Origin of the sequence: Streptomyces sp. MUSC 14 (assembly GCF_001866675.1) — a bacterium.
Lineage (GTDB): Bacteria > Actinomycetota > Actinomycetes > Streptomycetales > Streptomycetaceae > Streptomyces.
The window spans coordinates 57672-114199 of record NZ_MLYN01000035.1; the positions used below are offsets into that span (position 1 = coordinate 57672).

Sequence of the window (56528 nt, forward strand, 5' to 3'; positions counted from 1 at the left end):
CCCATGCCGAACCCGGAGATCACCATGGCCGGGATGCACCAGGCGACGGAACCGCTGCCGTCCAGCTCCCACGCGGTCACGGCGAGGGCCACGTTGCCGACCGCCTGGATCAGCGCGCCGATGGTCAGGACCTGCTTGCCGAGCTTGGCCGCGACCTTCGGCGACTGCGCGGAGCCGATGAAGAAGCCGAGGCCGAGCGGGATGAACAGCAGGCCGGAGCGGAGTGCGGACAGCCCGCGGCCCTCCTGCAGGTAGAGCGCGAGGACCAGGAAGAACGAGGCCATCGCGGCGAAGAACACCAGCAGGGAGGCCACACCCACGCCGAACGCCCGGTCCTCGAACAGGCTCGGGTGGACCAGCGGCGACCGGTCGCGGGCGGCCTTGCGACGCTGGGTCCACCAGAACGCGGCCAGCAGCGGCACCGCCGCGATCAGGCACTCCCAGGTCCAGGTCGGCCAGCCCTGCTCGCGGCCCTGGACCAGCGGCACCACGATGGCGCTGAGGCCGGCGGTCACCAGGATCACACCGGTCCAGTCGAGGCCGGTACGGCCCTCGGCCCGGGACTCGGGCACCTTCTTCGGGGTGAGCAGCAGGACGACGGCGCCGATCGGGGCGTTGATCAGGAAGATGGTCCGCCAGTCCCAGCCGAAGATGTCGGCCTTGATCAGCAGACCGCCGATCAGCTGCCCGAACACGGCCGAGGCGCCCATCGTGATGCCGTAGGCGTTGAACGCGGCGACCCGGGCCTTGCCCGTGTACGCCGTGGTCAGGATGCCGAGCACCTGCGGGATGACGAGGGCCGCCGAGGCGCCCTGCACCGCGCGCGCCACGATCAGCTCGGCCATGTTCGGGGCGATGCCGCAGGCCAGCGAGGAGAGCGTGAACAGGGCCAGGCCGATGGAGAACACCTTCCGGCGCCCGTAGAGGTCACCGAGCCGGCCGCCGGTGATGAGCATGGCGGACAGGCCGATGTTGAAGGTCGCGGCGACCAGCTGGATCTCGGCGCTGGTCGCGTGCATGTTGCGCTGGAGCGAGGGGATGGCGACGTTGACGATGAAGAAGTCGACGTTGGCGATGAAGAGTCCGGCCAGCACCACCAGGAGTGCACCCCAGGCTGGCTTGCCTCCGGCCTCCTCGATGTCCGGTGGCGGGGCGGCCGAGGCCGCGCTGCCGGTCAGTTCCGCTTCGGTGGTCATGGACGACCCTCCTAGGTCGTTTCGTGCTGGTGGGGGGCGTGCCGACGGGTGTCCGCACGGCGTGCCGGGGCACGGGACGGCACTCGGTGCGACAGTCCTTGCGAGCACTGTCCCGCGCCCCGCTGACACGGCGCTGACGCGGACCCCGGCGGACGGTGGCCGCGGCGGTCAGCCCACCGGTCCGGCGGTCAGCCGCTGGAGCCGGTGCGCGAAGTGCGCGGTGACGGCCTGGGCGTGGGTGTCGATGTAGAAGTGGCCGCCCTCGTACTCGTTGTGCCCGAGGTACTGCGGTGTGCGGCCGGCCCAGTGGGACATGGCGTCCGGGGTCTCCTGGAGCGGGTCGCTGCGGCCGCCGTAGGAGGCGAGCGGGCAGCTGACGCCGGCGCCGTCGTCGTCGTAGTCCCCGGCGACCCTGAGGTCGGCGCGCAGGGCGGGCACGACCAGGGCGAGCATCTCGGGGTTGTCGTAGACCTCGGCCGGGAAGGAGCCCAACTTCTTGATCCATTCGATGAGTTCGGGCTCCGGCATCCGGCTCTGCTCCTCGGTCGGCTTGAAGAAGCCGACGGGCGACCAGCCGGACATGCCGACCATGAGGGGGGCCGGGCCGCCCTCCTCCTGCATGCGGATGGCCAGCCGGAACGCCAGCTGGGCGCCGAGGCAGTGCCCGAAGAAGGCGAACGGCCGCTCGTCCAGGTCGTTCAGCACCGCCTCGTGCAGGGCGTCCAGCAGCGGCCAGAAGTTCTCGTACGTCTGCTCCTCGCGCCGGTTGTGCCGGCCGGGCAGGGTGACGGCCTGCGCGGCGATGTCCGGCGGGAGCAGGCGTTCCCAGTCGCGGTAGATGATGGCGCCGCTGCCCGCGTGGGGCAGCAGGAACAGCCGGATCGAGGCGTCGGGCGAGGGCTCCACGGGGTGGAACCAGTGCCCCTCGCTGGACATCTGGCTGCCCTGGGCGGCGGTGGCGGTGGTCACGACTGCGTACTCCCAACGGTGGTGGACGGACCGAGGGCGCGCAGCGCGGGCAGCAGCACCTCGGCGATCTCCTTCAACTGCGGCTCCGGGTCGAGGGATCCGATCCGTACGACCAGGTGCCGGGCGCCGGCCCGGACGTAGCCGCCGAGCCGCTCGGCGCACTTCTCGGCGCTGCCCCAGCCGTAGGCCTGGATGGTGCGCATCTGCTCCAGGGAGCGGCCGTAGTAGTGGCTGATGTAGTGCTCCAGCTCGGCCCGGGCGGCGCGCTCGTCGCTGTTCACGGTGACCGTGGCGTACAGCGCGGGCGTGACGGTGCGGCCGGCCTCCGCGGCGAGCTCCGCGAGCCGGTGGCGGGCGCGGGCGTAGGCGTCGACGTCGGGCAGGAACGGCAGCCAGCCGTCGTAGCGCTCAGCGGCGCGGGCGAGGACCTTGGGGGTGTCGCTGCCGGCCAGCCAGAGCGGGGGCCCGCCGGGGACGGCCGGTGCGGGCAGCCGGTCCAGGTGCTCGGCCTGCCAGAACCTGCCCTGGAACTCGCTGGGTTCGCCCTCCTCCCCGGACCGCCAGGCCGCGCGCCACAGCGCGGTGATCTCGTCGAGGCGTCCGACGCGGCCCTGGAAGGACGCGCCGACGGAGGCGAACTCCTCCTCGGTCTCGGCCATCGGGAAGCCCGAACCGAGGCCGAGGACCAGCCTGTTCGCGGCGACGTGGCTCAGGCTCGCGACCAGGTTGGCGCCGATGAGGGGGTGGCGCAGGGCGGGAGTGAGCGCGGCCGTGCCGACGGTGATGTGCCGGGTGGCGGCGGCCGCGGCCGCGAGGACGACCAGGGGGTCCAGCCGGGGGCGGGCGGTCAGGGAGTCCCCGGCCCACAGGGAGTCGAAGCCGAGCGCCTCCGCGGTCCTGGCGAAGTCGAGGAGGGGGGCCGCGGCGTAGGTGCCGTTGATGGCCTGCTCCCGGGTGGGCAGCAGGATGCCGATGCTCGGTGCGGTCACAGTGCGCTCCCCAGAGGATGCCGGGCCGGTGCCGTCAGCCGGTCCCGCACCGCGCGGCGCAGGATCTTGCCCGACGGGTTGCGCGGCAGGTCGTCCACGACGTGGTAGGTGCCCGGGATCTTGTAGTCGGCGATGCGGCCCCGCAGGGACAGCAGGAGTTCGCGGGGGGTGGCGCTCGCGCCGGGCCGCAGGACGACGGCCGCGTGGACGCTCTCGCCCCAGCGCTCGTCGGGCAGGCCGACCACGGCCGCCTCGGCGACCGCCGGGTGCGCGGCGAGGGCCTTCTCGACCTCGGCCGGGTAGATGTTCTGCCCGGCGACGATGATCGTGTCGTTGATGCGGTCGCACAGGTGGAGGTGGCCGTCCTCGTCGAGGTAGCCGGCGTCGCCCATGTGCAGCCACTCCCCCACCAGGGTGCGGGCGGTGGCCTCGGGCAGGTTCCAGTAGCCGAGCATCCGGGAGGGCGTGCGGACGCAGATCTGGCCGATGGCGCCGGACGGCAGGGTGTCGCCGTCGGGGCCGACGACCTTGACCTCGGTGCCGGGGCAGGGCAGGCCCACCGAGGTGAGCTTCGTGCTGCCCGGGTGGTGGGCCGCCGGCGGCAGGCACACCGCCACGCTGCCGGTCTCGGTGCTGGCGTAGATCTGGGCGAACTCGCAGTCGTAGGTGGCCAGGCACTGTTTGAGCAGGGTCTCGGACATCGGCGCGGCGCCGTAGGCGATCTTGCGCAGCGAGGTGAACGCCTCGGGTCCGGCCGCCCGTTCGGCCGCCATCGCCTGGAGCATCGCGGGCGCGGCGAAGGTCGTCGTCACACGGTGCTCGCGGATGAGGCGGACCGCTTCCTGCGGGTCGAACTGCGGCATGATCACGCTGGTGCCGCCGGCGTTGAAGGTGTGCAGGAACCAGCCGATGCCGGCGACCCCGAAGCCCGGCAGCGAGATCAGGGCGACGTCCTCGGGCAGCCAGTCGATCCAGTCGACGCCCGCGGCGCGGCTCGCGTGCGGCAGGGTGAAGAAGCTGCGGTGGGCGAGGACGGCGCCCTTGGGCAGGCCGGTCGTACCGCTCGTGTAGATCTGGATGACGGCGTCGTCCGGGCCGGTGCCGGGCGCCAGGTCGGTCTCGGGCTGGTCGGCCGCCCAGGCCGACAGGCCGGCGCCGCGCGCGGGTTCGCCGTAGGGATCGGTGCCGTCGACGCGGATCACCCTGCGCAGTCCGCGCAGTTGGTGGCGGACTTCTGCGACGGTGTCCCAGAACTCGTCGTCCACGAAGATCAGCGCGGCCCGCGAGTCGCGCAGGATGTGGTCGACCTCGTGCGGGGTGAGCCGCCAGTTGACCGGGACCAGGACGGCGCCCGCCTTGGCGCAGGCGATCATCACGAGGTAGTAGTTCGCGGACTCGCGGCCCAGGTAGGCGACCCGGTCACCGCGCCGGATGCCGCTGGTGCGCAGGGCGTGGGCGGCGCGGTTGCTGTCGCGGTGGAACTTGTCGTAGGTGGTGACCCGGCCCTCGCAGACGATCGCCGGGTGGTCCGGGCGGCTTCCGGCGTGAGCCCGGGAGGAGTGGTGGAGCGTCCAGCGCTCCCTCGGTATGTCGGTCATGGTGGTGGTGTCCCGTCCCTTGGTGTTCACGCTGCCGGGGCGAGCTGCCCGTCGAGGAAGCGGGCGAGCGCGCGGACCGTGGGGTGGTCGTGGGTGAGGGAGGCCGGCAGGGGCAGCCGGAACGCCTGCTCCAGCGCGGCCTTGACCTGCTGGGCCATCAGGGAGTCCAGGCCCAGCGAGACGAATTCGCTGCTCACGTCCAGTTCTTCGGCCTCCTCCAGGTGCAGCACGACGGCGACCCGCTCGCGCACGGCACAGGTGACGGCGGCGACGCGTTCGGCCTCGGGCAGTGCGGTGAGGGCCCGCAGGTCGAGGCCGCTGCCGTCCTCGTCGGCGGTGCGCCGGGCGAGCCGGTCGTAGAACAGGTCGCCGGTGACGCTGCCGCGGACGTAGCGGTCCCAGTCGAACTCGCCGACGATCCGCTGGGTGCGCGGGCGTCCCCACAGCCGGGCGAGGGTGTCCAGGGCGCGGGTCGGGGAGAAGAAGCGGACACCGCTGCGTTCGATCTCCTCGCTGAGGTGCTCCTCCAGCCGGGCCGACATGCCGACCCGGGCCCAGGCGCCCCAGTTGACCGAGAGTCCCGGCACCCCGCGCCGGGCGCGCCACTCGGCGAGCGCGTCGAGGGCGGCGCTGGCGGCGGCGTAGTGGCCCTGGGTGGCGCCGCCGAGGACGGAGGCGATGGAGGAGTAGGTGACGAAGAACTCCAGCTCCGGGAAGGACTCCTCGGCCGCCTCGTGCAGCAGCCAGCCGCCGTAGGCCTTCGCGGCGAGCTGGGCGTCGATCGACTCCCAGGTCAGCTCGGAGATGAGCTTCTTGTCGTAGGAGCCGGCGGCGTGCACGATCCCGCCGAGCGGGTACGGTCCGGCCGCGAGGTGGCGGACGAGCCGGCGCACGTCCTCGGGGCGGGAGACGTCGGCGCGTACGACGTCGATCTCGGCGTCGGCGGCGAGGTCGGCGAGGAGTTCGCCGGCCTCGTCGGTGGCCCGGCCGCCGCGGCTGACCAGGGTCAGGTGCCGGGCGCCGAGCGCGGCCAGCTTGCGGGCGGTGACCAGGCCGAGGCCGCCGAGGCCGCCGGTGACGAGGTAGGTGCGGTCGGGGCGCAGTCCGTTCGGGGCGTCCTCGGCGGCCCCGGCGGACCGCCGGTCCTGCGCCGGGTCCTCGGGCAGGGCCACCCAGGTGCGGCCGGCCGGGTCGGACAGGGCGGTGCGCAGGGCCTCGCCGGTCTCGTCGAGGCGGAAGCGGGGCGCGGTGGCGTCGGCGCCGGTGGCGTGCACGACGGCGGGGGCGGGCACGGTGAGCGTGGAGCGGAAGGTGCCGTCGTACCGGACGAGGACCTCGTCGCCGGTTGCGAACCCGGTGCCGTCGGCGGCGTCGAGGACCGTGCCGTGGGCCAACTGGCCGAGCAGCGGCGGGGGTTCCTCCTCGCCCGGGGTCTCCTCGGCGCGCTCGGCGCGGCCGGTGTCGAGCGCGGCCCGCGCGTCCTCGGCGGTCAGGCCGACCAGCTGTACCCGGACCTGGACCTCGCCGTCCCCCGGGGCCCGGTCGGTGACCGGCGCGAGGGCCAGGTCGGACAGGTCGCCGGAGTCGGCGGCGCGCAGTTCGAAGCTTCCCCTCCAGGTGAGGGTGGAGTCACCGGCGAGCAGCCGGCGGACGTAACGGCGGCCGGGGCGGTACGCGACCTGGAACTCGCCGGGCGGCTCGGCCCGCCACTCCTCGGCGAGCGGGGCGAGGCCGCTGCCCGGAGCGAGGTCGACGAGGGTGGCCCGGTACTGCGGGTACTCGGTGAGCAGCACCCGGCCGAAGCCCCACAGGGTGGCGGCGCCGAGGTGTCCGCCGTCGCCGGCCGGGTCGCCGGGCAGCCACTGGGCGCCCTCGGTGACCAGCCAGAGCCGGGGCGGCCGGGCCGCGGCCTCCAACGCGCCGGTCAGCGCGAGCAGTTCACGGTAGTTGTCCTCGCACTCGGCACGCAGCCGGTCGGCGGACATGGGCTCCGGGCGCTGCCGCCACAGCCGGCAGACGTCGGTGACGGTCGGGTCGTCCAGGGCCGCCTTGAGGTCGGTGAGGCCGGTCAGCCAGGTGATCTTCAGACCGGGTTCGGCGGCGAGTTCGGCGGCGCGTACGGCGGAGGGGTCGAGCAGGACGACGTGCCGGGCCGGGGCGTGCTGCGCCGCGGCGGGCAGGGCGCGGCGCACCCAGTCGGGGCGGTGCAGGAACTGGCGGCGGCCGGTGCGGCCCTCGGGCCGGGCCATGCGCACCCCGAGCAGTTCGGCGACCGGGTCGCCGTTCTCCAGCAGCAGCACGTCCGCGAGGCGCCGGTCCTGTTCGCCGCGCACCCGGGCGAGGACGCGCAGGTTCTCGCCGCGCGGCTTGCGGAAGTGCCGTACGGCCGCGATCTCGCGCGGCACGAACACCGGTCCCTCGGGGTCGAGGACCACCAGCGCCTGCACGGCGGCCTCCAGCAGCTCGGCGGGCACATGCTCGACGGCGGTGGCGTCACGGCCGGTCAGCTCGCCGGTCACCAGTCCGTCGCCGTGCCGGGCGGCGCGCAGCAGCAGCCGCATGCGGGGGCCCTGGGGACGGCCGACGGAGGCGAGGTCGGTGTAGATGTCCTCGTCGTCGATGTGCTGGGCGGCGGGGGTGAGCGTGGCGGCCAGTTCGGCCAGTTCCGAGACGGGGACGAGGGGTTCGGGGTCGGCGGCGACGACGGCGGTGGCGTGCAGGTTCTCCTCACCGCCGACGGTCGTGAACACCTCGACCTCGGCGCCGCCGCCGTGCCGGGGGCGCCAGCGGGTGGTGAGCGCGGTCGGGGTCTCGGCGAGCAGCTCCAGCGGGGCGAGCAGTTTCAGCTCGCGCACGGCGGAGCGGGCATGGCCCTGGACGGCGTCCTGCACGGCGAGCAGCAGGTCGACGTAGGCGCCGGCGGGCAGGACGGTACGGCCGCCGTCGGCGAGGTCGGCGAGCGCGCCCAGCTCCTCGGCGGTGAACTCGGCGTTGAACTCCCGTACCCCGCTGGCGAATCGCTCCTCGATGCCGAGCAGCGGGTGGCGGGCGGGGCCGCCGGCGGCGGTGCGGCGCGGGGTGACGGAGGGCAGCCAGTAGCGCTTGCGCTGGAAGGCGTAGGTCGGCAGGTCCACACGGGCGGGCGCGGGGTGCCCGGCGTGGTAGTCGGTCCAGGAGACGTTCAGGCCGGCCGCGTAGTAGTCGGCGAGCGCGGTGAGGGTGGTCTCGGTCGTGGTGTCCCGGCGGCGCAGGCTGGCCAGCCACAGGTGGTCCTCGACGCTCACGCCGCGCCGGGCGAGGGCGGTCAGCCCGGCCTGCGGGCCGATCTCGACCATGGCGTGCCGGCCGCGCTTGGCGACGGCCCGGATGCCGTCGAGGAAACGGACGGGTTCGCCGATGTGCCGCACCCAGTAGTCCGGGGTGCCGATCTCGCGGAAGCGGGCGAGGCGTCCGGTGACGTTGGAGACGATGCTGATCTGCGGCTCGTGGAAGGTGATGCCGTCGAGGGCGGCGCGGAAGGCGTCGTAGACCTCGGCCATCAGCGGCGAGTGGAAGGCGTGCGAGACCTTGAGCCGCTCGACGCGCACGCCCTTGTCCGCCAGGACCCCGATGACCTCCTCCAGCGCGGCCGTCGCGCCCGAGATCACCGTCTGGTCGGGGGCGTTGACCCCGGCCAGCGCCAGGTCGTCGCGGCCCTCCAGCAGCGGGGCGACGTCGTCGACGGGGGCGGTGACGGCGGCCATGCCGCCCTCGGCGCGGACGGCCTGCATCAGCCGGGCGCGGGCGGCGACCAGGGTGACCGCGTCGGGCAGGCTGAACAGCCCGGCCACGGCGGCGGCCACCACCTCGCCGATGCTGTGCCCGATGAGCACGTTGGGGCGGGCGCCCCAGGCCAGCCACTGCTGGGCGAGGGCGTACTCCAGGGTGAACAGGGCGGGCTGCGTGTACTCGGTGCGGTCGATCGCCTCGGGGTCGTCGGCGATGCCGAGCAGCAGCGCGCGCACGGAGCGGCCGAGGGGGGCGGCGAAGAGCGCGTCGCACGCGTCCACGTGGGCGCGGAAGACGGGCAGGGCCGCGTAGAGGGCGGCGCCCATGCCGGCGTACTGAGAGCCCTGGCCGGTGAACAGGAAGGCGGTCTTGCGGATGCCCGAGGGCCCCGCGTGCTCGGCCTCGGCGGCGCGGTCCAGGAGCTTCTCCAGCGCCGCCCGGTCGGCGACGGGGGCGGCGATCCGGTACGGGTGGTGGGTGCGCGTGGTGTTGGCGCTGTGGCAGAGCGCGGGGACGGACACCTCGGGCCGCTCGTCGAGCGACTCCCGGTATCGCGCCGCCAGTTCGCGCAGCGCGGCCGCGTTCTTGGCCGACAGGGTGAACAGCGGTGCCGCGCCCGCCGATTCGGCGGCCGGCGCCGGCTCGGGCGCCTGCTCCAGCACCACCGCGCCGATCGTCCCGGCGAACCCGAAGCTGTTGACGACCGCCCGCCGCACCTCGGCCTCCCAGGGCTCGCAGGCGGTGGGCACGCGCAGCGGGTACAGGTCCCACGGGATGCGTCCGGAGGGCGTCGTCAGGTTGACGTGCGGGTAGATCGTGCCGGCGCGCAGCTGGAGCACGGTCTTGATGACGCCGACGATGCCGGAGGCCGGCTCCATGTGCCCGAGGTTGGTCTTCGCCGAACCGACCAGCACCGGGCGGTCCTTGGTGTGGGAGCCTGCGAACACGTCCCCGATGGCGCCGAACTCGATGGGGTCGCCGAGCGGGGTGCCGGTGCCGTGCGCCTCGACGTAACTGATGTCCCCGGGCGTCAGCCGGGCCGCGTCGAGCGCACTGCGGATGACCTTCTCCTGGGCGGGCCCGTTGGGCACGGTCAGCCCGGCGCTGTCGCCGTCCTGGCCGACGGCCGTACCCCGCACCAGGGCGAGGATCCGGTCGCCGTCGCGCTCGGCGTCGGACAGCCGCTTGAGGACGACGATGCCGCAGCCCTCGGCGCGCGCGTAGCCGTCGGCGGACTCGTCGAAGGTCTTGCAGCGGCCGTCGGGGGCGAGCATCTGGGCGTTGGAGAACATCACCGGGATGCGCGGGTGGTGCAGGGCGTTGACGCCGCCGCACAGCGCGATGTCGGTCTCGCCGCCGCGCAGCGCGGTGACGGCGAGGTGCAGCGCGACCAGCGAGGAGGAGCAGGCGGTGTCGACACTCATGCTCGGACCGCGCCAGCCGAGGAAGTACGACAGCCGCCCGGACAGCGGGAACATGGTGATGCCGGAGGCCAGATGGCCGTCCAGCTCCTCGTACGGCAGCGCGTCCAGCTCCAGGGCGTAGTCGATGGAGCTGGCGCCGATGTAGACGCCGCCGTTGCCGCGGCGCAGCGGGGCCGGGTCGATACCGGCGTGCTCCAGCGCCTGCCAGGCCGTCTCCAGCAGCAGCCGCTGCTGGGGGTCCATGTAGCGGGCTTCCTTCGGGGAGATGTTGAAGAAGCCGGCGTCGAACAGGTCGATCCGGTCGAGGAACCCGCCGGCCGAGGCGATGATCTTGCCCTTGTCGTCGGGGCCCTGCGGGGTGAACGCGTCGACGTCCCAGCGGTCCCGGGGGATCGGGCCGATCCCGCTCCCGCCGTCCCGCAGGAAGGCGTCGAACTCGTCGGGCGAGCCGCTGCCGCCGGGGAACCGCAGACCGATTCCGACGATCGCGACCGGCTCGGGCGCCTGCTCTGTCTCCGTACGCGGCATGGAGCGACTCCTCAAGCTTCCTGGATGGCCTGGGTCAGGTGGTCCACGAGATGGGCGATCGTCGGCTCGTTGAAGAGCACGCTGACGTTGATCGACAGGTCCAGGAGCTGCTCCAGGCTCTGCCGTATCTCGGTCAGCCGCAGCGAGGTGAGGCCGAGATCGAAATAGCTGATGTCGACGGGCAGGTCCTCGGATTCCTCCATGAGGAGGACGGCCCGGAATTTGGCGAGGCAGACCGACTCGATTTCATCGGCGAGTTCACTGCGCGGCAGGTCGCGCAGGCGCCGGCTCGTGCTGTCGACAGGTGGCATGCGCCAAGGCAAGCAGCGCCGGCTGACACCCCACTGACGGCTTCACGAAGGCCGGTTGGCCGGATCGGACCGGTCAGCCGGGCGTCAGCGCCGGGTCAGATTCCGCTGCCAGGCTCGGCCTTGCTTCAAGAAATCCACTCGCCATATCCGAAAGGCTGAAGATGCTTCGCGAAGCCGCGCAGGAGGAGAGTGCTGAGGCACCTTCCGGATTGAAGAGCTACGACCTCTACATCGCGGGCAAGGACGTCGCCGGGGACGGCTGGGTCTACACCGTCAGCGGACGCTCCCTGCTGGAAGACGTGTTCACCAGCGTGAGCCTGAAGCGCTCGCTCGAACAGGACCCGGAGTCCGAGGCCGCGCAGCACCCCTACGTGGTCGGGCGCTGCGCGATCGCGGACGACTCCGCCATCGACCTGGCCACCCAGGCCGCCGCCGCTGCCGCCCCCGACTGGGCGGCCGTACCGCTGGAGCGGCGGATGCGGCTGGGAACCCGCTTCCGCGAGGAACTGATCAAGCACCAGGACGAGTTCCTGCGCATGCTGGTCGCCGAGTCCCACCCCGTGAAGCTCGCCCGCTGGGAGCTGAGCTGCCTGTTGCAGATCTATGCCCCCGGCTCCCTGCGCTGGTACCTGAAGCAGATGCGGGTGGAGAAGGAGTACAACGGCCGCAGGCTGATCCTGCACCGCCAGCCGGACGGCGTGGTCGCCTTCAACCCGCCGCAGAACGCCCCGCTGCCCAGTGCCGCTCTGTCCGTGCTCGCGCTGATGGCGGGCAACGCCGTGGTGGTCCGGGCGCCGCGCAGCATCGCGCTGTCCACCATGTGGCTGCTGCGGGACGTCGTCGCCCCGCTGCTGGAGGAGGTCGACGCGCCGGCCGGGGTGCTGAACGCCGTGTGCTCCAACCCGAAGCAGACCATGGACCGCTGGATCGCCGACCCGCTGATCAACGACATCTTCTACATCGGCGGCAGCCAGGAGGGTCTGCGCTTCGAGCAGGCGTGCGTGGCGCACGGCAAGAAGCCGATCCTCGAACTCGCGGGCAACGACGGCATCGTGGTGTGGAAGGACGCCGACGTGACGTGGGCGGCCGAGGCGATCACGGAGGCGTTCTACGGCTCCGGACAGATCTGCATGGTCCCCAACTACGTCCTCGTCCACCCCGAGATCGCCGACGCGCTGATCGCCGAGGTGCGCGAGCAGGTCAAGGGCATCCGGCCGGGCCTGCCCGAGGAGGAGGACGTGCTGCTGTCGCCGGTGCGGCGCAGCGAGCGGTTCTTCCGGCTGCTGCGCCAGGCCCTCGACAACGGCGCCGAGCTGATCACCGGCGGGCACCGCACCGAGGTCGACGGCACGGTCTCCGAGACGGGCGTCTTCCTGCAGCCGACGGTGGTGCGCGTGGACGGCCTGGACCGGGCCCGCACCTACGACGTGGTCCGCGAGGAGACGTTCTTCCCGCTGGTCCCGATCGTGGTCGCGGAGCGGGACAACGACGACGCCCTCCTCGAAGCCTTCCTCCAGTTCGTCAACAGCAACGACTACGGGCTGCGCAACTCCCTGTGGTCCCGCTCGGACCACGTCGTCGAGACCTTCGTGCGCCGCACCGTCAACGGCGGTCTGCTGAAGGTCAACGACTCGCACATCGGCTTCCTGCCGTACCTGCCGAGCCACGGCGGCACCGGCCGCACCGGTGGCGCGTTCGGCGAGGCCAACTACCCGATGCTCAAGACCTCCCACGTGCAGGGAGTCAGCATCGCCCGCGACGTCAGCCCGTACGACGCGGTGTTCGGCGCCTGATCCGCCCGCCCCGCCCGCCCTCGATGTGTTCCCGGAGGTTCCCCGTGCGTTCCCTCGATGCCGCCCGGTCCGTCTGCGAGCGGTTCCACCCCGGACTGCTCAAGGAGCTGGACCAGATCCCGTACGCCGAGCGGGAGCGGCCCGGCAGCCCGGTGATCGACCTGTTCCGCATCCACGGCGGGGTCGGTCTGCTCATTCCCGAGTCCTACGGCGGCCACGGCGCGTCCCCGCTCGATGCGCTGCGGGTCCAGCTGGCCCTCGGCGCCCTGTCGCCGTCACTGGTCGCGGCCGTCTCCATGCACCACTTCACGGCCGCCATGCTGTACTCCCTCGCCGTCAAGGACGGCCGGCTCACGCCCGCGCAGACCGAGCTGCTGCACCGGATCGTGCCCGAGCAGCAGGTGATGGCCTCCGGCTGGGCCGAGGGCCGTACCGCGCAGAACATCCTCAAGCCGGCGGTGACCGCGCGCCCGGTGGAGGGCGGGTTCCTGCTGTCCGGGGCGAAGAAGCCGTGCAGCCTGTCCCGTTCGATGAGCCTGCTGACCGCGTCCATCGCCATCCACGGCGAGGACGGCGGCGATCCGGAGCTGGCGCTCGCGATCGTCCCGGCCCGCGCGCCCGGCATGTCCGTGCACCCGTTCTGGGGCAACGACCTGCTGGCCGGCGCGGAGAGCGAGGAGGTCCGGCTGGAGGACGTGTTCGTCCCCGCCGACATGGTCGTACGGGCGGGCGCCGACGACCCGACCCGGCTGGACGACCTCCAGTCCGCCGGGTTCGTGTGGTTCGAGATGCTGATCTCCGCCGGGTACGCGGGCGGTGCGGCCGCGCTGGTGGAGCAGGTGCTGGCCCGCAAGCGGGGCCCGGCCGAGGAACGGGCCGCGCTCGCCGTCGACATGGAGGCCGCGCTGGCCCTGCTGGAGGGCGTGGCCACCGGCACCGGCGCGGAGCCCGGCAACGAGGAGTCGGTGGCGCGGGTGCTGGTCGCCCGGTACGCCGTGCAGAGCGCGCTGCCGGACATCGTCGGGCGGGCGCTGGAGCTGCTGGGCGGGCTGGAGTTCATCAACAACCCCGCTTCGGCGCAGGGCGCTGCCGCGACGAGGGCGCTGGCTTTCCACCCGCCGTCCCGTATCGCTGCCGCGGAGCCGCTGCTCGCGTACTTCGGCGGGGGGCCGCTGGTCCTGGCCTGAACACCGATCCGGTCCTGGGCCCGTACACCGATCTTTGGAGAGACACGTGACCGTCATGCAGGAGTCTCCGGCGGCGACCGCAGCCGACTCGGAGGCGGAGATCCTCAACCTCTACCGTGCCCACCTCAGCAAGGGCCGGGCCACGCTCGCCGAGTTGTTCGGGAGCCACATGGAGACGGCGTCCGAGGGCGCCTGGCTCACCACCAGTGACGGTGAGCGGTTCCTGAACGCGGGTGGGTACGGCGTGTTCATCATGGGCGCCCGGCACCCGATCGTCATGGAGGAGGTGGAGCGCCAGCTGCGCACCCACCCCACCGCGACCCGCATCCTGCTGGAGCCGACGGTGGCGCGCGCCGCCGAGGCGCTGGTCTCGGTCCTGCCCGAAGGCCTCGACCGGGTGCACTTCGCGCTGTCCGGGGCGGAGGCCGTGGAGACCGGGCTGAAGCTGGCCCGCGCCGGCGGCCGCAAGCGCACGGTCTCGATGCGCGGCGGCTACCACGGCAAGACGCTGGGCGCCCTGTCGGCGACCGCGAAGGACGTCTACCAGGCCCCGTTCCGCCCGCTCGTCCCCGACTTCCAGCACCTGCCGTACGGCGACGCCGACGCCCTTGAGGCCGAGCTGAGGGCCCACCCGGGCGAGGTGTGCGTGATCCTGGAGCCGGTCCAGGGCGAGGGCGGCGTCATCGTCCCGCCGAAGGGCTATCTCAAGCGGGTCGAGCAACTGGTCCGCGAGTACGACGGGTTCCTCATCCTCGACGAGGTGCAGTCCGGGTTCGGGCGGCTCGGCGAGTGGTGGGGCGCCGACATCGAGGGCGTCGTCCCGGACGTCCTGCTCACCGGCAAGGCGCTCGGCGGCGGGGTCATGCCGGTCTCGGCGGCCGTCGCCACCCGCAAGGCGTTCCGCCCCTTCGACAAGGACCCCTACGTCCACACCGCCACCTTCTCCGGGCAGCCGGTGCTGATGGCCGCGGTGCAGGGCGCCATCCGGGCCGTGAAGGAGGAGCGCCTGGTCACCCGGGCCATGGACCTCGGCTCCCGGCTGCTGCCGCGGATCACGGAGGTGGCCCGGCGCAACATCCCCGAGCTGGTCGTGGACGTGCGCGGCCGGGGGCTGCTCATCGGTGTGGAGCTGGTCGAGGCGGGCCTCGCCGGCGAGCTGCTGATCGAGCTGTTCAACCACGGCGTGGTCGCCAACCACTCCATGAACGGCAGCTCGGTGGTGCGGTTCACGCCGCCCGCCGTGCTGGACGACACCGACGTGGACTTCCTCGTCAACTCCTTCGACCTGGCCACCCGTGACCTGATCAAGGGCGCGGCCACAATGCCGGAAGGCGGTAACTGATCGTGCGGCACGTCGAACTCGATGCCCTGATACCCGCGGAGCAGGCGGAAACGGTCCTGCACGCCGTACGGCGCTGGGAGAAGTACCCGGACCTCGCGCCCCACGTCAACGCGACCACCGTGCACGCCTCCTACCCCGACCCGCGGGCCTCCTCCAGCTGGGAGCTGCACTTCCGCAGCGGTCTGCTGCGCTGGACCGAGGACGACACGATCGACCCGGCGGCCGGCGAGATCCGCTTCGAGCAGTCCGACGGCGACTTCGACTCCTTCTCCGGGATCTGGTCCGTGCGGCAGGACGGGGAGGACGTCACCGTCCGCTTCGACGCCGACTTCGACTTCGGTATCCCGAGCCTGGAGGGCATCCTCGACCCGATCGCCGAGCGGGTCATCAAGGAGACCGTCGCCTGGGCGCTGACCGGGCTGTTCCCGGGCGTGCGCATCCGGGGCAACGTCGAACTCACCACGCCCGCCGCGGTCGGCGCCTAGCACCCGGCGAGGAGCTGACCATGGACCAGGCGAACCCCTTCGAGACCCCGCGCACCTACTCGCTGCACCGCGCCGAGTACCTGGTGGGCCTCGCCGTCACCACCGGCATGATCGTCTACCACTTCGGCGACATCCGCTGGCTGCCGGCGCTCGGACTGTTCCTCTACATCGACCTGATCGGCTACATCCCGGGCGCGATCGCCTTCCGCAGGAGCGGCGGGCGGCCGATCCCCAAGGCCTACTACGTCCTCTACAACGTCATGCACAGCCTCATCACGCAGGGCGCGGTGGCCGCGCTGTGGTGCTGGCTGGTGAAGCCGGAGTGGGCGCTGCTGGTGCTGCCGTTCCATCTGTTCGGCGACCGCGGTCTGTTCGGCAACTTCATGAAGTCCTTCGCGCTGCCCTTCGAACCGGTCCGCCAGGAGGGCTACCTGAAGCTCCTGGACGAGCTGGGCCTGCCGCACCCGAAGCCGGTCGGACACGCCATGGAGCCGGTGCCGGTCGGGCACGTCCCGGCGCGAGGGGTCGTACCCGAGCCCGGCGCGCTGCGCGAGACGGAGGCCGTGCGATGACCACCGCCACGGACGTACGGCCTCCGGTCCGGCAGGACCCGGCCGAGCGCCGCCGGGCCCTGTACCACCTGGCCTCCCCGGTGTCGGTGCTCACCACCGGCCCCGAGGACCGGATGCACGGCACGACGGCCAGCACGGTCACCCTCGTCTCGCGCGAACCCCTGCTCCTCGGTGTCGTGCTGCGCGCGGGCTCGTCCTTCGCCCGGCTGGCCGCCGCCGAGGGCCGCTTCGCGGTCAACGTGCTCGGCGCCGAACAGGCCGACGTGGCACGGCGGTTCGCGGACAGCGCGCGGCCCGACGGCACCGCCGCCTTCGCGGGCCTGGCCTGGACGGCGGACCGGTACGCGCACGCCCCGCTGATCGCGGGCGCGCTCGCGCACTACGTGTGCCGTTTCCACTCCGCCCACCCGGCGGGCGACGGCGAGCTGCTGCTCGGCCACGTCGTACGCGCCACGGCGGACGACGCGCTCCCCCTGCTCTCCTACGCCGGCGGGCTGTACGCCGGCTCCCTGCGTCCGGCGAAGGAGGCCGTCGCCTCATGACCGCACCCGTAGCTCGCGAGGCCGACTGGGACAAGGCGCCCGGCCTGCTGGACGGCGCGAAGGAACTCACCCTCGGCCCCGAGGAGTGCGACCTCGCCTACTGGATCACCTCCGTCGCCCAGGGCACCCTGCGCGAGCGCGGGGCGAGTGGCCACCACGAGAACGCGCTCACGCCCGACTTCCTGAAGGCGCCCGGCCCGCTGCGCGAGGCCCTGGTGCTGGAGTTCGGCTTCCGGGCCCTGGCGGAGGAACTGGCCACCCGGCTGCTCGGCCACTACGTCTCCATCGCGCCCGGCATCCCCGAAATGGAGTTCTACGCCACCCAGTTGCTCGACGAGGCCCGCCACGCGCGTGTCTTCCGGCAGCACCTGGTGGAGCTGGGCATCCCGCAGCAGACCCTGCTGCGGGACATCGAGGAGATGGCCCGGGACTACCGCAAGCGGGTCCTGGACCCGGTGGTGGACTTCACTCTGGACATCGTCCGCGACCGGGCCGACTTCCCCGGCGGGGTCGCCGTGTTCGCCATCATCATCGAGGGCGTGCTCGCTCCGGCCGCCGAGCTGAGCGAGCGCAAGTGGACCCCGCTGTCCCCCGCGACCGGCGAGATCTCGCGCGGCACCGCCATCGACGAGATCCGGCATCTGACCGTGGCCAGCACCATCCTGCGCGACCACGTCGCCGAACACCCGGCGTACAAGCCGCGGTTGCTGGAGATCCTGCGCGCGGGCGTGAAGCTGTGGGACGAGATCCCGGACCGGGAGTTCGTCATCCACCGCGAGGACCTGTTCCAGCAGGGCATGCACGAGCACGCGGACCTGATCGGCGACTACGAGATCTGGCCGGGCGTGCGGCTGCTCGACACCACCGCCGTGCAGCGCTACGACATGGCCGAGCGGTGGACGGACGAGATGGCCGAGGTCCGCATGGCCTACATGGGCCTGCCCGTCGAGGTCCTCGCCTCCGGGAACCCGGAGCACCCGGAGAGCGGGGCATGAGCGCCGGGCGGGCCGCGGTCGTGGCGGGCATCGGGTCGTACGTCCCGCCCAACCTGGTGACCAACGACGACCTGACGGCCCGGCTGGACACCTCCGACGCCTGGATCCGCTCCCGTACCGGGATCGCCGAGCGGTACGTCGTCTCGCCGGGCACCTCCACCGGGGACCTGGCGGTGGAGGCGGGCCTGCGGGCCCTGAAGTCGGCCGGGGACGAGCGGGTCGGAGCGGTGGTGCTGGCCACCACCACCCCGGACCAGCCGTGCCCGGGGACCGCGCCGCAGGTGGCCGCGCGCCTCGGCCTCGGTCAGGTGCCGGCGTTCGACGTGGCCGCCGTCTGCTCCGGCTTCCTGTACGGCCTCGCCTCGGCCGCCGGGCTGATCGCGGCCGGGGTTGCGGACAGCGTGCTGCTGATCGCGGCCGACGCCTTCACGACGATCGTCAACCCCGGGGACCGTACGACCGCGGTGATCTTCGCGGACGGCGCGGGCGCGGTGGTGCTGCGGGCCGGCTCGGCCGCCGAACGCGGGGCGATCGGCCCGCTGGTGCTCGGCAGCGACGGCGAGCTGAGCCATCTGATCACGGTGCCGGCGGGCGGCTCGCGGCAGCGGTCGAGCGACCGTCCCGTGGACCCGGAGGACCACTACTTCCAGATGCTCGGCCGGGACACCTACCGGCATGCGGTGGAGCGGATGACCGCCGCGTCCGCCGAGGCCGCCGAGCGGGCCGGCTGGTCCCTCGACGACGTCGACCGGTTCGCGGCCCACCAGGCCAACGCCCGGATCCTGGACGCCGTCTCGGACCGGCTCGGCATCCCCGAGGAGCGGCGGCTGAGCAACATCGCCCGGGTCGGCAACACCGGCGCCGCGTCCCTGCCGCTGCTGCTCGCCGAGGCCACCGCGGACGGCACGCTCCGGGCCGGCCACCGGGTGCTGCTCACCGCGTTCGGCGGTGGCCTGTCCTGGGGTGCGGCGACCGTCGACTGGCCGGAGCTGCAGACCATCTGACCGACGCTCACTTCTTGACTCTCGAAAGGAACCGTCATGCTGGAGCAGCTCAAGGAAATCCTGTCCAACAAACTGAAGGTGTCGCCCGAGGCCATCACCCCGGAGGCCACCCGGGAGGACATCGAGCTGGACTCGCTGGCCGTGGTGGAGCTGTCGCTGCTGCTGAAGTCCGAGCTGGACCTGGACATCAGCGACGACGACCTCCTGGAGGCCGAGACCGTGGCGGACATGGTCCGGCTGATGGAGGAGCGGAGCGCGAAGGTCTGATGGCCGGTATGGACATCGCCGTCACCGGGCTCGGCCTGGTCACCCCGGGCGGGATCGGGGTCGGGCCGAGCTGGGCGGCGGTCTGCGACGGCAGGCCGGCCGCCGCCCTGGATCCGGTACTGGCGGACAATCCCGTACAGATCTCCTGCCGGGTGCCCGGCTTCGACCCCGAGATCCTGCTGAGCGCGCGGCGCGCGCACCGACTCGACCGGTTCGTGCAGTTCGCGCTGGTCGCCGCGCACGAGGCGGTGGCCGACGCGGGCCTCGATCCGCAGACCTGGGACGGCGCGCGGGTGGGTGTGGTGCTGGGCTGCGCCGACGGCGGTCCGGGCACGGTCGAGGACCAGCACCAGGTGCTGCGTGAGCAGGGCGCCGACCGGGTGTCGCCGCTGCTGCTGCCCATGCAGCTGCCGAACATGCTGGCCGGTCAGACGGCCATCGAGTTCGGGGCCACGGGTCCGAACCTGGTGGTGGCCACGGCGTGCGCGTCCGGCGCGACGGCCATCGGCACGGCGCGGGACCTGCTGGCGCTCGGCCGCTGCGACATCGTGCTCGCCGGGGGCAGCGAGGCCATGGTCACCCCGTTGGTCATGGCCGGCTTCGCCCAGATGGGCGCGCTGTCGAAGCGGCACGACGACCCCGCGTCCGCGTCCCGGCCGTTCGACTCCGACCGGGACGGGTTCGTCGCGGGCGAGGGCGCCGGGATCCTCGTGATGGAACGGGTGGCCGACGCCCGTGCCCGCGGCGCCCATGTGCACGGCCGGATCATCGGCTACGGCGCCACGGCCGACGCGCACCACATGACGTCGCCGCATCCCGACGGCGCCGGGATCGAGGCGGCGGTGCGGGCGGCGCTCGCGGACGCGGGTGCCGACCCGGACGACGTGCAGCACGTGAACGCCCACGGCACGTCGACACCGCTCAACGATCTGTCCGAGGCTCGCATGATCCAGCGGACCCTGCGCGGGGATCCGCTGGTCACATCCACGAAGGGGGTGACCGGGCATCTGCTGGGCGCCGCGGGGGCCGTCGAGGCCGCGTTCGCCGTGCTCAGCGTGGAGCACGAACTGATTCCGCCCGTCGCCAACTTGGTCATGCCCGATCCCCGGATCGAGATCAAGCTGGCCCAGACCCTGACCGAGATGCCGATCGATCTGGCTCTGAGCACCTCGCTGGGTTTCGGCGGGCAGAACACGGCACTGGCGATCGCCCCTGCCTGAGCCCGCCCCACGACAGCCGTCCGTAGCGAAGCTTCCGCGGGCGGCTGTTCCCCGTTCTCCCGTCCGCCCCATTCTCCCGTCCGCCCCGTCCTCCCTGCTCTGGAGTCCCCATGTCCACCACCATGTCCACCGACGGTTCCCCCTCCCCGCCCGGACGGCTCGGCACCGGGCACATCCTCTTCCTCATCGTCGCGGCCGCCGCCCCGCTGTCCGCGATGGTCGGTACCGTGCCGCTCGCGTTCGCCTTCGGCGACGGGCCGGGCGTGCCGGCGGCGTTCCTGTTCGCCGGGGTCACCCTGCTGTGCTTCTCGGTGGGGTACGCGGTCAGCGCCCGGCGCACCGGCGGCTCCGGCGGCTTCTACGCCTCGGTCGCCGACGGACTCGGGCGGCCGCCCGCCGTCGCGGCCGGGTACGTGGCGCTGCTGTCGTACAACTGCGCCACCGTCGGGCTCGCCGGTGCGCTCGGATACTTCACCCAACTCGTCCTCGCCGCCCACGGGTTGACGGTCTCCTGGGAGTGGTGCGCGGCCGTCGGGCTGGTGCTGACCGCGGTGCTCGGGTACCGGGAGATCGCGCTCAGCGCCCGGGTGCTGGCCCTGCTGATGCTCGGCGAGATCGGTGTGCTGGCCGCGCTGGACATCGCGATCCTCGCCCGGCACGGGCTGCACGCCCTGCCCGCCGCCTCGTTCTCGCCGCATGTCGCGGCCGGGCACGGGGCCGGGGTCTCGCTGATGTTCGCGTTCGTCTCCTTCATCGGTTTCGAGTCGGCGGCCCTGTACGGCAAGGAGGCGAAGGACCCGCGCCGCAGCGTGCCGCGGGCCACCTACGCGGCCGTCGTGCTGATCGCCGGCTTCTACGCGCTGACCAGCTGGCTGGCGGTGGGCGCGGTCGGCACCGGACGGGTGCGGGAGGTCGCGGGCAAGGAGATGGGCGACCTGTTCTTCTCCCTCGGCGACGACTTCCTCGGCAAGGCCGGCAGCACCGGACTCCAGGTGCTGCTGTGCACCAGCCTGTTCGCGGCGACGCTGGCCCTGCACAGCGCCGCCAACCGGTACGCGCAGGTCCTCGCCGAGGACGGACTGCTGCCCGGCGCCCTCGCCGCCGAGCACCCGAGGCACCGCTCCCCGCACCGGGCGAGCCTCGCGCAGAGCGCGCTGACCGCGGTGGTCGTGGGCGCCTTCGCCGTCGCGGGGCTCGACCCGTACTCCGATCTGACGACCAGCATGCTCGGTCTCGGCACCCTCGGCATCGTCGCCCTCCAGGCGCTGGCCGCGCTGTCCGTGCTCGGCCTGCGGGTGCGCGGCGAGGGGCAGGGGCACTGGTGGCGGACGACGCTCGCCCCGCTGCTCGGCTTCGCCGGGCTCGCCGCCTCGGTGTGGCTGGTCGTCGGCAACTTCGACATGCTCACCGGGTCGCCGTCCAAGGTGGTCGCCGCGCTGCCCTGGCTGCTGCCGCTGGTCGCGCTCGGCGGGCTGGCGTACGCCGCCCGGCTGCGCGCCGCGCACCCGCTGCGCTACCGCCGGCTCGGCACCCGGCACCTCGGCTCCCCCGCTCCCGCACCCTCCCCAGCCCTGACAGGAGACCGCCATGCATGACGCGCACGAGCTGATCGAGGCGGGCCCCGACGCCGTACGGCGCCTGGCCCGCCGCCGTCACGACCTCGACGTGGCCGCCCTGAGCGACGTCCTGCGCGCCCGCACCGCGACCCAGGCCGAGGTCAACCGGCTGCGCACCGAGCTGAACCGCACGGCCAAGGCCCGCCGCTCCGGCCCGCCGACCGAGGCCGAGAAAGAGGCGGCGCGGGCGCTGCGGGCCGAGGTGCAGCGGGCGGAGACCGCCGCCCGCACGGCCGCGGGCGCGCTGTGCGAGCTGCTGCTGTCCATCCCCAATCTGCCGCTGGACGCGGTCCCGGACGGCGACTCCGAGAAGGAGGCCGTGGAGATACGGCGCGGCGGGCCCGCACCGCGTCCGGTGGCGGGGGCCCGCCATCACGCCGAGATCGGTGAGGCACTCGGCATCCTCGACTCCCCCGCGGCCGCGAAGCTCTCCGGCGCCCGGTTCAGTGTGGCCCGGGGCGCGGGGGCGCGGCTGGAGCGGGCACTCGGCGACTTCTTCCTCGACCTGCACACCCGTGAGCACGGCTACACCGAGCACTCCGTGCCGTTCCTGGTCGGCCGCGACACCATGACCGGCACCGGCCAACTTCCCAAGTTCGAGGAGGACTTGTTCCGCACCCAGGTCGGCGAGCGGGAACTGTTCCTGATCCCGACGGCGGAGGTGCCGCTGACCAACCTGGTGGCCGGCGAACTGCTGGACGCCCGGAGCCTGCCGTACGCCTTCACCGCCCGCACCCCCTGCTTCCGCGCGGAGGCGGGGGCGTACGGCCGGGACACCCGGGGGGTGCTCAGACTGCACCAGTTCGAGAAGGTGGAGCTGGTCCGGATCTGCGCTCCGGAGCAGGCGCAGGAGCAGCTGGAGCTGATGGTCGCGCAGGCCGAGGAGTGCCTGCGCCGGCTCGAACTGTCCTTCCGCACCGTGCTGTTGCCCGCGGGCGACATGGGCTTCTCGGCACGGATGACGTACGACATCGAGGTGTGGCTGCCGGGCGGCGGCGCCTACCGGGAGATCTCCTCGGTCTCCGACTGCGGCACCTTCCAGGCCCGCCGGGCCGACATCCGCGTCAAGCGGGCCGACGGCCGCAAGACTCCGGCGGCCACCCTGAACGGTTCGGCCCTGCCGATCGGCCGCACGGTGGCCGCGCTGCTGGAGCAGGGGCAGCGGGAGGACGGCTCGGTGGTGCTGCCGCAGGCGCTGGTGCCCTACACCGGGTTCCGGCGCATCCTGCCGGGCGGAGCGACCGAGTAGCGCACATCGAGAAATGAAGGGGGCGGGAGTCGAGAACGACTCCCGCCCCCTTCGGCGTGCGGTGCTCAGGCGCCCGTCATGTGCACCCCGCCGTCGACGTGGACGATCTCGCCGGTGGTGCGCGGGAAGAAGTCCGACAGCAGGGCGACGACGCCGCGGGCGGCCGGGCCGGGGTCGGTGAGGTCCCAGCCGGCCGGGGCGCGGCCGGTGGTCCAGACGTCGGCCAGCTCGGCGAAGCCGGGGATGGACCGGGCGGCCATGGAGCGCAGGGGGCCGGCCGCGACCAGGTTGCAGCGGATGCCGCGGCTGCCCAGGTCGCGGGCGAGATAGCGGCTGGTGGACTCCAGGGCGGCCTTCGCGACGCCCATCCAGTCGTAGTGCGGCCAGGCCACGCCCGCGTCGAAGGTGAGGCCGACGACCGAGCCGCCGCGCCGTTCCAGCAGCGGCAGACAGGCGGTGGTGAGGGACTTCAGGGAGTAGGCCGAGACCTGCACGGCCGTCGCGACGTCGGCCCAGGTGCCGTCGAGGAAGGAGAAGGCACCCGGGGGTCCGTAGGCGATGGAGTGGACGACGCCGTCGAGGCGGTCGGTGTGCGCGCCGATCCGCTCGGCGAGGGTGTCGAGGTGGTCCTGGTCGGTGACGTCCAGCTCGATGACCGGGGCGGGCCTCGGCAGTTTGTCCGCGAACCGCTCGATCAGGGAGAGCCGGCCGAAGCCGGTGAGCAGCACCTCGGCGCCCTCCTCCTGGGCGACGCGGGCCACGTGGAAGGCGATGGAGGCGTCCGTGACCATGCCGGTGACCAGGACGCAGCTGCCGGCGAGCAGACCGCTCACGCCACCGACACCCCCTCGGGCAGGCCGCCGACCAGCGGCGAGTCATGGTCCTGGGGACCGATCACGCTGCCGCCGCCGGGCGAGCCGAGGCCCGCGAAGAAGGCGGCGTTGGAGGCCGCGTGGTCGCCGCCCCACTCCGCGGGCACGTCGTCCTCGAAGTAGATGGCGTCGACGGGACAGACCGGTTCGCAGGCCCCGCAGTCCACGCATTCGTCCGGGTGGATGTAGAGGGCGCGGCGGCCTTCGTAGATGCAGTCGACGGGGCATTCGTCGATGCAGGAGCGGTCCTTGACGTCGACGCAGGGCAGTCCGATGACGTAGGCCATGCTCAACTCCTTGTCCAGATAGGTCGGTTCAGTCGACGGGGAGGCCGGTGGTGCGTTCGCCGAGGGTCAGCACGGTGAGGGCGAGGACGGCCATGGCGGCGGCGATGACGCCGAACAGCGCGCCGGGGCCGTGGGCGTCGAGGACCGGCAGCAGCACGAACGGCAGGGCACCGGCGCTGAGTTTGGACAGCGAGTAGGCGGCGCCGGCGGCGGTGGCCCGGATCGCGGTCGGGTACTGCTCGGAGAGATAGACGTGCGAGACGCTGGAGAAGACGTTGCTGAACAGGGTGTAGGCGAAGCCGCAGACCACCACCAGGGCGGCCGAGCCCGCACAGGCGAAGCCGAGGCCCGCCACCACCATCGCGGCCGACGACAGGGCGATCAGGGTGCGGCGCTCGACCCGGTCCACGACGGGCAGGGCGAGCGCCGAGCCCACGGGATACCCGAGGAAGGACAGCGCCGTGAACCCGAGCCCGGCGACGATCCCGTACCCCTTGGCGGCGACGATCTGCGGCGCGAGCGTCCCGAACCCGTAGTACCCGACGACCGAGAGCACGGAGAACAGCCAGAGCACGAGGGTGCGCCGCCGCAGGCCGGGGCCGAAGACGTCCCGGAGAGCGGACGCGTCCGCGCGGGGCTCGGGCCGCGTCTCGGGTGGGGTGAGGAGCAGGCCGCGGCCGGCCGCCTCGGCCTCCATGCCGGACACCAGCGACTCCGCCTCGGCGCCGCGGCCGTTCACCGCGAGCCACCGCGGCGACTCGATCAGTCCGCGCCGCAGCACCCACACGACGGCGGAGCCGACCGCGCCGAGCACGAACAGCCAGCGCCAGCCCGCCACGCCGAGCGGGGTGCGCGGGACCAGCCACAGCGCGGCGAAGCCCACCGCGGGGACCCCGCAGAAGGCGAGCGTGTAGGCGCCGGAGATGAACCGGCCGCGCCGGCCGGCGGGCAGGACGTCGGCCAGGTAGCAGTCGGACAGGGCCTGTTCGGCGCCGATGCCGAGGCCGGCGAGGAAGCGGGTGCCGATCAGCCAGGCGGCGTTCGGGGCGAGGGCCCCGAGCAGCGAGAACGCCGAGTAGAGGGCGAGGTTGACGAGGAAGGCCCGGCGCCGGCCGAATCGGTCGGCGATCCGGCCGAGCGTCAGGGACCCGAGGAACTGGCCGAGGAATCCGGAGGCCAGGACGAGCTTGAGCGAGGTCGCGCCGAAGCCGAAGTCGCTCTGGAGCACCTTGCCGAGGGTGCCGGACAGATTGTTCTCGAAGGTGTCGAAGAACAGGCCGACACCGATGACGGCCGTGAGTCTGCGGTGCAGCGGGAGGATCGGCAGCCGGTCCAGCCGGGCGCCGATCGGGGCGGGAGCGGTGACATCGCCCGCCGCCGCGGTGGTCTGGGACATGGATCGTGCTCCTTGGGGCGGGCGGACGTCGGGGCGGCTCGGCGGGCGCGGGCCGGGGCTCAGGCGACCCGGGCGGCCTCGGCCGCCGCTGCCTGGCGGCGGATCTGCTCCGCGACGTCACCGCGCCGCACGGGCGCGCTGACCTCGTGCAGATAGGAGGCGACCTCGCGGTACGAGGCCCAGAAGCCGACCTCGTGGTACGGCACTCCGCGCTCGGCGCAGTACTGCATGGTGAGTTCGCGGGCGCGCGGCAGGCTCTTCTGCGGCATGGCCGGGAACAGGTGGTGCTCGACCTGGTAGTTGAGGCCGCCGTAGAGGAAGTCGACGAGCAGGCTGGGCCGGATGTTGCGGGAGGTCAGGACCTGGCGCTCCAGCCAGTCCAGGGTCTCCTCCTCGCCGTCGCGGATCTGCATGCCCTTGTGGTTCGGGGCGAAGATCATCCCGAAGTAGACGCCGAGGGCGGCGTGCTGGACGACGATGAACGCGACCGCGAGGACCGGGGACAGGACGGTGAAGACGAGGCCGAGGTAGACGGCGGTGCGCAGCAGGATCAGGAAGGTCTCCAGCACGGGCCGCTTGGTCTTGCCCTGGACGATGGACAGGACGGCCGTCTTCAGCATCTTGAAGCCTTCGAGCACGAGCAGCACGAAGAACAGCACGCTCTGGTAGCGCACGACGAGCTTCTGGGTGCCCTTGCGGGAGGGGTACTGCTTGATGTCGAAGATGGCGGTGCGCCGGCCGATGTCCGGGTCCATGTCCAGGTGGTTGGGGTTGGAGTGGTGCCGGTTGTGGTGGTTGACCCACCAGCCGTAGCTGACCCCGTTGACCAGGTTGGCGTGCACATAGCCGACCGCGGAGGCGGCCTTCTTGCTGCGGAACATCGACTTGTGGCCGGCGTCGTGCCACATGAACGCCGACTGGCCGCCGCACAGGCCCATCCACAGGGCCGTGGCGAGCTGCCACCAGGAGTCGCCCAGCTCGAAGAAGGCGGCGAACCCGATCAGCAGCAGGAGGGTGTTGAGGGCGAGCTTGCCCACGTAGTAGCGCGGGTCGAGGTCGAGCAGTCCCTCGGCCTTGACCCGTTTGAGCAGTTCGGCGAAGGTCGCCGAGGCGCCGGGGCGGGCTGTGGCCGCGGAGGCGGGGGCCCCGGCCGTCTGTATGTGCGGACGCTGCATGCGTTGCTCTCCTTGGGAGAAGTGCCCGGATCGGGCGGCGGCGCCGCGGCCGGGCGGAGCTGCGGGCGCCGCGAGTCGACTTCAGCTCCCGCGCGCGGTCACCGTCGCGGGCGGGGCTCACCCGGCGGGCCGGGGCGACGGGAGCACAGTGCGGTGCTCCCGGGCCCGGACCGCCGGGCGAACGTGTGTCCAGCGTTCCGTGGAGCGCTGATGTGACACTGATGTCCCTCTGATCGGACGTGCCGGGCCGCGCTCAGGCGGCCGCCTCGGCGCGCAGCCGCTCGTCCAGCGCGCGCACGACGGCGTCGGCGGCCTCGGCGACCTGCTGGTCGTCGGGTGCCCCGATGACGGCCATCAGCTGCTCGACCATGGCGTGCTGGAGTTCCTCGGTGGACTGGCTCATGGCTTCTCCTGGTGGGTGATGAGGTGGTGATGCGCCGTCAGAAGGCGTTGCAGGCACGGAAAATGTGCGCGAAGCCGGGCAGCGAGGCCTGCGGGCCGTCGATGGCGACGTACTCGGGGATGCTCAGGTCGGGCGCCCACTTCTGCTTGTACGACAGCTGTGTCTGCGCCGGGTACAGCGCGGCGCCCTCGGCCCACAGGGCGTGCATCAGCCACTGGAACGCCGGGCTGTGGCCGTCGAGTTCGTGGCTCGCGTCCAGCCCGGTGAAGGGGGTGAAACCGAAGTGCAGCCAGTCGACGCCCTCGGCCCGGAACACCTCGACGGCGTGCGCGTTGATGGCCTCCATCAGGCCCGGGGAGCCCTCGGGGATGCGGCGGCTGAGGTCGTGCATCCACCCGGCCCGGCTGCCGTACACCGGGGAGTACGAGATGTAGGCGACCGGGGCGCCGTCGATGGTGCCGACGAAGAGCCGGCGGTGGGCCTGGGCCGGGCCGCCGATCTGGCCGACCAGGAACTCCAGTTGCTGGGCGCCGCCCTTGGAGCCGAGCCAGGCCGCGTCGATGGCGGCGATGGCCTCGCGCACGTCGGCGGCGTCGGCCTCGTGGATGGTCAGGCCGTTGCGGTGGGCGCGGGAGATCTTGTTGCGCAGCTGCATGAACTTGGTGCCGCGCAGGGTGAATTCGGCCAGGCTCACCGCCCAGGAGGCGCCGACCTGGTTGACGGTGAAGCCGCGCCGGGCGTAGCGCTCGGCGTCGGCGCGCTGGAGCTGGACGCCGACGACGCCGAGCCCTTCGTCCCGGGCGCGCTGCCGGAAGGCGTCGAGGAGGGTGTCGTAGTCCTCCTCGGCGGCGAAGGGGCCGCCGAACTGCACGGCCCAGCGGCCGGTGCGGCGGTACACGACGACACCGTCCGCGCCCGGGACGGTGAAGACGCTGTTTCCGCTGTTGAGCGTCAGGAACGAACTCGGATTCTCGCTCGCGGTGTGGGTCCGTATCGCGTCCAGAATCCGGCTGTCGGTACTGCTTCCGGTGGTGCTCTCGGTGGTGGTGGCGGTCATTCGCGTACCCCTTTCGGGCGCGTTTTCGCGGCATGGGAGTGTTGCAGGGAGTACAGCACCGCCGGGCCGTCCGGGAAAAGAGCCGTTGGAAATTCATTGCCTTGCGTCAGAAGCGTGTCAGCATTCCGTCAGCGCACGGTGTCACTGTGATGGACGTGAACGGCACGGAACGCCGGTGCCGGGATCCCGCCCTCCCCACCGTGGTACGCACCACCGCCGGATCGCGATGTCCGTACGCGGGTGAATGAGAATTCACCATTCCGGATTCCAGGAACCGCCGGCCGCCCCCGTCCCGGCGGACAATCCGCCCCGGCGGGCCGCTGAAGGAAATCGAGGCCCGCCGGGGCGAGGCGTATGCGGTCACCCTTGTCTGCCATCGCAGCACCACATCGGAAACACCGTCGCCGAGGAATTGTCATCAAGGGGGAAAGACATGCTGAGGTTCTCCGTTCTCGGACCGCTGGAGATACGCACCGACGTGGGACCGGCGGACGTCCCGGGCGATCTCCAGCGCATCCTGGTGCAGACGCTGCTGGTCAGCGAGGGCCGGCCGGTGTCCGGGGAGAGCCTGGCCGAGGAGATGTGGGGTGAGGCCGCCCCCGACAACCAGGCCAACGCCCTCCAGGCGCACATCAGCAGGCTGCGCCGCAGGCTCCGCACGCTGGAGCCGGAGCGCGCGGCCTCGCGGGTGACGATCCATCCGGCCGGGTACCGGCTGAGCCTCGGCGAGGGCGAGCTGGACGCGGCCGAGTTCGTCCGGGCCGTGCGGCAGGCGGAGGGCGCCGGCGCGGCCGAGGCGGGCCGCACCGCCCGGCTGTTGGAGGACGCGCTGGCACTGTGGCGCGGCGCGGTCTTCGGCGGTTTCCCCGGCGGAACGCTGTGCCAGCTGGCGGGCGCCCGCCTGGAGGAGTACCGGATGCGGGCGATGGAGCTGCGCTTCGACGCCGAGTTACGGCTGGGACGGCACGCGGCCGTCCTCGCGGAGCTGGCCGAGGCGCACACCAACCACCCGCTGCGCGAGCGCTTCTGCGAGCAGCTGATGATCGCCCTGTACGGCGCGGGACGGCAGGCCGACGCCCTCGACGCCTTCCGCAGGATGCGCCGCCGCCTCGACGACGAACTCGGCATCCAGCCCTCCCCCGCGCTGCGCCGCGTCGAGAGCGCGATCCTCGCCCACGACCCTGCCCTGACCAGGGACGCCCATCTCCAACTGGCCTGAAAGACAGGGGCGTTGTCCCGCGTAAGCGGTCCGTCAGCCCCCGGTCAGCCCGCCTTGCCAGGCTGGGCGGACCAGTGGGGTTCCGTCACTTCACGTATGCAGGGGGAGACATGAGGTCCCGCGTCGAGGAACTGGCCGGCCTGCGCGACAGCGTGCTCGCCGGCCCCAGCGAGAGGGCGACGGCCGCCCAGAAGGCCAAGGGCAAGCTCACCGTGCGCGAGCGGATCGGCCTGCTGCTCGACCCGGGCTCGTTCCACGAGGTCGAGCCGCTGCGCCGGCACCGGGCGCAGGGGTTCGGGCTGGAGGCGAAGAAGCCCTACACCGACGGCGTCGTCACCGGCTGGGGCACGGTCGAGGGCCGTACGGTCTTCGTCTACGCCCATGACTTCCGGATCTTCGGCGGTGCCCTGGGCGAGGCCCACGCGGCCAAGATCCACAAGATCATGGACATGGCCCTGGCGGCGGGCGCTCCGCTGGTCTCCCTGAACGACGGTGCGGGCGCCCGGATCCAGGAGGGCGTGACCGCGCTCGCCGGGTACGGCGGCATCTTCCGCCGCAACACCAAGGCGTCGGGTGTCATCCCGCAGATCAGCGTGATGCTCGGCCCGTGCGCGGGCGGTGCCGCGTACTCGCCTGCCCTGACGGACTTCGTGTTCATGGTCCGCGAGACGTCCCAGATGTTCATCACGGGCCCGGACGTGGTCAAGGCCGTGACCGGCGAGGAGATCAGCCAGAACGGGCTCGGCGGCGCCGACGTGCACGCCGAGACCAGCGGCGTGTGCCACTTCGCCTACGACGACGAGGAGACCTGTCTGGAGGAGGTCCGCTACCTGCTCTCGCTCCTCCCCCGCAACAACCGCGAGAACCCGCCCGCGGTGCCCTGCGACGACCCCGCGGACCGGCGCTGCGCCGCGCTCGCGGACCTGGTGCCGGTGGACGGGAACCGGCCGTACGACATGGCGCAGGTGATCGAGGAGATCGTCGACGACGGCGACTTCCTGGAGGTGCACCAGCGCTGGGCGCGCAACATCATCTGCGCGCTGGCCCGTCTCGACGGCCAGGTGGTCGGGATCGTCGCCAACCAGCCGCAGTCCCTGGCCGGCGTGCTGGACATCGAGGCCAGTGAAAAGGCCGCGCGCTTCGTCCAGATGTGTGACGCCTTCAGCATCCCGATCGTGACCCTGCTGGACGTGCCGGGCTTCCTGCCGGGCGTCGGCCAGGAGCACGGCGGCATCATCCGGCACGGCGCGAAGCTGCTGTACGCCTACTGCGACGCGACCGTGCCGAGGATCTCGCTCATCCTGCGCAAGGCGTACGGCGGCGCGTACATCGTCATGGACTCCCAGTCGATCGGCGCGGACCTGACGTACGCCTGGCCGACCAACGAGATCGCCGTGATGGGCGCCGAGGGCGCCGCCAACGTCATCTTCCGCCGGCAGATCGCCGAGGCCGACGATCCGCAGGCGCGGCGCGCGGAGCTGGTCAAGGAGTACAAGGCCGAGCTGATGCACCCGTACTACGCGGCCGAACGCGGCCTCGTGGACGACGTGATCGACCCGGCCGACACCCGTGCCGTCCTCATCGGGGCGCTGTCGATGCTGCGCACGAAGCACGCCGAGCGTCCCGCCCGCAAACACGGCAATCCCCCACAGTGACGGAGGTCTTCATGTCCGGATCCGCTCCCCTGCCCCCCGCGTCCCCGGTCCCCCCGATCCGTGTCGAGCGGGGCCAGGCCACCGCGGAGGAGCTGGCCGCGCTCACGGTGCTGCTGCTCAGCCGCAGCGCGCAGACCGCGCCCGACGCCGCCCCCGCCACCGACGGCGGCACGTCCTGGCGCCCGCACGCCTACCACGCCCCGCACAGCTGGCAGCGCTCCTGACCCCGGCCCGGCCGCCGGGCGGACCGGGCCGTTGCGGGCCCGGGCCGCCCGGCACACGGCCGGCGCTCATTGTTTGGCGAGCGTGATGTCCTTGTCGGCCGCCGCGTGGAAGGCGGGCAGCGGCAGGTTGCCGATGAGGCCGGTGTCCGTGGGCCGCAGTTCCATGAGGGTCGCCTGGACGTGGGCCTTGCCGGCCTTGAGGGTCTCGTCGCCGGGCTTGCCGGAGTTCTTCCAGTGGTGCTCGGCGCCGTCGCACTTCGCGCCGCTGCCGCCGATGCCGTACCGGACCCCGGGGCTGCTCTGGCTGATCGAGGAGCTGACGAACACCGGTCCGCTGCCGGCGGTGCACCGGTAGGTGCCGGAGAGCGTGACGGTGCCGTCGGAGGCGAGCTTGCCGGTGGCGTCGACGGTGACGGTCTCCGAAGGTGCGGCAGGCGCGGCGGGGTCGGCGCCGGCCGGGCCGACGGCGGCGCAGAGCAGGGCCGCGGCGCCGAGGGCCGAGGCGAGGGCGGGGCGAACGGGCATGGGGGGGTACCTCCCGGTTCCCTGGGGTGATGGGGTCGAGAGTTCCACTGGATACCGGGCGTCCGTGCCGCGGGGCGTGACCGTCACCCCATCGGTGGCGCGTCATGGAACCGTCCGGGAGTTGTCCGGGTGTTGTCACGCTTCACGGCGATCGGTTCCGGTGCGTTCACGGCGGTCGCATGGTCTGAGGTGACGGGCGTCGGCCGGACCCGCCGGCCCCCTCACGTCCCGTTGTGGAGGTGCGCCATGTGCTCCTGCCGGTCCTCGTGCCCCGCGTCCGCCACTGCCCCGCGGCACCCGGTCGCCGCCCACCCCGAGCAGGGCTGGACGCTGCTGTGCGACGGCTCGATCGTCTTCGACGACAGCGGCGAGCTGCACGCGGACGGCAGTGTCGTCGCGCCGTGCCGGCTCCCGGCGGACCGGCTCCCGGCGGCGGCCTGAGCGGCCTGTCCGGACACCGGTCAGGGCAGTACGGCGAACCCGTCCAGCTCGACCATCGCCTGCTCGTCCCACAGCCGTACGACCTCCACGACGGCCATCGCCGGATAGTCCCGGCCCGCGAGGTCCTGCCAGATCCGGCCCAGCCGGCCCGCGTCGGCGCGGTACGCGGCGACGTCCGTGGCGTAGACCGTGACCCGGGCGAGGTCGGCGGGGGCGCCGCCGGCGGCGCGCAGGGCGGCGAGGAGGTTGCCGAGCGCCTTCTCGAACTGCTCGGGGAGCGTCGCGCCGGTGACCTTGCCGTCGGCGTCGAGGGCGGTCTGTCCCGCGAGGAACACCACGCGGGAGCCGGCGGCGACGACGGCGTGCGAGAAGCCGGACGGCGGGCAGAGGGCGGGCGGGTTGACGCGCTGGGTGCTCACCGGGCCTCCTGGTCGTGGGCGGTGGCGTACAACTCCTTGGCGATGATGCCCCGTTGGACTTCGCTCGCGCCCTCGTAGACGCGGGGTGCGCGCACCTCGCGGTAGAGGTGTTCGAGGAGGTGGCCGCGGCGCAGGGCGCGGGCGCCGTGCAGCTGGACGGCGGCGTCGACCACGTACTGCGCGGTCTCGGTGGCGAGCAGCTTGGCCATCGCGGCCCGCCCGGGGACACCGGGGGCGCCCTGGTCGTACGCGGTCGCCGCCGCGTACACCATCAGCCGGGCCGCCTCGGTGCGCAGCGCCATCTCGGCGACCTGGTGGGCGACGGCCTGGAGGTCCTTCAGCGTGCCCCGGAACGCCTGCCGGCGGCGCGTGTGGTCGACGGTGGCCTCCAGCGCGGCCTGGGCCATGCCGACCGCGAACGCGCCGACGCTGGGCCGGAAGAGGTTCAGGGTGCCCATGGCGACGGCGAAGCCGCGGTCCCTCTCGCCGAGCACGTCGTCGGCGGTGACCGGTACGGCGTCGAAGGCGAGGGCGCCGATGGGGTGCGGGGAGAGCATCTCCAGGGCGGTGCCGGTGAGTCCGGGGCGGTCGGCGGGGACGAGGAAGGCGGTCACGCCGCGGGCTCCGGCGCCGGGTGTGGTGCGGGCGAAGACGGTGTAGAAGTCGGCCTCGGGGGCGTTGGAGATCCAGCACTTCTCGCCGGTCAGCCGCCAGCCGCGGGTGCCGCCGGTGCCGTCCGGCTGGGCGGCGAGGGACAGCGCGGCCGCGTCCGAACCGGCGCCCGGTTCGCTCAGCGCGAAGGCGGCGACCGCGCTGCCGGCGGCGACCTTCGGCAGCCAGTGCCCCCGCTGGGCGGGGCTGCCGTGGGCGTGCACCGGGTGGGCGCCGAGGCCCTGGAGGGCGAGGGCGGTCTCGGCCTCGGTGCAGGCCTGCGCGAGGGACTCCCGCATCAGGCACAGGTCGAGCGCGCCGGAGGTGAACAGCCGCTCCAGCAGGCCGAGTCGCCCGAGTTCGGCGAGGAGCGGCCGGTTGACGTGGCCCGGCTCCCCCCGGTCGGCGAGCGGGCGCAGTCGTGCCGCGGCCAGCGCGCGCAGTTCGGCGCACCAGGCGGTCTGCTCCGGTTCGAGTGAGAATGCGGGCACTGCCGGTCCTCCCTCCGGGGCGGGCCACCGGGCGCCCCGCCCCTCCTCGTTGCCGTCTCCCCCCGACGCTATCGCGTGAGGTTGACCGCCGTCACCAAGACGATACGCTGGGGGCACCCCCTCCGGGGGAGCGCGAGCCCGCCGCAGAGTCCGTCCGTCACGGCAAGGGGGCGAACCACCATGCACGTCACGGCTCACTCGGCCCACATCGACACCTTCGCGCGCGACCATCTGCCCCCGCCGCACGAGTGGCCCGAGCTCCGCTTCGACCTGCCGGAGCTGCGCTACCCCGACCGGCTGAACTGCGCGGCACAGCTGCTGGACCACGCCGACGCGGACCGCCCGGTCTTCCACACCGCCGCCGGTCCCAGCTGGTCGTACGGCGAACTGCGCGCCCGCGTCGACCGGATCGCGCACGTGCTCACCGCCGACCTCGGAGTGGTCCCCGGCAACCGGGTGCTACTGCGCGGCCCTACCACACCGTGGCTCGCCGCCTGCTGGCTGGCCGTGCTGAAGGCGGGCGCGATAGCGGTCACCGTGCTGGCCCAGCAGCGCCCGCACGAGCTGGCGACGATGTGCGAGATCGCCCGGGTGCGGCACGCGCTGTGCGACATACGCGCGGTGGACGACCTGGTGAAGGCGGGGACACCGGACCTGCGGATCCTCACCTACGGCGGGGACGGCCCGGACGACCTGCTGCGCCGCCCGGCGCCGGACTCCCCGTTCCCGGCGGTCGACACCGCCGCCGACGACATCGCCCTGATCGCGTTCACCTCCGGCACCACGGGTCGCCCGAAAGGGTGCATGCACTTCCACCGGGACGTGCTGGCGATCGCGGACACCTTCTCCCGGCACGTGCTGCGCCCCCGGGCGGACGACGTCTTCGCCGGCTCTCCCCCGCTCGGCTTCACCTTCGGCCTCGGCGGGCTGGTGATCTTCCCCATGCGGGCCGGCGCCAGCAGCCTGCTGCTGGAGCAGGCGGGCCCGAAACACCTGCTCCCGGCGATCGCCGGGCACCGTGTCTCGGTGCTGTTCACCGCCCCGACCGCCTACCGCGCCATGCTGGACGAGCTGGACGGGCACGACGTCTCCTCGCTGCGGCGCTGCGTGTCGGCCGGCGAGAACCTGCCCGCGGCCACCTGGCGGGCCTGGCACGAGCGCACCGGCGTCCGGGTCATCAACGGCATCGGCGCGACCGAGCTGCTGCACATCTTCGTCTCCGCCGCCGACGAGCGCATCAGACCCGGGACCACGGGCGTGCCGGTGCCGGGCTGGCAGGCCCGGGTGCAGGACGCGGACGGCCGCCCGGTGCCCGACGGCGAGCCCGGACTGCTGGCCGTGCGCGGCCCGGTCGGCTGCCGCTATCTGGCCGATCCCCGCCAGCGCGGGTACGTCCGCGACGGCTGGAACGTCACCGGCGACACCTATGTCCGCGACCCCGACGGCTACTTCCGCTATGTGGCCCGCGCCGACGACATGATCATCTCGGCCGGGTACAACATCGCAGGGCCGGAGGTGGAGGACGCGCTGCTGCGGCATCCGGACGTGGTGGAGACGGCCGTCGTCGGCCGCCCCGACGAGGCGCGCGGACAGGTCGCCGTCGCGTACACGGTGCTGCGCGCCGGGGCACCGCGCGATCCCGAGGTCCTGCGCCGCTTCCTGCTGGCGGAGCTGGCGCCCTACAAATGCCCGCGCGCGTTCGTCTTCCTGGACGCGCTCCCGCGCACCGCCACCGGCAAGTTGCAGCGGTTCCGTCTGCGCACCGATGGTGACCAGCAGTGATACCGAAGACCTAAAATGATCAACGTGTCCGAGCAGCACGCCCCCCGGTCCCTCATCGTCACGCTCTACGGCGCGTACGGCCGCTTCATGCCCGGCCCCGTACCCGTCGCGGAGCTGATCCGGCTCCTGGCCGCGGTCGGCGTGGACGCGCCCTCCGTGCGGTCCTCGGTGTCCCGGCTCAAACGGCGCGGCCTGCTGGTGCCGGCCCGCGCGGCCACCGGTGCCGCCGGTTACGAACTCTCGCCCGAGGCACGCCAGTTGCTGGACGACGGCGACCGCCGCATCTACGCGGCGGCGCCGCCCGGGGACGAGGGCTGGGTGCTGGCGGTCTTCTCCGTCCCCGAGTCGGAGCGGCAGAAGCGGCACGTGCTGCGCTCCCGGCTGGCCGGCCTCGGCTTCGGCACGGCGGCCCCCGGGGTGTGGATCGCCCCGGCGCGACTGCACGAGGAGGCGGAACACACCCTGCGCCGCCTCCGCCTGGAGCCGTACGTCGACTTCTTCCGCGGCGAGCACCTGGGCTTCGCCGCGACGCAGGAGGCGGTCGCCCGCTGGTGGGACCTGGCCGCGATCGCCAAGGAGCACGAGCACTTCCTGGACACCCACGCGCCGGTGCTGCGCGCCTGGGAACACCGCCCGGGCACCCCGCCCGAGGAGGCCTACCGGGACTACCTCCTCGCCCTCGACTCCTGGCGCCATCTGCCCTACACCGACCCCGGCCTGCCCACCCACCTGCTGCCCGCGGGGTGGCCGGGCCTGCGCTCGGCGGAGGTCTTCCGCGCCCTGCACGCACGACTGCGGGACGCGGGCGCGGAGTTCGCCGGGGTGTGAGGCGTCACAGGCAGCAGCGGCAGTACAGGTGCGCGCCCGTGTCCAGGGCCCGGCGGGCGAGGCCCGCGAAGGCGCGGATGCACTCCTCGCAGTCCGGGAAACCGGCGAAGTCGGCCTCCTCGATGTCGTACCACTCAAGGGCCAGCATCGGCACGTGCTCGTCCGCCACGGCGGCGAGCCGGTCCCGCCAGGAGTCGGGCAGCTCGGTCAGCTGCAGTCCCGACTCCCACGGCGACTCGGCGCCGGGTGCGGCCGGCCGCTCCGGGGGCCACACCCGCGCGTCCGGCCACAGGAGCCGCGGCCCTGCGGCGCGGACGTCGTACGGTCTTCCCTCGGCGAACGCGACGAGTTGGCCGAGGGCGACGTGCGGATCGACACCCTTCACGTCGATCCAGTCCGCGCCCGCCTCGTCGAGGGACCGGCCCTCCGCCTGCCAGTCCCCGCCGGGGCCGATCGCCCAGTCGACCGCCGTCGGCCGGTCGGCCGCCGCGAAGTAGTCGCACAGCACACCCATGACCGCTCCGTCCCGTAGGCCCTGTCGCCCCTCGTCTCTCGCCTCTCTCTTTCCCCTCTTCCGAGGAGAGCAGACGGCACAGACCATTCAACGGCCCAGGGTCAGACGGGGCTTGGGGGCATCCGTGCGGCCGGTCTGCGGGCGGCGGCTGCCCGCACGGTAGGGGGCGGGCCAGCCGACGCCGGGGCCCTCGTAGCCCTGCTCGGCCGCCGCGTGCAGGGTCCAGTGCGGGTCGTACAGATGCGGGCGGGCGAGGGCGCACAGGTCGGTGCGGCCGGCGAGGATCAGGGAGTTGACGTCGTCCCACGAGGAGATCGCGCCGACCGCGATTACCGGGATCCGGGCCTCGTGGCGGATCCGGTCGGCGAACGGCGTCTGGTACGACCGCCCGAACTCCGGCCGCTCCTCGGCCACCACCTGCCCGGTGGAGACGTCGATGGCGTCGGCGCCGTGTGCGGTGAAGGCCCGGGCGATCGCGACGGCGTCCTCACCGCTCGTCCCGCCCTCGGCCCAGTCGGTGGCGGAGATGCGGACGGTCATGGGCCGCTCGGCCGGCCACACCGCGCGGACGGCGTCGAAGACCTCCAGCGGGAACCGCAGCCGTTTCTCCAGCGAGCCGCCGTAGGCGTCGGTGCGGTGGTTGGTGAGCGGGGACAGGAAGCCGGAGAGCAGGTAGCCGTGGGCGCAGTGCAGTTCGAGCAGGTCGAACCCGGCCCGCGCGGCCCGCCAGGCAGCCGCCGTGAACTGCTCGCGCACATCGGTGAGTTGGGCGCGGGACAGCTGCCGCGGGGTCTGGCTGCCCGGCTTGTACGGCAGCGGGGAGGCGGCGAGGAGCGGCCAGTTACCCGTGGGCAGCGGCTCGTCCATGCCCTCCCACATCAGCCGGGTGGAGCCCTTGCGGCCCGCGTGCCCGAGCTGCACCCCGATCGCCGTACCCGGCGCCTGCTGGTGCACGAAGTCGGTGACGCGCCGCCACGCCTCGGCCTGCCGGCCGGTGTAGAGCCCGGCACAGCCCGGCGTGATGCGGCCCTCCTCGCTCACGCACACCATCTCGGTCATCACCAGCCCGGCCCCGCCGAGGGCGCGGGCGCCGAGGTGGACCAGGTGGAAGTCGCCGGGGACGCCGTCGACGGCGCAGTACATGTCCATCGGCGACACCACGACCCGGTTGCGCAGGGTCAGTCCGCGCAGCCGGAACGGGGTGAACATCGGAGGGGTGCCGGGCGGGCAGCCGAACTCGCGCTCCACGGCTGCGGTGAAGTGCGAGTCGCGCAGCCGGAGGTTGTCGTGGGTGACCCGGCGGCTGCGGGTGAGCAGGTTGAAGGCGAACTGGCGCGGCGGCTGGGCGCGGTAGCGGGCCAGGTCCTCGAACCACTCCAGGCTCGCCCGAGCGGCCCGCTGGGTGGAGGCGACGACGGGCCGGCGCTCCTCTTCGTACGCGGCCAACGCCCGTGGCACGTCCGGCTGTTCCTCCAGGCAGGCGGCGAGGGCGAGCGCGTCCTCCACGGCGAGCTTGGTGCCGGAGCCGATGGAGAAGTGGGCGGTGTGGGCGGCATCACCGAGGAGGACCACGTTGTCGTGGGACCACCGGTCGTTGACCACCGTCCCGAACGTCGTCCAGGCCGACTTGTTGGAGCGCAGGGGGCGGCCGCGCAGGGCCGCGGAGAAGATCTTGGCGCACCGCTCGACGGACTCCGCCGGCGCCGGCTCCTCGAATCCCGCCGCCCGCCATACCTCCTCGCGCATCTCCACGATCACCGTGGAGGCGTCGGCCGCGTACGGGTAGCCGTGCAGTTGCATCGGACCGTGCTCGGTCTCGGCGATCTCGAAGCGGAAGGCGTCGAAGGGGAAGTCGGCGGCGAGCCAGATGTAGCGGCAGCGGTGTGCGCTCACCCGGGGGCCGAACGCCCCGGCGTAGGCCTCGCGGGTGGTGCTGTGCACCCCGTCGGCGGCGATGACGAGGTCGTACGCCGCCGACAGCGCGTCGGGGGGCGGGGCCTCGGTGCGGAAACGGATGTCCACGCCGAGGGCCTGGCAGCGCGCGTGCAGGATCTCCAGGAGGCGCCGTCTGCCCAGTGCGGCGAAGCCGTGGCCGCCGGAGCGGTGGGTCGTACCCCGGTGCACGATGTCGATGTCGTCCCAGCGGACGAAGTCCCGCCGCAGGGCCTCGTAGACCACGGGGTCGGCGTGTTCGATGCCGCCGAGGGTCTCGTCGGAGAGGACGACGCCGAAGCCGAAGGTGTCGTCGGGGGCGTTGCGTTCCCACAGAGTGATCTCGCGGGTGGGGTCGAGGCGCTTGAGCAGGGCGGCGGCGTACAGACCACCGGGTCCGCCCCCGATGACGGCGACCTTCATGCCGATGTCACCTCCCCTGCCACTTCGGCGGGCGCTTCTCCGTGAACGCCGCGTGGAACTCGGCGTAGTCCTCGCCGTTCATCAGCAGGGCCTGGGCCTGGGCGTCCAGTTCGACCGCGGCGGCCAGTGGCATGTCCAGCTCGGCCGTCAGCAGGGCCTTCGTCTGGGCGTGGGCCAGGGCCGGGCCGTCGGCGAGGCGGCGGGCGAGGGCCTGGGCCGCCTCGTCCGCGCGGCCCTCGTCCGTCAGCTCGCTGATCAGGCCGATGCGCTCGGCCTCGGGGGCGCGGACCGGCTCGCCCAGCATGAGCAGGCGGGTGGCGTGGCCGAGGCCGACGACCCGGGGCAGCAGATAGGCCGCACCCATGTCGCCGCCGGACAGGCCGACGCGGGTGAAGAGGAAGGCGAAGCGGGCCGAGGGGTCCGCGACGCGGAAGTCGGCGGCCAGGGCCAGGACCGCGCCGGCGCCCGCCGCCACCCCGTGCACGGCGGCGATCACCGGGAACGGGCATTCGCGGATGGCCCGCACGACCTGGCCGGTCATCCGGTTGAAGTCGAGCAGCTGGGCGGTGTCCATGGCGAGCGTGGCGCCGATGATCTCGTCCACGTCGCCGCCGGAGCAGAAGCCGCGGCCCTCGCCGGCCAGCACCAGGGCGCGCACGGCACGCTCCCGGGAGAGCTCGGCGAGCAGATCGCGCAGGTCGGCGTACCCGCCGAAGGTGAGGGCGTTGAGCCTGTCGGGGCGCGCGAGGGTGACGGTGGCGACCCCGTCGGCGAGATCGACCCGCAGGTGCTCCCAGTCGCAGGTGCGGGCGGCGGAGCCGGTGAAGGGACTCATGACGTGCGGCCTCCTTGGCTGGGGTCCGTACGTTGCGCTGTGTCACTCGAAGTTATCACTCGTTTGTGACTGTCGTCATGAGGACGCGACAGGCCTGTGTCACCGATCGGCGACAGGGCCGTAACAGCAGGGACGGGTGAGGGACGCGGGGCGTTCGCCTGGGTAAGCCGCCAGGTACCGGGGCACGGGCCGACAGGGCCGGGGTCCCGGGCGAAGCCCGCGGGCCGTCCCTGTGGCCGGGGCCCGTACCATTCCTACAGTCGAAAGCAGGACAGCCTGCTCCATGAACGGACTCGCCTTGCACGAACGCCCCACCGAATCGGCCTCCTGGCGCATCGCGCTGCCGCACACCGCCGCGGCGGTGCCCGTGGCGCGTGCGCTGGTGCGCACGGCCCTCGCCGAGGTGGAGCACACGGCCGACAGCGACACCGCGGAGCTGCTCACGGCCGAACTGGTGGCCAACGCGGTGGAGCACACCGCCGGGCGCGGCCCGATAGAGCTGGTGGTGCAGCTGCTGCCGACCGGCTGCCAGGTCGAGGTGCACGACGCGGACCCGGCGCCCCCGGGCCATCTGACCCGGCCCGTGATCGAGCTGCCGGACCCCTGGCAGGAGGACGGGCGCGGGCTGCTGCTGATCCGTGCCCTCAGCTCGTCCTGCGGGCACCGCCCCACCCCGTCGGGCAAGGCGGTGTGGTTCACACTGCCTGTGGTTCCCGCTCAGCGGCGGCGCTCGCTGTGACCTCGGGGGCCGCGGTGGCCAGGGTGGAGTGCCGGCGGCCGTAGGCGGCGTAGATCGCGAGGCCGACGACGAGGAACACGGCGAACTGCAGCCAGGTGCGCCAGCCGGTCTCGTACATCAGGTACAGGCAGAAGCCGATGCCGAGCAGCGGGCCCACCGGGTAGAGCGGGACGCGGAAGCTGCGGGTGAGGCCCGGTTCGCGGCGGCGCAGGGCCAGCACCGCGATGTTGACGACGGCCATGATCGCGAGCGTGCCGATGGTGCACAGGTTCATCACCGCGTCCAGCGACGCGAAGGCCGCCGGGAGGGCGAAGACCACGGCGACGATCAGGGTGCCGGCGACCGGGGTGGCGGTCTTCGGGTCGACCTTCTCGAAGACGCGCGGGATCAGGCCGTCCCGGGACATCGACATCAGGATGCGGGTCTGGCCGTACATCACCGCGAGGACGACGGAGGCGATGGCGACGACCGCGCCGAAGGCGATCACGCCGCCGCCGGCGGTCGAGCCGGTGACCTCGTTGACGACGTAGGACAGGGCCGCGGGGCGGCCGGCCACCTGCCTGCCGCCGATGGCGCCGATCGCGGCGAGCGCGACCGCGCAGTACAGCACGGTCACGATGCCCATGCAGACCATGATCGCGACGGGGATGTCCCGGCGCGGGTTCTTGGCCTCCTCGCCGGCGGTGGTGATCGCGTCGAAGCCGATGTACGAGAAGAACGCCGCGGTGGTGCCCGCGCCGATACCGCCGAGGCCGGCCGGCGAGAACGGGGTGAGGTTGCCGTGCTTGAAGGCGCTGTAGCCGATGGCGCAGAACGCCAGCAGGATGACGAGCTTGACTGCGGCCATGGCGGCCGTCGCCCGGGCGCTCTCGCGCACGCCGCGCACCAGCAGCACCGAAGCCATCGCGATGACGATCACCGCGGGCAGGTTGACGATCCCGCCGTCGCCGGGGCCGGCCGACAGCGCGGCGGGCAGCTGGACGCCGGTGAGGCTGTGCAGCAGTTCGTTGACGTACTGGCTCCAGCCGACGGCGACGGCCGAGATCGAGACGCCGTACTCCAGCAGCAGGCACCAGCCGACCAGGAAGGCGGTGGACTCGCCGAGGCCGGCGTAGGCGAAGGAGTACGAGGAGCCGGAGACCGGGATCGCGCCGCCCAGCTCCGCGAAGGAGAAGGCGGTGAAGACGCAGGTGATCGCGGCGAGCACATAGGAGACGACGACGGCCGGACCGGCCTGGGCGACGGAGTCGGAGAGGCCGACGAAGATGCCGGTGCCGACGATGGCGCCGACGCCGAAGCAGATGAGCTGGAAGAGGCCCATCGTGCGCTTCAGGCCGTGTCCCTCGCGGTCGGCGCCGGATTCGGCGACGAGCGCTTGCGGGGACTTGATGCGGGGAGCGGGCATGCGGGTGGTGCTCGTTTCTGGGTGGTGCGGGCGACCGGGTGGGGTCGCGGCGGTGGCACCGGGCGGGGTGGTCCCGGGCCGCCGGTCAGGATAAGGCCTGGTGGCGCGGGTCAGGCAACGCTGTGTGACGTACCCGCCAGGGTGGCGACGAGGACCGACTTGATCGTGTGCATCCGGTTCTCCGCCTCGTCGAAGACGACGGAGTGCTCGGACTCGAAGACCTCGTCGGTGACCTCCAGCTCGGTCAGTCCGTGCCGCTCGTGGATCTCGCGGCCGACCTGGGTGCCGAGGTCGTGGAAGGCCGGCAGACAGTGCAGGAACTTCACGTCGGGGTTGCCGGTGGCGGCGAGGACGTCCATGCTCACGGCGTACGGGCCGAGCAGCGCGATGCGTTCGTCCCAGACCTCCTTGGGCTCACCCATGGACACCCAGACGTCGGTCGCGATGAAGTCGGCGCCGCGCACGCCCTCCGGCACGTCCTCGGTGAGCGTGACCCGGGCGCCGGAGGCGGTGGCGAGCTGCCGGGCGACCGCGACGATCGTCTCGTCCGGCCACAGCACCTTGGGGGCGACGATCCGCACGTCCATGCCGAGCAGGGCGCCGGTGACGAGGTAGGAGTTGCCCATGTTGTAGCGGGCGTCGCCGAGGTAGGCGAAGGCGACCCGGTCCAGCGGCTTGTCGGTGTGCTCGGTCATGGTGAGCACGTCGGCGAGCATCTGGGTGGGGTGCCACTCGTCGGTGAGGCCGTTGTAGACGGGGACCCCGGCGTGGGCGGCCAGCTCCTCGACGACACCCTGGCCGTGGCCCCGGTACTCGATCGCGTCGAACATGCGGCCGAGCACCCGGGCGGTGTCCTTCACGGACTCCTTGTGCCCGATCTGGGAGCCGGCCGGGTCGAGGTAGGTCGTGTGGGCGCCCTGGTCGGCGGCGGCGACCTCGAACGCGCAGCGGGTGCGCGTCGAGGTCTTCTCGAAGACCAGCGCGATGTTCCTGCCCTTCAGGTACTGCGGCTCGGCCCCGGCCCGCTTGGCGGCCTTCAGCTCGGCCGCCAGCTCGACCAGGCCGCGGAACTCCTGCTCGGTGAAGTCCAGTTCCTTGAGGAAGTGGCGGCCGGCGAGGGCGGTCGGGACTGTCGCCATGGGGGCGCTCCGGAGGTACGAGAGGTGCAGGGACTTTGGAATTCTATACGAGGTCCTGAATTTCTATACGTCGTCCTGGAGTCCGCTTCATCACACCGCGACCGGTCAGACGGGGTCGCGCTCCACCGGGCAGCTCATGCAGCGCGGGCCGCCCCGGCCCCGGCCCAGCTCGCTGCCCGGGATCTCGATCACCTCGATGCCCTGCTTGCGCAGGTGGGTGTTGGTGGTCGCGTTGCGCTCGTAGGCGACGACGACGCCGGGCTCGACCGCGAGCACGTTGCAGCCGTCGTCCCATTGCTCGCGCTCGGCGGCGTGCACGTCCTGGGTGGCGGTCAGCACCCGGATCTCACCGAGGCCGAGGGCGGCGGCGATGGCCCGGTGCATGTGCTCCGGAGGATGGTCGGTGACCTTCAGCTCCCGGTCGCCGACGCCCGGTTCGATGGTGTACGAGCGCAGCATGCCAAGGCCCGCGTACTGGGTGAAGATGTCGCCGTCGACCATGGTCATCACGGTGTCGAGGTGCATGAAGGCGCGCCGCTTGGGCATGTCGAGCGCGACGATCGTGCGCGCGGAGCCGGCCGCGAACAGCTGGTAGGCCAGCATCTCCACGGCCTGCGGGGTGGTGCGCTCGCTCATGCCGATCAGCACGGCGCCGTTGCCGATCACCAGCACGTCGCCGCCCTCGATGGTGGAGGGATGGTCGGCCTGCCCCTGTGACCAGACGTGGAACGGCTCGTCGCGGAACAGCGGGTGGTGCCGGTAGATCGCCTCGAAGTGGACGGTCTCGCGCTGCCGGGCGGGCAGCCGCATGGCGTTGATGGCGACCCCGTCGTAGATCCAGGCGGAGGTGTCGCGGGTGAACAGATGGTTGGGCAGCGGGCCGAGGAGGAAGTCGTCGAGGTCCATCACATGGAAGCGGACGGACGTCGGCTCCGGGTGCGCCTGAAGGAACTCCCGCTTGGTCATGCCGCCCACGAGCGCCTCGGCGAGCTCGCGCGCGGGCAGGGACGCGAAGGCGGCGCGCAGATGGTCGGCGGCGAGCGGGCCGTACTCCTTCTCGTGGAAGACCCGGTCGAGGACGAGGTCGCGGGCCGCGGGGAGTTCGAGGGTCTCGGTGAGCAGGTCGCCGAAGAGGTGGACGGCGACGCCGCGGTCCCGCAGGACGTCGGCGAATCCGTCGTGCTCGGCGCGCGCCCGCCGCACCCACAGCACGTCGTCGAAGAGGAGGGCGTCCTTGTTGCTGGGGGTGAGCCTTTTGAGCTCCAGGTCGGGCCGGTGCAGGATGACGCGGCGCAGCCGACCGGCCTCGGAGTCGACACGGTAGGTCATTCCTCCATCCTGGCCGCACGCGACCGTCTTCACGCCCCTGTCGCCCGTTTCTGCCACTTCCTGTTCTCGTCCCCTTGACGAGAAGCAGGGCCTTCCGCTTATCGTCGAGGTGACGAAAAATGAGGTCCGTAAACCGGGTCAAAACGAGGGGGATCCATGGCCGACATCACCCGGCGCCTGGGCTGGCGCCACCTGCGCGGAGCACCGACGGCACACGTCCGGCACCACCGCTCGGGCACGCTGGTGCACGACGGCCCCGGCCTCAGCTTCTGGTTCCGGCCGCTGAGTGCGGCCCTGTCCGAGGTGCCGGTCGACGACCGCGAACGGGCGATGACCTTCCACGCCCGCACCTCCGACTTCCAGGACGTGTCCGTCCAGGCCACGGTCACCCATCGGATCGCCGACCCGGCCGTGGCAGCCGCCCGCCTGGACTTCTCCGCCGACCCGGACACCGGCGCCTGGCGCGGCACCCCGCTGGAGCAGCTGGGCACCCTCCTCACGGAGACCGCGCAGCAGCACGCGCTGGACGTCCTCGCGCGTACGACGCTGCCGGCGGCCCTGGCCGACGGTGTCACGGCGGTACGCGAGCGCATCGCCGCCGGCCTCGCCGCCGAACCCCGGCTGCCCGCCACCGGCATCGAGGTGGTGGCCGTCCGCGTGATGGCGCTGCGGCCCGAGCCAAAGATGGAGCGGGCGCTGCGCACCCCGGCCCGCGAGCAGATCCGGCAGGAGACCGACCGGGCCACCTACGAGCGGCGGGCCATGGCGGTGGAGCGGGAGCGGACCATCGCCGAGAACGAACTGGCCAGCAGCGTCGAACTCGCCCGCCGCGAGGGCCCGCCGTCACGCTCCCGTCGTCCGCCCGCCGGGCAGGCGGGAGCGTGACGGCAGACCCTCAGGGAGCAGTCGGTGGAGCAGCACGGCACCAACGCCCGCCGCGAGGCCGAGGAACCTGCGGCCGCGGACGCGGTGCGCGCCCGGGCCGAGGCGGCCCGCTCGGTGCTGCTCGCCGACGCGGAGGCCGAACGATCGGTGAAGCCGGCCGAGGCCGCGACGTCCCGGCGCCTCGCCGAGGCGGAGGCCGCGCGTACGGCCCTGCTGGCCGACGCCGAGGCCGAGCGGGCCGTGCGGATCGCCCGGGCCGAGGCGGAGGCGGCACGCGAAACCGGCGCGGCACGGGCCGAGGCCCGGGCGCCCTGGCTGCGGGTGCACGCCGGGGCCGGGCTCGACGGGGCGACGACCCTGCGCGCGCTGACCGCCGGCCAGGTGGCGGAGAACCTGCCGCACATCGACAGCGTGACCGTCTCGCCCGACGTGCTGACCGGGCTGCTCGCCAGGCTCGGTGCGGAGACCGGCCGATGAGCCTCGCCCCGCGCGCCGTGCTGGTCCACCGCACCACGGAGTACGAGGAGTTGGTGGTCCGGCACGGCACGCACGGCCAGGCCGCGTTCTTCCTCGCCTCCCGGGGCCGCGACATCGAGGAGGTCGCCGCACGCCACCGGCGCACCTGCGCCGCGCCGGCCGAGGTGATCTCCGCAGTGCCGCTGACGTGGCGTCAGGCACAGGTGGAGCGGGGCGACCTGGACCGGTTCCTGTTCGCGCCCGCGGACGTGGTCGTGGTGATCGGCATCGACACCGACCCCGGCCGCAACCCCGGGGTGCTGGTAAGGCACCGGGCGGGCGACGCGGCGAAGCTGCTGCCGCGGGCGACGAGCACCACGGTGGACGAACTCACCATGGTGGAGGCCGTCGCCGACGACACCCAGCGGCTGCTCGCGCTCAACGAGATCTATCTGGGCACCCCCGGTCATCAGACCGCCCGATACCGCCTGGGCCTGGAGGACGCGGGGGTGTCTCCCCCAAGTTCTCGGCTCCGCTCGAACAGGGGGTGCCCCCAGACCCAGGCATCCTCCGGGGTGCTGGTGGGGACCGGCACCGGCGCGACCGGGTGGCTCCGCTCCGTGTGGCAGGAGCGGGGCAGCCGGATCGCGCTGCCCCCCACCGAGGACCGGCTGGTGTGGCTCGTCCGCGAGGCCTGGCCCTCGCCGGCCACCGGCACGAGCCTGGTGGCCGGCACGAGCCTGGTGGCCGGCGAACTCGGCGCCCTCGCGAGGCTGACGGTCACCGTCGAGTCCGGCCGCCTCATCGCCTTCGGCGACGGCATCGAGGCGGACGCGCTCCAGCCGGCCTGGGGCCGGACGGTCCGCGTCGGCGTGTGCGAGCAGCGGCTGCGGCTGACCGGCCGCGGGCCCGCAGGGCCTACAGTCGCGGGTCCACGGGCTCCGACTCCAGGGCCAGCACCCCGAACACGGCCTCGTGCACCCGCCACAGCGGCTCCCCCTCCGCGAGCCGGTCCAGGGCCTCCAGACCGAGGGCGTACTCGCGCAGCGCCAGGGACCGCTTGTGGTTCAGGAACCGCTGCCGCAGCCGGGCCAGGTTGTCCGGCCGGGTGTACTCGGGGCCGTAGATGATCCGCAGGTACTCCCGCCCCCGGCACTTGACGCCGGGCTGCACCAGCCGCCCCTCCGGGTTCCGGACCACCGCGCCGAGCGGCTTGACCACCATGCCCTCGCCGCCGCGGCCGGTCATCTCCAGCCACCAGTCGACACCGGCGCGCACCGACTCCGGGTCACCGGTGTCGACGTACAGCCTCCTCGTCGTCCGCAGCAGTCCGGTGCCGTCGTGCTCCACCAGCCGGTCGACCAGGGCGAGTTGCTCGTCGTGCGGCAGCGCGGCGAGGCTGCGGCCCTGGACGGCGAGCAGCTGGAACGGGGCCAGGTGCACGCCGTCCAGGCCGTCCGTGGTCCAGCAGTAGCGGCGGTAGGCGGCGGTGAACGCGGCGGCGTCGGCGGCGCGTTCACGCTGGCGCTCCAGCAGCCCGCCGACGTCCACGCCACGTGCCGCGGCGGCCTCCAGCGCGCCGAGCGCACCCGGGAAGACCGCGCCCGACGCGGCGCCCACGGCCGCGTACTGACCGCGCAGCAGACCCGTGGCCTTCAGCGACCAGGGCATCAGCTCGGCGTCCAACAGCAGCCAGTCGGTGGCGAGTTCGTCCCAGAGTCCGGCGTCCGTCACCGCCGAGCGCAGACGGGCGAGGATCTCCTCGGTCACCTGCTCGTCGTCGAAGAAGGGCCGCCCGGTGCGCGTGTAGAGGGACCCGGTCGGGCCCTGTACGCCGAAGCGCCTGACGGCCGCCTCCGCGTCGCGGCACACCAGGGCCACGGCCCGCGAGCCCATGTGCTTCTCCTCGCACACGACCCGCTCGACGCCGTCGCGCGCGTACTGCGCGAAGGCCTCCTCGGGGTGTTCGAGGTAGCCGTCCGCCTGCGACGTCGCCGTCGGGGCCATGGTCGGCGGGAGGTACGGCAGCAGGCGCGGGTCGATCGCGAAGCGGCTCATGACCTCAAGAGCCGCCGCCGCGTTCTCCTCGCGGACCGCGACCATGCCCGCGTGCCGGGTCTCGACGGCCCTGCGGCCGTGCACGTCGGCCAGGTCCAGCGGCCGGCCGTCCTGTCCGCCGGGTGCCTCGGCGCGCAGCGGGCGCGTCGGCTCGTACCAGACCCGCTCGGCCGGTACGTCCACCAGTTCGCGCTCCGGCCAGCGCAGCGCGGTCAGCTTGCCGCCGAAGACGGCGCCGGTGTCCAGGCAGATGGTGTTGTTGAGCCAGGACGCCTCCTGGACCGGGGTGTGCCCGTAGACGACCGCCGCGCGGCCGCGGTAGTCCTCCGCCCACGGGTAGCGCACCGGCAGCCCGAACTCGTCGGTCTCGCCGGTGGTGTCGCCGTACAGGGCGTGCGAGCGGACCCGGCCGGAGGTGCGGCCGTGGTACTTCTCGGGCAGACCGGCGTGGCAGACGACCAGCTTGCCGCCGTCGAGGACGTAGTGGCTGACGAGGCCGTCCAGGAAGCGGCGCACCTCGGCCCGGAAGTCCTCGCTCTCGCCCTCCATCTGGGCGATGGTCTCGGCGAGCCCGTGGGTGTGCTGGACCTTGCGGCCCTTGAGGTGGCGGCCGTACTTGTTCTCGTGGTTGCCCGGCACGCACAGCGCGTGACCGGACCCGACCATGGACATCACCCGGCGCAGCACGCCCGGCGAGTCCGGGCCGCGGTCGACCAGGTCGCCGACGAACACGGCGGTACGACCGTCCGGGTGCACGCCGTCGACGTAACCCAACTTGCCCAGCAGCGACTCCAGTTCGGCCGAGCAGCCGTGGATGTCGCCGATGATGTCGAACGGGCCGGTGAGGTGGGTCAGGTCGTTGAAGCGCTTCTCGGTGACGACGGTGGCGCCGTCGATCTGCTCGGTACCGCGCAGCACGTGCACCTTGCGGAAGCCCTCGCGCTCCAGGTGCCGCAGGGAACGACGCAGTTCGCGGATGTGCCGCTGGATGACCCGGCGGGGCATGTCGGCGCGGTCGGTGCGGGCCGCGTTGCGCTCGGCGCACACCTCCTCGGGCACGTCGAGCACGATGGCGATGGGCAGCACGTCGTACTTCTTCGCCAGTTCGATCAGCTGGCGCCGGCTGTCCTGCTGCACGCTGGTGGCGTCCACCACCGTGCGGCGGCCGGCGGCGAGCCGCTTGCCGGCGATGTAGTGCAGGACGTCGAAGGCGTCGCGGGTCGCGCCCTGGTCGTTCTCGTCGTCGGAGACGAGGCCGCGGCAGAAGTCGGAGGAGATCACCTCGGTGGGCTTGAAGTGCCGCCGGGCGAAGGTGGACTTGCCGGAGCCGGAGGCGCCGACGAGGACGACGAGGGAGAGGTCGGTGACGGGGAGGACCCGCGCCTCGTGCTGCGTCTCGGTCATGCTGCCTTCGCCTCCTTCTCGGTGTCGTTCGGGGTGTCGTTCCGGGTCTCGTTCCGGTGGAACAGGGCCATCTGGGTGGGCGGGCCGACCTCGGGGTCGTCCGGGCCCACGGGGGCGAACCGGACGTCGTAGCCGTGGAGTTCGGCGACCCGGGCGGCCCAGGCGCGGAACTCCTCGCGGGTCCACTCGAAGCGGTGGTCGCCGTGCCGGACATGACCGGCGGGCAGGGTCTCCCAGCGGACGTTGTACTCGACGTTCGGGGTGGTCACGACGACCGTGCGCGGCCGGGCGGCGCCGAACACCGCGTACTCCAGGGCGGGCAGCCGGGGCAGGTCGAGGTGTTCGATCACCTCGCTGAGCACGGCGGCGTCGTAGCCCTTCAGGCGCTTGTCGGTGTAGGCGAGCGAGCCCTGCAACAGCCGGACCCGGGACGCCTGGCGCTCTCCCATGCGGTCCAGCTTCAGCCGCCGCGCGGCGACGGTGAGCGCCCGCGCGGACACGTCGAGCCCCACGATCTCCGTGAACCGCGTGTCCTTCAGCAACTCCTGCACCAACTGGCCCTGTCCGCAGCCGAGATCGAGGACCCGGGCAGCGCCGCTCTCGCGCAGGGCGGCGAGGATCGCCTCGCGGCGCTGCACGGCCAGCGGGGTCGGCTTCTCCTCGGTCTCCGTCTCCTCGGCGACCGCGTTGTCGATCTCCTCGACCTCGCTGTCGTCGGCCTCGGCGAGCCGGACCAGCTCCAGCCGCTCGGTCGCCTGCCGGGTCAGCGACCAGCGGCGGGAGAGGTAGCGGCTGGTGATGAGCTTCTGCTCGGGGTGCCCGGGCAGCCAGCCCTCGCCCGCGCGCAGCAGCTTGTCGACCTCGTCGGAGGAGACCCAGTAGTGCTTGGCGTCGTCGAGGACGGGCAGCAGGACATACAGGTGGCGCAGGGCCTCGGCCAGGGTCAGCCGCTCCGACTCCATGACGAGCCGGACGTAGCGGGAGTCACCCCACGCGGGGAACTCGGAGTCGAGCGCGACCGGTTCGGCGATGGGGGCACCTCCCGCTCGAGCGGAGCCGAGAGTGGGGGACTTCCAGCCGAGCGGCTCGAAGAGGCGGTGCACGAGGCCGGGGCCGCCGCGCGCGGGCAGCGCGGGCACCTCGACGCGCAACGGCCGGGCCCGCGCCGGGAGTTCCGGGCGCGCGGCGCACACCCCGCGCAGGGCGCTGGAGAAGACACCGCTCAGCGCGACCGCGAGCAGCGAGGAGGCCGCGTAGGGGCGGTCGTTGACGTACTGCGCGAGCGCCGCGTCCGGGGCTCCGCCGCGGCCCTTGCCCTTGCCCCGCCGGACCAGCGCGACCGTGTCGATCTCCAGGAGCAGCGCGGCCGTGCAGCGTTGCTCGTCCGCCTCGGGGTAGAAGACATGGGCGGTGCCGTGGGACGTGGAGAACTTCTGCGCCTTGCCGGGGTGCTTGTGCAGCAGGTACCCCAGGTCGGTGGCCGGGTGGGCGGCGTCGCCGCGCGTCGAGATCGTCAGGAACACCTCAGCGATTCTTCCGGGCCGCGACCCCGGTGACCACCGGTTTTCCCGGCCGCTCCCCTCGTCTCTCCTCGTCACGACTCCTTGGCGACGATGGCGCGGGCGTTGCGCACGGCCCGTTGCTGTGCCGCGCGCTGGTCCTCCAGTTCCTGCTTGTTCCGGCGGATGGCGCTCTTCTGGGCCCGCGCCTGGAGGGCGTGGGCGGACTGGATGTAACCGGTGTCGAGCTTGCACGTCGCGTCGGCGGCGGCCGTCTTCCGCTCCGCGCCGGTGGGCTTGTCGGTGCGGAACCAGGCTGTGTCCAGGGACGCCGCGTCCGGGTCGGCGTAGTGGAAGCCGCGCTTCTTCATGCAGTCCGACCAGGCGCGGTCGGCCTTCTTCCAGGCCGGGTCCTTGCGGGCCTCCCTGCCGGACTGGATCCACAGGCGCATGGCGATCGAGGTGGTGCCCGTGAGCCGCACGCCGTCGACCTTCGTGGCGGGCGTGGGGCCTGTGATCTCCTGCCGTGCCTGCCCCAGGCAGCCGCCCTCGGGTATGCGGTGCCCGTGCGCGAAGTGGCTGTCGCCGGTCCCGAACTCGGCGGTGAGGGCCAGGAACTGGTCGGTGGGCCACTCCAGGTGCTGGGTGCCGGCGGACAGGTCGTGGTTGTGGTAACCGTGCTCGGACGCCAGGTCCGGGTCGTCCACGCCGTACGGCCGCTCGTCGCCGACGGAACTGCTGACGTCGAGCGTGCCCTGCCGGACCGGGTAGGTCGACTCGACGCTGCTGGTGTCGAGCACCGCGAAACCCGAGAAGCCGAGCCGGACCATGCACCGCTTGGCGAGGATCCACTGCGCCCGCTCGACGGCCCTGCTGTCGGCCGCGGAGGGGTCGATTTCGTACGCGTACAGCGGGAACGCCGAGACGGCGTTGAGCCGGCGGGCCTCGCCCGCGGCGTCGTCGTCGCTGAGGCGATCGGTGAACCGGCAGGCCGACAGGGCGAAGAGGGCGGCGAGAGCGAGAGGCAGGACTTTGCGCACGGGGCCATCCGATCAGGCCGGGATCATGGACGCCGTGACGGAGCCCACAGTTCCGGCACGGGGAGATCACAAATGGTTCACAATCACCGGCTCCCGGCTCGGACCGGCTGCTGTCGCACGCGGTCTCAGGTGAAGTCGGCCCGCGCGAGATGTGTCTCGCACACACGGCAGCGGAAGAGGTACCCGGTCGGCTGCCCGTCCTTGTCGAGCGCCGCGAGGAACTCCTCGACCGTGCCGTCCGGCCGGCCCCACGCGGCGCACTCCCGGCGCAGCTCGTCCAACGCCTCGGGGTGGGGCCGCAGTTCGCGCGCGCCGACGGCGCCGAGGAACACGGCGCCGTCGCCGCAGTGCTCCGGCCAGTCCCAGTCCTGCCAGGTGGCGAAGCCGGGGGTGCGCTCGCAGATCTGCCGGGCCGCCTCGTCCGGCATCCGCCCGGCCGCCACGTCGTTGAAGAACACGCCGTGGCGCCTGGCCGCCGTGCCGTAGGCGATGCAGTAGGGGCACAGCCGTCCGTCCGGTACGTCCTCGCCGTAGACCGGGCCGGTGTAGATCCAGCCCTGGTCGTGTCCGCAGCAGGCGCACGGCTCGTCGGCGGCCCGCACCGACCCGGTGGCCACCGGGTCCGGGTGGTAGGGGAACGGCGGCAGCAGCGGGCGGCGGCGGGGCTCCGGGCGCGGCCTGACGACCTGTTCGATCGCCTGCCCGGTCAGCGCGGTGGGCGGCACCACGACCGCGCGTGCCCGCAGGTCCTCCGGCAGCTGCCGCACGTCCTCCTCGCGGGTCACGATCACCGTCGGATCCCCGAGCAGCACGATCGCCGCGCCGGTGCGGCGGGCCAGCTCGGCGACGATGTCCAGCACGCCGGGGCCCGGCCGGTCGAACGACACCCCCAGGTGCAGATACACGTCGGCGTCGCTGCCGTCGGCGGCCCGCACCCACTCGACCGGCTCGCCGTCGGGCACCTCGTACGGGGCGTACGGCACCAGCACCTCGCGCACGGCGGTGGCGTCCATCGGCACGACGTCGCCGTCACGGAACGCATGGACGTATATGCCGGACCCCATGGTCCCTACTCCATCACATACCGGCACCACCTCGGCATCCCCCGGGCACGGGCGGGCGGCCCGGCCGCGCCGTGCGGCGATGTCCCTGCCGGGCGGGGAGGGACATCGCCGCGAGCGTCCGTCCTACGACAGCTGCGACTGCACCTGGGCGGAGATCAGCTCCAGGTGGTCCAGGTCGTCGAGGTCGAGCACCTGGAGGTAGAGGCGCCGGGAGCCGATCGCGGCGTACCGGCCGATCTTGTCGACGACCTCGGCCGGGGAGCCGGCCAGGCCGTTGGCCTTCAGCTCGTCCACCTCACGGCCGATCGCGGCGGCGCGGCGCGCGACCTCCTGGTCGTCCCGGCCGACACAGACCACGAGCGCGTTGGAGTACGTCAGGTCGTCCGCACCGCGGCCGGCCTCCTCGGCGGCGGCCCGGACCCGGCCGAACTGCCGCTCGCTGTCCTCGACCGAGGCGAACGGGATGTTGAACTCGTCGGCGTACTTCGCGGCCAGTCGCGGCGTACGGGTCGCACCGTGGCCGCCGATGAGCACGGGGACCCTGCCCTGGGCGGGCTTGGGCAGAGCGGGCGACTCGGTGAGGTCGTAGTAGGTGCCGTGGAAGTCGAAGGTCTTGCCGAGCTCGGTCGCCCACAGCCCCGTGACGATCGCGAGCTGCTCCTCCAGGCGGGCGAACTTCTCCTTCGGGAAGGGGATGCCGTACGCCTTGTGCTCCTCCTCGAACCAGCCGGCGCCGAGGCCCAGTTCCACACGGCCGCCGGACATCTGGTCGACCTGGGCGACCTGGATGGCGAGCACGCCGGGAAGCCGGAAGGTGCCGGCGGTCATCAGCGTGCCCAGGCGGATGCGCTTGGTCTCACGGGCGAGTCCGGCCAGCGTGATCCAGGCGTCCGTGGGGCCGGGCAGGCCGTCCGTGCCGCCCATGCCGAGGTAGTGATCGGAACGGAAGAAAGCGTCGAAGCCGAGATCCTCGGTGGCCTTCGCCACGGTGAGCAAGGTGTCGTAGGTGGCCCCCTGCTGGGGCTCGGTGAAGATTCGCAGGTCCATACATCTATCCTGCACGCCGCGGCCCGCGTCAACCTCGCCGGTACCGCCGGGTGCGCTGATCCCCGGTCGGGTGAAAATCGCGGGCGGGGTGCCCGGGGCACTGTGCGGGCCAGTGACCGGCCCCGGTGATGATCGTTGGGACGACGGTGCCGGACCGTCCGGTACCCGCGCCGGCCCCGCCGGGCCGGGGGCCGAGGAGGCCGTGATGTCCGAAGAGCTGGGCTCCGCCGGGCAGCCGAAGGGGCTGCTGGAGCAGATGGAAGAGCTGATGGCGGCGCTGAACGCGGATCTGTCGGAACTGGCCGGTCTGCACGCCGCAGGAACGGCTCCGGCTCACGCGGACGATGGCGGCGCCGAGCGCGCAGCGCAATGCCGACTGACGACCGACCGAAACGACGCCGGCTGACGACGCCGACACCACCTCCGGCCGAAAAGAGCAACGGCGGTCGACCGCCCCCGGCCGGAGGGGCTCCGGGCCCCGGTCGGGGCAAGCGCTGCCGGGCCGAGACGGGCGGCATCGGCCGACAGGGACGCGACGTGAGCGGCTTCGGCTGACCGACCGAACGACATACGCGGCTCCGGCCGGAGCGACTCCGGCCGCAGGGGGCAGCACGGGGCCGCGGTGAGCGACAGCGCTCGACAAGAGCAGCCACGAGCCGACGCAAAGCAGCTTTCAACAGAGGAACAGCTCCGATCGGGGAACGACACCAACCGACCGAACAACACACACAGCTCCGGTCGCAGGGACCCCGGCCAGAGGGGCCACCACCCGGACGCAGTAAGCAGCAGCGCTCGACAAGAACAGCCACGAGCCGACGCAAAGCAGCTTTCAACAGAGGAACAGCTCCGATCGGGGAACGACACCAACCGACCGAACAACACACACGGCTCCGGTCGGAGCCACTCCGGCCGGAAGAGGGCACCACGGGGACGCGGTGAGCGGCAGCGGGCGGCAGGGGCGGCGCGGAGTCGGCGCGGGCGGTGCCGGGCCGACGTGAGCGGCTTACGTTGACGGGAGCGGCACCGGGCCGACATGGGCGACGCCGATCGACGAGACCGACGCCCGGCCGGCATGAGCGGCAGCGTCGACGTAGGTGGTTCCAGGGCGGTCAGCCGAATTCGCGCTCCGGTAAGACCTCCTCCCGCGCTGCCAGTTTGCGCAGCATCTCGCGGACGCGGTCGCGGGATTCGTCGGCCGCGTCGATGGCCTCCATGCACTGCCAGTACGTCGTCTCGTCGGCGGCGGCGCTCGCCATGCCGACCAGGGCGATGCCGACCTCGCCGAGCAGACCGCCGAGGCAGAGCAGGGTCTCGCGGGCGTCGTCCAGCTCGGTGAGCTGGGCGGCGCGCAGATCGCCGGGGTCGAGTTCGGGCGGGTCCAGGACGCCGCAGCCCCGGCCCGCCAGCTCCGTCAGGCCCAGTGCCTCGCCACGCAGCTCCGGCGGGCCGGAGACCGCGAGCCGGCTGCCGATCGCCTGGGCCAGGGCCTGGGCCTGCCAGACCTCCGCCAGGATTTCGCCTGCGTTCGCGCTGTTCGCCAGGGCTCGCCTGCTCGCGAGGATGAGCCGTATCGCATCCATAGGTCGCCCCCGTCCCTCCACATGCCTTCTCGCACGTCCGCCGGAACTCTCTTCGTACTACCTAGTCCACTACCCAGAGTGAGTGTCCCTGAGTCGAAAAGCCAGAGGTGGGCGGAAATTTGTGGACAACAATTCGGATTCGACAGGTGATTTGACCACGAAGAGTAATAACGGAGTTCAGGAGTCCGGTAGTTGACCCGGTTCGTCCCCGCCCTTGTCCCCCGCGACCGGAAAACGACGCTCGTTCCGGTCGATCTTGGCGGCCAGCGCGGCCAGCGGGTCGATGCCGAGGGCGCCGCAGAACTGGAGGAGGTAGGCGAGGACATCGGCCACCTCGTCCTCGACGCGGTGCGCGGTGCCGGGGTCGGCCATCACCCGCGCCGACTCCTCCGGGGTCAACCACTGGAAGATCTCCACCAGTTCGGAGGCCTCCACCGAGAGCGCGGCGGCGAGGTTCTTGGGTGTGTGGTAGGGCTGCCAGTTCCGCGCGGCCGCGAACTCGGCGAGCCGGTGCTGGAGTCGGGCCAGGTCAAGAGGTTCCGTCACGGTCCAGGTGTACCACCGTGACGCCCCGGACCCCGGTGACCCAGGAGCCGTCGCTCACCGCGCCCAGACACCTGATGTGCCCGCGCTCGCCCATCCGGGCCGCCAGCCACAGCAGGGCGCGGCGCTGGTCGGGGTCGAGGCCGCGGTCGAAGC

Annotated in this window: 49 protein-coding genes and 2 pseudogenes (2 of these 51 cut by a window edge); 22 read left to right on the forward strand and 29 right to left on the reverse strand. The window is 72.8% G+C overall.

Going from position 1 to position 56528, the window contains the following annotated elements:
- The 6 genes from BIV25_RS22180 to BIV25_RS22205 all read right to left on the reverse strand — a co-directional run.
- Positions 1-1196 carry the 5' portion of an MFS transporter gene (locus BIV25_RS22180; protein WP_177235374.1) on the reverse strand. It extends 274 nt beyond the left edge of the window, so 1196 of the gene's 1470 nt are visible here — the first part of the coding sequence; its start codon is at positions 1194-1196; the stop codon falls past the left edge of the window.
- Between the two features lie 168 nt (positions 1197-1364).
- Positions 1365-2132 carry a thioesterase II family protein gene (locus tag BIV25_RS22185; RefSeq protein ID WP_071374295.1) on the reverse strand — a complete coding sequence of 256 codons (768 nt, stop codon included), beginning with the start codon at positions 2130-2132 and terminating at the stop codon, positions 1365-1367.
- Positions 2133-2161: 29 nt separating this feature from the next.
- Complete coding sequence (locus tag BIV25_RS22190; RefSeq protein ID WP_071374129.1) at positions 2162-3154, reverse strand: LLM class flavin-dependent oxidoreductase; 993 nt, start codon at positions 3152-3154, stop codon at positions 2162-2164.
- Positions 3151-4752 carry a long-chain-fatty-acid--CoA ligase gene (locus BIV25_RS22195; RefSeq protein ID WP_071374294.1) on the reverse strand — a complete coding sequence of 534 codons (1602 nt, stop codon included), beginning with the start codon at positions 4750-4752 and terminating at the stop codon, positions 3151-3153. The genes BIV25_RS22190 and BIV25_RS22195 overlap by 4 nt, the downstream gene beginning before the upstream one ends.
- Before the next feature lie 26 nt (positions 4753-4778).
- Positions 4779-10472: a type I polyketide synthase gene (locus tag BIV25_RS22200; RefSeq protein WP_071374130.1), complete on the reverse strand. Its 5694-nt coding sequence runs from the start codon at positions 10470-10472 to the stop codon at positions 4779-4781.
- Positions 10473-10483: 11 nt separating this feature from the next.
- Entirely contained in the window at positions 10484-10783 is a 300-nt protein-coding gene (locus tag BIV25_RS22205; protein WP_071374131.1) for an acyl carrier protein, read from the reverse strand.
- A gap of 161 nt (positions 10784-10944) precedes the next feature.
- Between BIV25_RS22205 and BIV25_RS22210 the strand changes: the two genes are divergently transcribed.
- The 12 genes from BIV25_RS22210 to serS all read left to right on the forward strand — a co-directional run bounded on the left by BIV25_RS22210 (position 10945) and on the right by serS (position 23055).
- The gene (locus BIV25_RS22210; RefSeq protein WP_071374132.1) at positions 10945-12576 is read left to right on the forward strand and encodes an aldehyde dehydrogenase; all 1632 of its coding nucleotides are present in this window, start codon (positions 10945-10947) and stop codon (positions 12574-12576) included.
- A gap of 44 nt (positions 12577-12620) precedes the next feature.
- On the forward strand, positions 12621-13763 hold the full coding sequence (locus BIV25_RS22215; RefSeq protein ID WP_071374133.1) for an acyl-CoA dehydrogenase family protein: 1143 nt from the start codon (positions 12621-12623) through the stop codon (positions 13761-13763).
- Positions 13764-13809: 46 nt separating this feature from the next.
- Positions 13810-15105 (forward strand): aspartate aminotransferase family protein, encoded by a 1296-nt coding sequence (locus BIV25_RS22220; RefSeq protein ID WP_071374134.1) that lies wholly within the window; start codon positions 13810-13812, stop codon positions 15103-15105.
- A 2-nt stretch (positions 15106-15107) separates the two neighbouring features.
- Positions 15108-15590, forward strand: a complete 483-nt coding sequence (locus tag BIV25_RS22225; protein ID WP_071374135.1) for a type II toxin-antitoxin system RatA family toxin — start codon at positions 15108-15110, stop codon at positions 15588-15590.
- Between the two features lie 20 nt (positions 15591-15610).
- On the forward strand, positions 15611-16162 hold the full coding sequence (locus BIV25_RS22230; RefSeq protein ID WP_071374136.1) for a hypothetical protein: 552 nt from the start codon (positions 15611-15613) through the stop codon (positions 16160-16162).
- Positions 16159-16704 (forward strand): flavin reductase family protein, encoded by a 546-nt coding sequence (locus BIV25_RS22235; RefSeq protein WP_071374137.1) that lies wholly within the window; start codon positions 16159-16161, stop codon positions 16702-16704. The genes BIV25_RS22230 and BIV25_RS22235 overlap by 4 nt, the downstream gene beginning before the upstream one ends.
- A complete protein-coding gene (locus tag BIV25_RS22240) occupies positions 16701-17699 on the forward strand; it encodes a VlmB-like protein (protein WP_071374138.1) in 999 nt (332 codons plus the stop codon). Before BIV25_RS22235 ends, BIV25_RS22240 begins: the two co-directional genes overlap by 4 nt.
- Positions 17696-18703, forward strand: a complete 1008-nt coding sequence (locus BIV25_RS22245) for a beta-ketoacyl-ACP synthase III (protein WP_071374139.1) — start codon at positions 17696-17698, stop codon at positions 18701-18703. The genes BIV25_RS22240 and BIV25_RS22245 overlap by 4 nt, the downstream gene beginning before the upstream one ends.
- A gap of 36 nt (positions 18704-18739) precedes the next feature.
- A complete protein-coding gene (locus BIV25_RS22250; RefSeq protein WP_046422004.1) occupies positions 18740-18970 on the forward strand; it encodes a phosphopantetheine-binding protein in 231 nt (76 codons plus the stop codon).
- On the forward strand, positions 18970-20190 hold the full coding sequence (locus tag BIV25_RS22255; RefSeq protein ID WP_071374140.1) for a beta-ketoacyl synthase: 1221 nt from the start codon (positions 18970-18972) through the stop codon (positions 20188-20190). The genes BIV25_RS22250 and BIV25_RS22255 overlap by 1 nt, the downstream gene beginning before the upstream one ends.
- Positions 20191-20300: 110 nt before the next feature.
- Entirely contained in the window at positions 20301-21785 is a 1485-nt protein-coding gene (locus BIV25_RS22260; protein ID WP_071374141.1) for an APC family permease, read from the forward strand.
- Entirely contained in the window at positions 21778-23055 is a 1278-nt protein-coding gene (gene serS, locus BIV25_RS22265) for a serine--tRNA ligase (RefSeq protein WP_071374142.1), read from the forward strand. Before BIV25_RS22260 ends, serS begins: the two co-directional genes overlap by 8 nt.
- A 65-nt stretch (positions 23056-23120) precedes the next feature.
- Here serS and fabI read toward each other — a convergent pair whose 3' ends face one another.
- From fabI to BIV25_RS22290, 6 genes are all read right to left on the reverse strand, one after another.
- Positions 23121-23888: an enoyl-ACP reductase FabI gene (fabI, locus tag BIV25_RS22270; RefSeq protein ID WP_071374143.1), complete on the reverse strand. Its 768-nt coding sequence runs from the start codon at positions 23886-23888 to the stop codon at positions 23121-23123.
- Positions 23885-24214, reverse strand: coding sequence for a ferredoxin (gene fdxA / locus BIV25_RS22275; RefSeq protein ID WP_071374144.1), 330 nt, complete (start codon positions 24212-24214; stop codon positions 23885-23887). Before fdxA ends, fabI begins: the two co-directional genes overlap by 4 nt.
- Positions 24215-24242: 28 nt before the next feature.
- Positions 24243-25610, reverse strand: a complete 1368-nt coding sequence (locus BIV25_RS22280; protein WP_071374145.1) for an MFS transporter — start codon at positions 25608-25610, stop codon at positions 24243-24245.
- A 59-nt stretch (positions 25611-25669) separates the two neighbouring features.
- Entirely contained in the window at positions 25670-26785 is a 1116-nt protein-coding gene (locus BIV25_RS22285; RefSeq protein ID WP_071374146.1) for an acyl-CoA desaturase, read from the reverse strand.
- Positions 26786-27038: 253 nt separating this feature from the next.
- Positions 27039-27188, reverse strand: a complete 150-nt coding sequence (locus BIV25_RS51250) for a hypothetical protein (RefSeq protein ID WP_177235375.1) — start codon at positions 27186-27188, stop codon at positions 27039-27041.
- Between the two features lie 37 nt (positions 27189-27225).
- Entirely contained in the window at positions 27226-28245 is a 1020-nt protein-coding gene (locus BIV25_RS22290) for a DUF2156 domain-containing protein (protein WP_071374147.1), read from the reverse strand.
- A gap of 433 nt (positions 28246-28678) precedes the next feature.
- Here BIV25_RS22290 and BIV25_RS22295 point away from each other — a divergent pair, with 433 nt between their 5' ends.
- The 3 genes from BIV25_RS22295 (at position 28679) to BIV25_RS22305 (ending at position 31343) form a co-directional block, all read left to right on the forward strand.
- Entirely contained in the window at positions 28679-29464 is a 786-nt protein-coding gene (locus tag BIV25_RS22295; protein WP_071374148.1) for an AfsR/SARP family transcriptional regulator, read from the forward strand.
- A 110-nt stretch (positions 29465-29574) separates the two neighbouring features.
- Positions 29575-31119 (forward strand): acyl-CoA carboxylase subunit beta, encoded by a 1545-nt coding sequence (locus BIV25_RS22300; RefSeq protein ID WP_071374149.1) that lies wholly within the window; start codon positions 29575-29577, stop codon positions 31117-31119.
- Between the two features lie 11 nt (positions 31120-31130).
- A complete protein-coding gene (locus tag BIV25_RS22305) occupies positions 31131-31343 on the forward strand; it encodes an acyl-CoA carboxylase subunit epsilon (RefSeq protein WP_071374296.1) in 213 nt (70 codons plus the stop codon).
- A 66-nt stretch (positions 31344-31409) separates the two neighbouring features.
- On the opposite strand, the gene BIV25_RS22310 is transcribed toward BIV25_RS22305, so the two are convergent.
- Positions 31410-31868 (reverse strand): DUF6299 family protein, encoded by a 459-nt coding sequence (locus BIV25_RS22310; RefSeq protein ID WP_071374150.1) that lies wholly within the window; start codon positions 31866-31868, stop codon positions 31410-31412.
- 246 nt (positions 31869-32114) lie between these two features.
- On the opposite strand from BIV25_RS22310, the gene BIV25_RS22315 reads away from it, so the two are divergent.
- Positions 32115-32309 (forward strand): DUF5999 family protein, encoded by a 195-nt coding sequence (locus BIV25_RS22315; RefSeq protein ID WP_071374151.1) that lies wholly within the window; start codon positions 32115-32117, stop codon positions 32307-32309.
- A gap of 20 nt (positions 32310-32329) precedes the next feature.
- Here the strand turns inward: BIV25_RS22315 and BIV25_RS22320 are convergent, their stop codons facing one another.
- Both BIV25_RS22320 and BIV25_RS22325 read right to left on the reverse strand, forming a co-directional pair.
- On the reverse strand, positions 32330-32728 hold the full coding sequence (locus tag BIV25_RS22320) for a RidA family protein (RefSeq protein ID WP_071374152.1): 399 nt from the start codon (positions 32726-32728) through the stop codon (positions 32330-32332).
- On the reverse strand, positions 32725-33870 hold the full coding sequence (locus tag BIV25_RS22325) for an acyl-CoA dehydrogenase family protein (protein ID WP_071374153.1): 1146 nt from the start codon (positions 33868-33870) through the stop codon (positions 32725-32727). The genes BIV25_RS22320 and BIV25_RS22325 overlap by 4 nt, the downstream gene beginning before the upstream one ends.
- 180 nt (positions 33871-34050) lie before the next feature.
- Here BIV25_RS22325 and BIV25_RS22330 point away from each other — a divergent pair, with 180 nt between their 5' ends.
- Positions 34051-35652: an AMP-binding protein gene (locus BIV25_RS22330; protein ID WP_071374154.1), complete on the forward strand. Its 1602-nt coding sequence runs from the start codon at positions 34051-34053 to the stop codon at positions 35650-35652.
- A 15-nt stretch (positions 35653-35667) separates the two neighbouring features.
- Positions 35668-36480 carry a PaaX family transcriptional regulator C-terminal domain-containing protein gene (locus BIV25_RS22335; protein WP_071374155.1) on the forward strand — a complete coding sequence of 271 codons (813 nt, stop codon included), beginning with the start codon at positions 35668-35670 and terminating at the stop codon, positions 36478-36480.
- Positions 36481-36484: 4 nt separating this feature from the next.
- Here BIV25_RS22335 and BIV25_RS22340 read toward each other — a convergent pair whose 3' ends face one another.
- From BIV25_RS22340 to BIV25_RS22350, 3 genes are all read right to left on the reverse strand, one after another.
- On the reverse strand, positions 36485-36994 hold the full coding sequence (locus BIV25_RS22340; RefSeq protein WP_071374156.1) for a hypothetical protein: 510 nt from the start codon (positions 36992-36994) through the stop codon (positions 36485-36487).
- An 87-nt stretch (positions 36995-37081) separates the two neighbouring features.
- Complete coding sequence (locus tag BIV25_RS22345; RefSeq protein WP_071374157.1) at positions 37082-39349, reverse strand: bifunctional salicylyl-CoA 5-hydroxylase/oxidoreductase; 2268 nt, start codon at positions 39347-39349, stop codon at positions 37082-37084.
- Positions 39350-39356: 7 nt separating this feature from the next.
- Entirely contained in the window at positions 39357-40184 is an 828-nt protein-coding gene (locus tag BIV25_RS22350) for an enoyl-CoA hydratase family protein (protein WP_071374158.1), read from the reverse strand.
- Between the two features lie 283 nt (positions 40185-40467).
- Between BIV25_RS22350 and BIV25_RS22355 the strand changes: the two genes are divergently transcribed.
- A complete protein-coding gene (locus BIV25_RS22355; protein ID WP_071374159.1) occupies positions 40468-40923 on the forward strand; it encodes an ATP-binding protein in 456 nt (151 codons plus the stop codon).
- Here the strand turns inward: BIV25_RS22355 and BIV25_RS22360 are convergent.
- From BIV25_RS22360 to BIV25_RS22370, 3 genes are all read right to left on the reverse strand, one after another.
- Positions 40880-42328, reverse strand: a complete 1449-nt coding sequence (locus tag BIV25_RS22360) for an amino acid permease (protein WP_071374160.1) — start codon at positions 42326-42328, stop codon at positions 40880-40882. The two genes, BIV25_RS22355 and BIV25_RS22360, sit on opposite strands and share 44 nt — an antisense overlap.
- Before the next feature lie 110 nt (positions 42329-42438).
- Complete coding sequence (argF, locus tag BIV25_RS22365) at positions 42439-43467, reverse strand: ornithine carbamoyltransferase (RefSeq protein WP_071374161.1); 1029 nt, start codon at positions 43465-43467, stop codon at positions 42439-42441.
- Positions 43468-43572: 105 nt separating this feature from the next.
- The gene (locus BIV25_RS22370; protein WP_071374162.1) at positions 43573-44796 is read right to left on the reverse strand and encodes an arginine deiminase; all 1224 of its coding nucleotides are present in this window, start codon (positions 44794-44796) and stop codon (positions 43573-43575) included.
- Between the two features lie 156 nt (positions 44797-44952).
- On the opposite strand from BIV25_RS22370, the pseudogene BIV25_RS22375 reads away from it, so the two are divergent.
- Positions 44953-46158, forward strand: a pseudogene (locus tag BIV25_RS22375) (SPFH domain-containing protein).
- Positions 46155-47039 (forward strand): annotated as a pseudogene (locus tag BIV25_RS47415) (hypothetical protein); the annotation flags it as partial. The pseudogenes BIV25_RS22375 and BIV25_RS47415, both read left to right, overlap by 4 nt.
- Positions 47040-47055: 16 nt before the next feature.
- Here BIV25_RS47415 and BIV25_RS22380 read toward each other — a convergent pair.
- The 5 genes from BIV25_RS22380 to BIV25_RS22400 form a co-directional block, all read right to left on the reverse strand.
- On the reverse strand, positions 47056-49599 hold the full coding sequence (locus BIV25_RS22380; protein WP_071374163.1) for a polynucleotide kinase-phosphatase: 2544 nt from the start codon (positions 49597-49599) through the stop codon (positions 47056-47058).
- Positions 49596-51122 carry a 3' terminal RNA ribose 2'-O-methyltransferase Hen1 gene (locus BIV25_RS22385; RefSeq protein WP_071374164.1) on the reverse strand — a complete coding sequence of 509 codons (1527 nt, stop codon included), beginning with the start codon at positions 51120-51122 and terminating at the stop codon, positions 49596-49598. The genes BIV25_RS22380 and BIV25_RS22385 overlap by 4 nt, the downstream gene beginning before the upstream one ends.
- 71 nt (positions 51123-51193) lie before the next feature.
- Positions 51194-52138, reverse strand: a complete 945-nt coding sequence (locus BIV25_RS22390; protein WP_071374165.1) for a hypothetical protein — start codon at positions 52136-52138, stop codon at positions 51194-51196.
- Positions 52139-52263: 125 nt separating this feature from the next.
- On the reverse strand, positions 52264-53202 hold the full coding sequence (locus BIV25_RS51255; protein ID WP_256256000.1) for a CbrC family protein: 939 nt from the start codon (positions 53200-53202) through the stop codon (positions 52264-52266).
- 123 nt (positions 53203-53325) lie between these two features.
- Entirely contained in the window at positions 53326-54249 is a 924-nt protein-coding gene (locus BIV25_RS22400) for an LLM class F420-dependent oxidoreductase (protein WP_071374166.1), read from the reverse strand.
- Between the two features lie 205 nt (positions 54250-54454).
- Between BIV25_RS22400 and BIV25_RS22405 the strand changes: the two genes are divergently transcribed.
- The gene (locus BIV25_RS22405) at positions 54455-54655 is read left to right on the forward strand and encodes a hypothetical protein (protein ID WP_071374167.1); all 201 of its coding nucleotides are present in this window, start codon (positions 54455-54457) and stop codon (positions 54653-54655) included.
- 703 nt (positions 54656-55358) lie between these two features.
- Here BIV25_RS22405 and BIV25_RS22410 read toward each other — a convergent pair.
- The 3 genes from BIV25_RS22410 to BIV25_RS22420 form a co-directional block, all read right to left on the reverse strand.
- Positions 55359-55829, reverse strand: coding sequence for a DUF6099 family protein (locus BIV25_RS22410; RefSeq protein ID WP_177235376.1), 471 nt, complete (start codon positions 55827-55829; stop codon positions 55359-55361).
- A gap of 177 nt (positions 55830-56006) precedes the next feature.
- Positions 56007-56375: a nucleotide pyrophosphohydrolase gene (locus BIV25_RS22415; RefSeq protein WP_071374168.1), complete on the reverse strand. Its 369-nt coding sequence runs from the start codon at positions 56373-56375 to the stop codon at positions 56007-56009.
- Positions 56359-56528 carry the 3' end of an AAA family ATPase gene (locus tag BIV25_RS22420; RefSeq protein WP_071374169.1) on the reverse strand. Its footprint extends 1096 nt past the window's final position, so 170 of the gene's 1266 nt are visible here — the last part of the coding sequence; its start codon lies off the right edge, out of view; its stop codon occupies positions 56359-56361. The genes BIV25_RS22415 and BIV25_RS22420 overlap by 17 nt, the downstream gene beginning before the upstream one ends.

Bases quoted from the DNA above. Each gene is read 5' to 3' on its own strand.
- BIV25_RS22185 (WP_071374295.1), bottom strand. From the start codon at position 2,132: ATGTCCAGCGAGGGGCACTGGTTCCACCCCGTGGAGCCCTCGCCCGAC.
- BIV25_RS22195 (WP_071374294.1), bottom strand. From the start codon at position 4,752: ATGACCGACATACCGAGGGAGCGCTGGACGCTCCACCACTCCTCCCGG.
- BIV25_RS22200 (WP_071374130.1), bottom strand. From the start codon at position 10,472: ATGCCGCGTACGGAGACAGAGCAGGCGCCCGAGCCGGTCGCGATCGTC.
- BIV25_RS22205 (WP_071374131.1), bottom strand. From the start codon at position 10,783: ATGCCACCTGTCGACAGCACGAGCCGGCGCCTGCGCGACCTGCCGCGC.
- BIV25_RS22210 (WP_071374132.1), top strand. From the start codon at position 10,945: ATGCTTCGCGAAGCCGCGCAGGAGGAGAGTGCTGAGGCACCTTCCGGA.
- BIV25_RS22230 (WP_071374136.1), top strand. From the start codon at position 15,611: ATGGACCAGGCGAACCCCTTCGAGACCCCGCGCACCTACTCGCTGCAC.
- BIV25_RS22235 (WP_071374137.1), top strand. From the start codon at position 16,159: ATGACCACCGCCACGGACGTACGGCCTCCGGTCCGGCAGGACCCGGCC.
- BIV25_RS22240 (WP_071374138.1), top strand. From the start codon at position 16,701: ATGACCGCACCCGTAGCTCGCGAGGCCGACTGGGACAAGGCGCCCGGC.
- BIV25_RS22245 (WP_071374139.1), top strand. From the start codon at position 17,696: ATGAGCGCCGGGCGGGCCGCGGTCGTGGCGGGCATCGGGTCGTACGTC.
- BIV25_RS22250 (WP_046422004.1), top strand. From the start codon at position 18,740: ATGCTGGAGCAGCTCAAGGAAATCCTGTCCAACAAACTGAAGGTGTCG.
- BIV25_RS22255 (WP_071374140.1), top strand. From the start codon at position 18,970: ATGGCCGGTATGGACATCGCCGTCACCGGGCTCGGCCTGGTCACCCCG.
- BIV25_RS22260 (WP_071374141.1), top strand. From the start codon at position 20,301: ATGTCCACCACCATGTCCACCGACGGTTCCCCCTCCCCGCCCGGACGG.
- serS (WP_071374142.1), top strand. From the start codon at position 21,778: ATGCATGACGCGCACGAGCTGATCGAGGCGGGCCCCGACGCCGTACGG.
- fdxA (WP_071374144.1), bottom strand. From the start codon at position 24,214: ATGGCCTACGTCATCGGACTGCCCTGCGTCGACGTCAAGGACCGCTCC.
- BIV25_RS22280 (WP_071374145.1), bottom strand. From the start codon at position 25,610: ATGTCCCAGACCACCGCGGCGGCGGGCGATGTCACCGCTCCCGCCCCG.
- BIV25_RS22285 (WP_071374146.1), bottom strand. From the start codon at position 26,785: ATGCAGCGTCCGCACATACAGACGGCCGGGGCCCCCGCCTCCGCGGCC.
- BIV25_RS51250 (WP_177235375.1), bottom strand. From the start codon at position 27,188: ATGAGCCAGTCCACCGAGGAACTCCAGCACGCCATGGTCGAGCAGCTG.
- BIV25_RS22290 (WP_071374147.1), bottom strand. From the start codon at position 28,245: ATGACCGCCACCACCACCGAGAGCACCACCGGAAGCAGTACCGACAGC.
- BIV25_RS22295 (WP_071374148.1), top strand. From the start codon at position 28,679: ATGCTGAGGTTCTCCGTTCTCGGACCGCTGGAGATACGCACCGACGTG.
- BIV25_RS22300 (WP_071374149.1), top strand. From the start codon at position 29,575: ATGAGGTCCCGCGTCGAGGAACTGGCCGGCCTGCGCGACAGCGTGCTC.
- BIV25_RS22305 (WP_071374296.1), top strand. From the start codon at position 31,131: ATGTCCGGATCCGCTCCCCTGCCCCCCGCGTCCCCGGTCCCCCCGATC.
- BIV25_RS22310 (WP_071374150.1), bottom strand. From the start codon at position 31,868: ATGCCCGTTCGCCCCGCCCTCGCCTCGGCCCTCGGCGCCGCGGCCCTG.
- BIV25_RS22315 (WP_071374151.1), top strand. From the start codon at position 32,115: ATGTGCTCCTGCCGGTCCTCGTGCCCCGCGTCCGCCACTGCCCCGCGG.
- BIV25_RS22330 (WP_071374154.1), top strand. From the start codon at position 34,051: ATGCACGTCACGGCTCACTCGGCCCACATCGACACCTTCGCGCGCGAC.
- BIV25_RS22335 (WP_071374155.1), top strand. From the start codon at position 35,668: ATGATCAACGTGTCCGAGCAGCACGCCCCCCGGTCCCTCATCGTCACG.
- BIV25_RS22340 (WP_071374156.1), bottom strand. From the start codon at position 36,994: ATGGGTGTGCTGTGCGACTACTTCGCGGCGGCCGACCGGCCGACGGCG.
- BIV25_RS22345 (WP_071374157.1), bottom strand. From the start codon at position 39,349: ATGAAGGTCGCCGTCATCGGGGGCGGACCCGGTGGTCTGTACGCCGCC.
- BIV25_RS22350 (WP_071374158.1), bottom strand. From the start codon at position 40,184: ATGAGTCCCTTCACCGGCTCCGCCGCCCGCACCTGCGACTGGGAGCAC.
- BIV25_RS22355 (WP_071374159.1), top strand. From the start codon at position 40,468: ATGAACGGACTCGCCTTGCACGAACGCCCCACCGAATCGGCCTCCTGG.
- BIV25_RS22360 (WP_071374160.1), bottom strand. From the start codon at position 42,328: ATGCCCGCTCCCCGCATCAAGTCCCCGCAAGCGCTCGTCGCCGAATCC.
- argF (WP_071374161.1), bottom strand. From the start codon at position 43,467: ATGGCGACAGTCCCGACCGCCCTCGCCGGCCGCCACTTCCTCAAGGAA.
- BIV25_RS22370 (WP_071374162.1), bottom strand. From the start codon at position 44,796: ATGACCTACCGTGTCGACTCCGAGGCCGGTCGGCTGCGCCGCGTCATC.
- BIV25_RS22380 (WP_071374163.1), bottom strand. From the start codon at position 49,599: ATGACCGAGACGCAGCACGAGGCGCGGGTCCTCCCCGTCACCGACCTC.
- BIV25_RS51255 (WP_256256000.1), bottom strand. From the start codon at position 53,202: ATGGGGTCCGGCATATACGTCCATGCGTTCCGTGACGGCGACGTCGTG.
- BIV25_RS22400 (WP_071374166.1), bottom strand. From the start codon at position 54,249: ATGGACCTGCGAATCTTCACCGAGCCCCAGCAGGGGGCCACCTACGAC.
- BIV25_RS22405 (WP_071374167.1), top strand. From the start codon at position 54,455: ATGTCCGAAGAGCTGGGCTCCGCCGGGCAGCCGAAGGGGCTGCTGGAG.
- BIV25_RS22410 (WP_177235376.1), bottom strand. From the start codon at position 55,829: ATGGATGCGATACGGCTCATCCTCGCGAGCAGGCGAGCCCTGGCGAAC.